The organism is Chitinophaga sp. CF418 (assembly GCF_900142925.1).
Taxonomy (GTDB): domain Bacteria; phylum Bacteroidota; class Bacteroidia; order Chitinophagales; family Chitinophagaceae; genus Chitinophaga.
Genome location: NZ_FRCN01000004.1, coordinates 461,374 through 510,142, shown reverse-complemented (window position 1 = coordinate 510,142; position 48,769 = coordinate 461,374). Strand labels below are relative to the sequence as shown.

Below are 48,769 nucleotides of genomic sequence, written 5' to 3'. Positions count from 1 at the left end.
GATGAGTTTACTTTTAAGGGCCGTCGGAGACTACGACGTTGATAGGCTACAGGTGTAAGGGTGGTAACATCGAAGCCGAGTAGTACTAATTGCCCGTAAGCTTTAATTTTATTTTTTTGTTAGAACTATTACAACCTTCCCAATATGTATCTTATTGCAAGTCTGGAGTCAGATCAATCGCTGAAATAGTGCTGACTCAAAAGACGAAGATCATTCTACATATAGTAAAGATCTTATGGTGGTTATGCCGAGGGTGTTCACCTCTTCCCATTCCGAACAGAGAAGTTAAGCCCCTCATGGCCGATGGTACTGCACTATCATGCGGGAGAGTAGGTAGCTGCCATATTTATTTGAAAAAGCTCCGAGACATTTGTCCGGAGCTTTTTTATTTTATACCTGTTTTGATATTGCAGGCTGCTATCTTTTTTTCCTGAAATCATCATACCAGTGCGCGATGTTAACCGACACTCCCATGTTCAATGCCACAGGCTGAAAATAATCATCGATATCATATCCTCCATACTTCTCATCGTTTATCAGCAGGGAGAATAGTAACTGCATCTGGAATTTTACATACTTGTATCCCACTCGGAACGTAAATGCGGGCTCATATAAAGGCAGTACTTTATTGCCGATACTCATGTAATTGACTCTTCTTTGTGAATCAACTTCAAAAGCTTTAGGTCCTGCATAAAGACTATTGAACTTTAACAGGGAAATGCGGGATGTGAATGCCGCTTCTATGACAGGATGAGAGAGACCAATACCAGGTTGAATGAAGAACTTGTTGAAATGTGTTCTTAGCAGATAATCATTCACAACTCTGTCTGTACTACTTTCATAAGCATCTGCGAGTGTTTTAAAGCTACCATTTCCATAACCGGCATAGACGTCAAAGACCATTCTTTTCTTCGGATCCAGGGGCTTAAAAAAGCCTACAGCACCCTCTATTACACCTCCTCTGGTATCACTGTCTACAATAACATCTGATCCCTCATTATCGCTGGCGTCGAGAAAGTCATATACATACTGGCCATTGGCCATGATCGCAATATTATTGGTAAGGGCGAAGGCTGCCTGAAAATTACTGGGAGACACACTTCCCTTGAATTCATGTTTCTCTTTTAAAAGTGGTTCATTGACAGTATTGGGAACATAGATATGCTGATTGCACGCGGAGAAGGTGACGACGCCACAACAGGCAAGCATCATCAGGTTGAGATAGTTTCGCATAAAAATATAAGGTTTAGGCAATTTGAATTTTACTGGCTGGATTCCCGTTCTATCAATTCAACAGGAAATACAAAATGTTTAGTGATTTTCATAGTGTCGCCGTAGTTGATCAGCTTCACGATAGTATCTACAGCTTTTTGTCCCATTTCATATCCTGACTGTTCTATGGTCGTAAGGGCAGGTGTGATGATCCTGGATGACTGATCATTTGAATATCCTACTACTTTAATCTCTCCCGGAACAGCGACATGTTGCCGTTTTGCTTCCTGAATAAATGCTACAGCAGAAGTATCATTGGCGGCAAAGAGACCATCAGGCGACTCCTCTTTGGATAGCAGTTCTTTAGATGCAACAGTAGCGGCTTCGGATGTCAGGTTGTGAACATACAGCAGGCGTTCATCAAAAGGCATGTCATATTTCTCCAGTGCAGCCTTATAACCGCGTAGGCGTTGCTGGTAGAGATTACAGGTCAGTGTACCCGAGAAATGTGCGATCCGTTTGCATCCTTGTTTAATAAGATGTTCGGTAGCGAGGAAGCCTCCCCTGAAGTCATCTCCTGTAATGGTATACCCGGGAAAGTCTGCAGGGACACGGTCATAGAAGACAAGCGGTATATTGTTCTTAATAAAAGGAGTGAAGTGTTCATAGGCAGTTGTGAACATGGACGATACTGCCAGTAATCCATCTACACGTAAGGAAAAGAAGATATTTACCAGTTCTTTTTCCATTTCAAGGGTATCATCTGACTGGCCTATCACAATGCTGAAGCCATACCGGTGGGCTTCATGCTGGATTCCACTGATCGCTGTACTTTGAAAATACATGGAAGTACGCGGGACTATCAATCCTATGATATTGGAACGGTTCCTTCGCAGGCTGGATGCGATCCAGTTTGGAACATAGCCCATTTCAGTGGCTGTTTGCCGTACTTTATCCCTGGTTTCCTGGTTAATCAGCTTATTGTTCTGCAATGCTCTCGAAACCGTGGAAGCAGATAAATTAAGCACTCTGGCAATGTCGTAAATGGTGATCTTGGTACTTCGTTCTTTCACATTCTTGAGGTTCAGTATATAAATATAGCGATATATTGAGCAACTTTAATAAGGAGCAACCCCATTATTTTCATCGAGTTAAACATTATTACATAGAAAGGAGGAAGGCCCGGTATTACCGGGCCTTCCTCCTTTCTATGTATCAGTAGCATTATTTAGGCTCAAGTGCTTGTGTGATTCTCTCAATAAGATCTGTAAGATGATAACGGCTTAGCGGATCCTGAACAGCGGCAGCGGCGGCGCGGATATCTGTGCGTAATGATACCAGATGTGCACGTGCAATACTGCTGACGTCAGACTTGGTAGGATCTGCAGGTTGTACACCATACATGATCATCATAGGATTACTGAGCTGGGAATCGCCAGGCGACAGTAGTTGAATGATATGTTGGACGTATGATTTCTGCAGGTTGCGGCGGAAAACGTCAATATTTTTCCGGGTATATATTTCGCTGAAGATGCCTTTTTTCAAATCATTAAGGAATGTGCCTGCCTGATAGCTTTCAGGACCATCATCAGCTTCGTTATTGATTAACTTGGTCAGTGTGGTAGCGCTCAGAATCTTATCCAATACAGGCGTTTGACGGGCGCTGATGACAGCAGTTGCATTATTACCGGTGCGGGAAAGAATATCTTTATTCAGCAGCCATTTAGGTGTTGTAAATACCTGCTCGTTGAGGAACTGTACAGCTTCCAGCTGAATACTCTTAGATACAGCTTCATAAACGCCCCCTTCCTGCTCTACAGTTTTAGGCGTCTCATAGATGCCTCCTATGTTTTTAGCAACATGTCCCAGGTATCGCCCGAACTGGGTGTTCACTTCACGGTAGAGCTCTGTAAGATTCGCATATCCTTCATTATCTTCTTTGGTCCAGGTAAGCAGATTCGGTATAATGCGCTGAAGATTCTTAATGCCATAGACGCCTGCTTTCATAGCATTATCGCCAAGGTCTTCATTCTGTGATCTTGGATCGTCTGGATTCATCTCCGTTCCGAACCAATATTTCTTGTCTTTTAATTTTTCGATAGTCCATTTGTTAAGGGTAGCCTTCTCATCTTCCGGGGTGTTAGCACCGGGGATCAGGCGATACCCCCATTCAATAGCCCATTTGTCGTAGAAATTGATGCGGGGATAGAGATCGCTTCCTGTAATACCATCTTCCGGTTGTGCAACATAGTTGAAGCGGGCATAGTCCATAATAGAGGGTGCGTGTCCATTTTCTTTTACCCATGCTTTATCCCGCAGTTTTTCTACCGGGTAAGCGGAGCTGGAGCCAAAGTTGTGACGCAGGCCCAGCGTATGCCCTACTTCATGGGAAGAGACAAATCTGATGAGGTCTCCCATCAGCTCATCGTCAAACTGCATTTTCCGGGCCTTGGGATCAGTGGGTGCACACTGCACAAAGTACCAGTTGCGTAGCAGGTGCATAACGTTATGATACCAGTTGATATGGCTTTCCATGATCTCTCCGGAACGGGGATCATGAATATGAGGACCGCTTGCGTTAGGAATATCAGAAGGTTTATATACGATAGCTGAGAAGCGGGCGTCTTCAAGGCTCCAGGTAGAATCCTGCTCGCGGGTAGGAGCCACTTTTGCTATGATAGCATTCTTAAAACCTGCTTTCTCGAAAGCTGCCTGCCAGTCATTGACCCCTTGAATAAGGTACGGTACCCATTTCTTAGGAGTTGCCGGGTCAATATAAAAGATAATCGGTTTAACAGGTTCCACCAGTTCTCCCCGTTTATATTTCTCAAGGTCTTCCGGTTTAGGCTCAAGGCGCCAGCGGGTAACCATGGAGAGGCGTTTAACACCCTGGGGATCCAGGTCAAAATCGGTTACAGAGGTGGTAAAGAAACCAACCCGCGGGTCAAAATACCGTGACTGCATGGGCACTGCCGGAAGCAGGATCATGGAAGAGTTGAGTTCCAGCGTAGCGTTTCCTCCTGATACCTGTGCACCTGGTCCTGGCTGTCCGCCCGATTTTGAATAGGTTTTAACGGTTTTGATCTCGGTATTGATGGGATAAGATTTGACATCCACTATATAGGATTTATCCTGTTGTACGGCGCCGAGTTTCAGACCAGTTTTAATACGGGTGTCAAAAAAGAAGATTTCATTATCACCTTGTATATAATCAGTAAGATCGATAACGGAGCTATTACCTTTATCAGATAAGGCCTTAATGTCAAATGCCGCGGCAATGGGTTGTATATTGGAATTCATTACAGCGTTAAACATTGGCTGACTGGAATCTTTCGAGATCTCAGTATAGGAGATGTTTTTCAGAAAGATCCTGTTATTAGGGCCTTTCTCGAAGCGGATAACATTTTCCCCAATTTCATCTCCGCTGTATCCCATCATGGAAGAACGCAGGCCTGCGGCCGATTTGGAGATACGGTTCACCACCAGTATGTCTCTACCCAACAGGGAATCAGCAATTTCAAAAAATACCTTGTCGTCTTGTTTGTAAATATTGAACAGGCCGGAATCTGCTATGGCGGCGGAGGTAATTACCTCTCCGAATTTCTTCGGTGCGGTTTTAGGACTGCTTTTGGCAGGCATAGGCGGACGTACGGTAGAATCTTTAGCTGCGATGGGTTGTTGCTCTGTCTTCTTTCTCCTTTGGGCTGACAGTGGATTGATAGTCAGCATTAATAATAGCGTACCTGCACTTGTAATGGCCATGGTACGGGTAAAGTGTTTGTTCATTTGCTTCTAATAACCAGATTTTAGGCAGGTAGGTGTTGAAAATACACATATTAAGCAGTAACTTATCGGGGAATTCCATGAGCGCTTAAAATGTTACAGGAATGGAGTTGGGGGGAATAGGGGACATATAGGGGTAGGGAGCTGTGTTTTCCGTCTATGAATAAATTTGTTGATATGGTATCTTTTATGCTTATATTACAGAGTGAATGAAATGCTGCAATAGCGCCATTACAAACGTTTTTCACCAATTTAAGATGTTTATCTTCCACGTTAGACAATGTGAAACGGATATGTAAAGAACTGTAATTGTATGGCGTTGGAATGACATGAAAGAGAGCTGAAAGTGACTCAAAGTGTGGATGGTAGCGGGATAGGGGAAAAAAAGACGTCGGAAAATTTCTGTTGGAACATTTAAAAAATTTCTTAAATTGTGCGTCCAACTTTGAAAAAAATCAATAAATTTCAGGTTCCAAGGATAGTAATCATAAGGGGCGTTACCCAATATTTGATATAGGTTGTATTTGAAAATTAAAGTGTATGCTCAATAAAACAGGAGATGGTAAGGCCGGCTGCTGGCGGCCTTCGGTGAGAGCGTTAAATTTTGTGAGATTTTGAGAGCTGCACTTGTTTTTTTGGGTCAACCGTATAACTTTGCGAATCACGTATTTATATTGCAGAAATAACAAAAAACAATAGTTTAATCTTTAACACTAAAATTCAATCAACATGGCTGAGACTAAAACAACTGTGACTGCAGGTTCTGCCAAAGCAACTTCTCATCAAGCTAAAAAGTCATCCAATGTATTCGCATTGCTGGCCGTACCTATCTGTATAGTTATAGGTGTTCTCTTTTACCTGTTCGTACTGGGTAGTCCAGATAACTTCCAGGGTGGTATTGTAGGCGCGCATCCAGTTGAAGAAGGTATCGGAAAATGGTTCGCAACAGTTTATCAGGGTGGTGCTATTGTACCTATTCTTATTTCTGTATTATTGATCTGTATTACTTTCGTAATTGAGCGTTTCCTTTATATCAGCAAAGCTAAAGGTAAGTTCAGCGGTGCTGACCTGGTAAGAAGGGTTCAGTTCCACCTGGCTAACAAAAACGTAGACGCAGCGCTGGCTGAGTGCGACAAACAGAAAGGTTCTGTAGGTAATGTAATGAAAGCTGGTCTGAAGAAGTACAAAGAAATGATCACTAACACTGAGCTGGATACTGAACAGAAGATCCTGACTATCAAGAACGAGATCGAAGAAACAACTGCACTGGAACTGCCTATGATGGAAAAGAACCTGGTGTTCCTGTCCACTATCGCTTCAGTAGCAACCCTGTTAGGTCTGTTCGGTACAGTATTGGGTATGATCAAATCCTTCTCCGCGATGTCTGCTTCTGGTGCTCCAGATTCATCTAAACTGGCGTTAGGTATCTCCGAAGCGTTGATCAACACCGCTCTGGGTATCGGTACTTCCGCTATCGCGATCATCATGTATAACTTCTTTACTACCAATATCGATAGCATCACTTATGCAATCGACGAGTCTGGTTTTACTTTAACTCAGAGCTTCGCTGCAAACCACAAATAATTTTTTAATTATTTGTATGGAAAACTAGCAGTTTTGAATCTATATAAAGTAAACCTAAAAAAGGAGTAAAGATGCCTAAAGTTAAAATGCCCAGGAAGAGCACGCTGGTTGACATGACCGCGATGTGTGACGTGGCTTTCTTGCTGCTCACGTTCTTCATGCTGGCTACTAAATTTAAACCGGACGAGCCGGTGACTGTGGTAACTCCGTCTTCCATCAATACTAAACTGCTGCCGGATTCTGATGTGATCATGCTGACAGTGGATAAAGACGGTAGGGTATTCTTCAGTATGGACGGTCAGCCTAAAAGGCAGAAACTGATTCAGGATCTGAACGAACAGTACAAGCTTGGACTGAGTGACAAAGAAATGAACAACTTTATCATTGGCGCCAGCGTAGGAACTGAAATCAAAAACCTGAAGTCTTATCTCTCCATGAAACCGGAAGAGCGTAAGAAAGCTGGTCTGGAAGTAGGTATTCCAACTGACTCTGCCAATAATGAAGTTGCAGTATGGATCGAGTATGCAAGATCTGCACAGGGCGGAAACCCAAGACTGCAGTACTGCGTAAAGGCCGATAACCAAACTCCTTATCCTAAGATAAAGGACATCCTGGACACCTTCAAAGAAAAGAAGATCCAGAAGCTGAACCTGGTTACAAATCTGGAGGCACCTCCACCAGGAACAGCAGCAGCTTTAGCCCGTGATGAGGAATAAAGCACTTTAAAAGTAAACAGCAGGCAGTGCTGCGGTGCTGAGTTGCTATTGAAAACTTAAAAAAAGAGCTACTATGGCAGAAATGGATACCAGTAGTAGTGGTGGTAAAGGCAAACACCAGGGTACGAAATCAAAGAAGCAGTCTACACGTGTAGACATGACTCCGATGGTGGATCTTGGCTTTCTGCTGATTACTTTCTTCATGTTGACTACAACCATGAGCAAGCCCAAGACAATGGACCTGATCATGCCGAAGGATACTAAGGATGAAAAAGAGCAGAACAAAGTAAAAGAAAGTACTGCCCTCACTATACTGCTTGGAAAAAAAGACCGGGTATATTATTACGAAGGTTTGGCGCAAGACCCGAATGCATCAGCCAATCCTGATTTCTTCAAGGCGACCACCTTTGCCAATAAAGGGGGTATCAGAGACGTAATTATTAAAAAGCGGGATGAGGTTGCTAAAGCGAGAAATGCAAAAGGGGAACCTGAAGATGTGGTTGTGATCATTAAAGCTGATGATGACGCTACATACAAGGATTTCGTTGACATTCTGGACGAAATGGCTATTAACCGTATTCAACGTTACGCAACAGTTGACATCAGTGACCAGGATAAAACCTGGATCCGTCAGACTGAGGCAGCTAACGCTGGAGGCTCCAAGTAATTGACAATTAACTTTTGCATCCATCCTTAAAATTTAAACAATGGATACCGCTAAAATCTTAAAGTCCGATTTTCTGGATATCCTGTTTGAGAACAGGAATAAAGAATATGGGGCTTATGATCTCAGACGACAGTACGACAAAAGGGTACGCAACGCCATAATAGGTAGTGCTGCGCTGATGTTGATTGTTATCGGGGGTTATGCAATTAATAACTACATACTCAAGATTGAAAGGGAAAACCCTAACAAAGCGCCTGTGATAGAGCAGATCAAGATGGAGGACGTGAAGTTGCCGGACGATCCGAAAACACCACCTCCACCTCCACCTCCGCCTGCTCCGCCACCTCCGGTGAAGCCTTCTGTACAATTCACTCCTCCTGTGATTAAGAAGGATGAAGAAGTACCAGAAGATGAGGTTCCGCCAAAAATCAAGGAAATTGAAAATAAGGCGATCAGTACTAAAACTGTAGAAGGGGATCCTAACGGTATTGACCCAGGATTGCTGGAAGATAGTAAAGGTACCGGTGTGGTAGAGGCTCCACCTCCTCCTCCAAAAGAAGAGATCTTTACATTCGTAGAACAGCCGCCTACCTTCCCTGGTGGTGAGGAAGCGCTGGCTAAGTTCCTGAGCAAAAACATCCACTATCCTCGCGTTGCGCAGGAAAATGCGATCTCAGGTACTGTGTTTGTACAGTTCGTAGTAGATTCTGAAGGTAACATCAAAGATGTAAAAACTGTAGGCGCTGCGAAAGGTGGCGGTCTGGAAGAAGAAGCAATCCGTGTGGTAAAAATAATGCCTAAATGGAAAGCTGGTAAACAGAACGGCCGTCAGGTGTCTGTACAGTTCAACCTGCCAATCCGCTTTACTTTACAAGAGTAGCAGATCTAAGGATATTTTCTTAAATCCCAGTACCGGTATAGCCGGGACTGGGATTTTTTATTTATTGGGTATATTGCTGCCTGAATTTGAATAATGTTATGCTAGGGAATAATCTTACAGGATACGATGATACTATTGTAGCGCTGGCTACAGCACCAGGAATAGGAGCAATTGCGGTAATCCGCCTCAACGGGACAAAAGCTATCGACATCTGTAATAAATTATTCCCGGCAAAAGACCTGCATCAACAGCCTGGCCACACCCTTCATTTCGGGCCTATTGTGGAAAGCGGTCGCACTATTGATGAAGTCGTGGTAAGTCTTTACAAAGCTCCCCGTTCCTATACCGGGGAAGATATCGTGGAAATATCCTGCCATGGTTCCCCCTATATCCAACAGCAGATCATTGATGCCTGCATTCATGCCGGCGCCAGAATGGCCAAAGCCGGAGAGTACACTATGCGGGCATTCCTCAATGGTAAACTGGACCTTACTCAGGCAGAGTCAGTCGCAGACCTCATCGCCAGCAACTCTGCCGCCAGCCATCAGACTGCTATGCAGCAGATGCGAGGCGGTTTTTCAAAGGAATTATATGCCCTCAGAGAGCAGCTGATCAGCTTTTCGGCACTAATAGAGCTGGAACTGGACTTTAGCCAGGAAGATGTCGAGTTTGCCGACCGTACCCAGTTGTACCGTTTGATCAATGAAGCGACGGAGGTAGTAAAACACCTGGTGGATTCCTTCCGTATGGGCAACGTGATCAAGAATGGCGTCAATACCGCTATTGTGGGCAAGCCCAATGCCGGTAAGTCTACTTTGCTGAATACCCTCCTGAATGAAAACAGGGCTATCGTTAGTGATATTGCCGGTACAACTCGTGACACCATCGAGGAAGTACTGAACATACAGGGAGTGCTGTTCCGTCTTATTGATACCGCAGGTATCCGTGAAAGCACAGATGTGATTGAAAGTATTGGCGTACAGAAGACGATGGAGAAGATCAGGGAGGCTGGGGTTGTGTTGTACCTGTTTGATGTAAATGAGACCTCACTGACCGATCTCCAGGTACAGGTGGCCACATTCGAACAGGAAGGCGTCAATTATCTGCTGATCGGTAATAAGACAGACATTGCAGGGCTACCTGTCATAGAGGCGAAATTTGCCGGCATAGAGGGCATTCTGTTCATTTCTGCCAGGCAACATGAACATATCCAGGAATTGAAAGACCGCCTGGTGCAGAAAGTAATGAGCGGCGATATCAATACCGAAGATACCATTGTAACAAATGCCCGTCATTATGCCGCTTTACAGGAAGTACTGAAAGCCCTGCAGGATGTGAGATTCGGGTTAGATAGTCAGTTGCCCGGAGATCTGCTGGCGCTTGATATCAGGAGGTGTCTTCACTATCTCGGAGAAATTACAGGCCAGATCACGAATGAAGATCAGCTGGATTTTATTTTTAGCAAGTTCTGTATCGGTAAGTAAAAATCAAAGTATCAGTAAGTATTACCATGAGTTCCAACTACGGTTACCTATAACAGGCATACGGTTAGTCTAGGGGAAGGGCTTCTCTTGCTTGCAGGCGTGTTCCTCCTTTATGGTTATCAGCAACCAACGAATAACTACACGATCTTTAATACTGCCCTGTATCCTGATTTTGAATACAATATCGCTGGGAACTAGTTAGTTTAAACAGGGAGTGTGCCAGCATGCGCTTAGCAACTACGCGAATTATCTCGGCGTAGACCTGCCAGCGTCACTGGCGCGGAAGGCTGGTTTACACCGTCTTTTTCTTTGCGTTAATAACAACTGCTTTAATCAGACCTGGCGTGGACACATTATGCCGTGACATAATATTCGGGTGGCCGACAGCCACCTGGTTGATCATTATCACGGAAAATTATAACCTCCGTCATTATATCATAAACATTTTGCAGGTATATTTAATAAGCTTTTGAAACAAGATGCCGGATCTGTAAACCGCCGGTTGAAGGCAAGTCAAAGGTTAACGTATGCGGACTCTGATTATTGAAAATGATACGGAAGCGTTTCAGCAGTTGAAGACGCTATTGGAAGAACTTGCGCCCGAGCAAAAGATAGCAGGTCATTGCTCCAGTATTAAGGATACAATGCAATGGCTGCAACATAATGCGGCGCCGGATCTTATATTCTCCGTAGTGCAGCTTCCCGATGGCCTGAGTTTTGAAATCTTTAAAAAACTTGAAAACAGGGTTCCTGTTATTTTTACCTGTAAATATGACAAACATGCAATAGCGGCCTTTAAGGCCAACGGCATTTATTACATCGTGAAACCAGTAAAAAAAAGCGAACTACGGGAAGCGCTTAAAAGGTATGACATCTGTTTCGCCCGTGGACGCGGACACTATAAAACCAATCTGCCATCGGTGCAGATGCCATCCCGCTACCAGGAGAGATTTATGGTCTCTGTCGGTGCACAAATGAAATTGCTGAAGACTGAAGATATAGCATATTTCTACACAGAAAACAAAGTGGTCTATCTTGTTACTTTCGACGGGATGAAATATGCGGTGGACTATACCCTTGAGCAGTTGTATCTGCTGCTGGACCTTCATTTTTTCTTTCGTATTAACAGGCAATTTATTATAAACATATCTGCAATTGTACAAATGGCTCCTGCCAGTAAATCAAGGCTGAAACTAACCCTCCGGCCAGCAACCGACCGTAATACCATTACGAGTTTCGAACGTACCGAAAATTTTCGTAAATGGGTATTGGGCGGGTACTGAACGCTGTTGAAAAACGCTTTATTACTATTCGGCCTCATATTATTGCTACCCGGAAATGATTTTCTACCGTTGGGTAACTAAGGGCGATCCTAAGGAAATATCTTCTTCAAAAAACAGTTTAATTGGTAACACCGGCTCTTCTGTTCCATTAAAACCGTTAATAGTGAAATTTACCTTAGTAACACTGATTGCAGCAATCATTTTGTGGGGCATTGCCTGTAAGCATGAGGTCCCCCTTCAGCCCAACACTCCAGATACCGGGGGGGCTGGCAATACGGATTCTTTCCTGGCCATCGGCACTTGCAGGCCTGACACTGTATATTTTTCAAACACAATCCAGCCGATGCTCAGCACTGGTTGCGCGCTTAGCGGATGTCATGACAAGGTTACTCATCAGGAGGAGCTGGTTCTCAGCAACTATGACGGTATTATGCGTATAGTGACATCGAACAATGCTACAGAAAGTAAACTTTATAAAGTAATAACCGCCGGCAATGAAGATATCATGCCACCGGCACCCCATACACCGTTCTCATCTGCGATGATAGCATCTATCCGGAAATGGATTGACCAGGGAGCGCAGAATAATCAATGTATAAGCGCATGTGATACATCTATATTTACTTACTCACGTGCCGTGGCTCCCATCATCAGCGTTAACTGTAAAGGATGTCACAATCCCACATCGTTAGGCGGTGGTGTTGATTTAAGTAACTATAACGGGGTGAAAGTAGTTGCATTGAACGGCAGGTTAGCAGGCAGCATTAATCACGTTTCCGGTTATGTAGCCATGCCACAGGGAGGCAATAAATTGCCGGCCTGTCAAATAAAACAGATTGAGAAATGGGTCCAGTCCGGTGCAACGAACAACTAATTAACTGAAACATGAAGATTATACAGACAAACAAAGGCCATTTATTACAAGTACTGTCCATCATTATGTTGCTAAATATGTTTGTTGCAGGATGTTACTACGATAATGAAGAGCAGCTTTACCCGAGTAATACCACTGACTGCAGCAAAGTGTCCGGTACATTCACAAATGTTAAATCCCTGGTAGCTGGAAAATGTGCTACAGCCGGTTGTCATAATGCTGCGGGGGCAGCTGGGAACACCATTTTGGAAACATATGACCAGATCAGGTCCAGTGCATCCCGGATCAATCAACGGGTAATCATCGAAAAGACTATGCCACCCACAGCTCCGCTTTCAGCAGCCGAAATTGCTTTATTGAAATGCTGGATTAGTTCCGGTACACCTAATAATTGAATAAGACTTATGCAAATGTGGAAAAAGATCATAACTGGCTTTTTAATACTGGCAATTGCAGGAGGGGGATACGGGTGGCACCTGTATAACAGAAAACCTGCTGACAGCAGGAAGCAAACTGGCTGCATTGAACTCAATGCAGCAGCCCTGGCCGAAGCCTTCAATCAGGATGAAATGGCGGCCAACTCGTTATATGTCGACAAGGTATTGATCATTTCCGGGAAAGTGTCTAATGTACAGGTGGACAATGCCGGACATGCAACTGTCTTCCTGGAAACCGGTGACCCTCTGTCTTCCATTACTTGCGGTTTTTATGATGATGAAGCTGGCTCCGTGAAAAAAATAATTCCGGGAGCAACGGTACGTGTTAAAGGTAACTGTACCGGAAAATTGGCAGACATTATCTTAAACAAATGTAGCCTCGCTGACTAGCATATTTCCAAAATCCAATGACATGAAACGGTATATTTTGCTGAGCGCAATGCTCCTTTTAACAGCCACTGTCTTCTCTCAGGAAAGGTTTTTTACAAAGAACGGTCATATTTCCTTCGAGGCGGGTACAGACCTGGAAGACATCAAGGCTGTAAATAATGGCGCTAGTAGTGTATTTGATACCAGTACTGGTCAAATTGAATGTGCAGTTCTGATAAAGGGGTTTGAATTCAGAAGAGCCCTGATGCAGGAACATTTTAACGAAAATTACATGGAAAGTGACAAATACCCGAAAGCTATTTTTAAAGGGAAAATTATCAACATTGATAAAGTAAACTTCCGGCAGGATGGTACGTATCCTCTTAAAATAAAAGGCCTCCTTGAAATGCACGGTACAAAGAAAGAAATAGAAACCAACGGAATATTGAATATTGCCGGTGAGGTGGTGAATGCTCACACTGAATTCACCGTTTTAATCTCTGATTATAACATCTCTATCCCCGGGCTGGTGAAAGACAAAATTTCCAAAACTGCGACCGTTAAAATAGAGTGTATCTACAACGCATTGAAGTAAAATTGCAAGGAATGAAAAAGTTAATATTCGGGCTTTTATTGCTATCCCTAATATCAGACAAATTACTGGCGCAAGACAATCTCCTTTCGCTCATTGAGAAAGATAGCATAGGACAGAAGGAACACGTTAAAAATGCATTCAAGTCAACAAGAGTAATTAACGGGCATTCCATGGAGTTGCTTGCCAGAGGCGTTCTTGATGTACGTATTCTTCACCGTTTCGGAGAGGTGAGTTCCGGAGCTAATAATCTGTTTGGCCTTGATCAGGCTAACATGCGTTTTGGGTTCGACTATGGCATCCTTAACAGCCTTACTGTCGGCATTGGAAGAAGTAATGTTGGCAAGGAATGGGACGGATTCCTGAAGTTTCGTCCCATATGGCAATCTAAAGGCCCCGGGGCTTTCCCATTGTCCGTCATTTTAATAAGCGGAATAACGTTAAGCACGCAACCCTGGAATGATACCGCACGAAAAAACTATTTCAGCAGTCGCATGGGATTTTATAACGAGATCATCATCGGGCGGAAATTCAGCGAAAGATTTAGTTTTCAGCTTTCTCCCATATTTGTGCACCGGAACGTAGTTCCCCTGGCAACCGATAAAAATGACGTTTATGCTTTGGGTATAGGCACAAGGCTGAAATTATCAAAACGGATGGCTTTTGTTGCAGACTATCATTATATTATTCAGGGGCTGGATAAGACAATCTATAAAGATCCCTTATCCCTGGGCTTTGATATTGAAACCGGCGGCCACGTATTTCAACTCCACTTTTCAAATTCTACCGGTATGAACGAAAAATCCTTTATCACTGGTACTACGGGAAGCTGGGCTAAAGGTGAGATCCGATTTGGCTTCAATTTGTCCAGGGTATTCACCATCAGCAACCCGAAGAAACTTTAAGGTGACAACAACTCCTTGACATTCCCCATAACTTTGCCGACGCCGAAGATGCGCTTGTAATTATACTGCCTTTCTCATGTTATTCCTGTCTTGGATGCTGTATTTTTATATTGTTATTGAGTGTGCAAAATTATCACGGCGGACAGAGCCCTTTTCATATATTGATTGATTATTTATACTCTTGGAGGGTATCTGCCTGTTGGCCTCACATTGATTGGTTATTGCTGCAACAGCATCGGATAGAGATATGTTTTTTTCAACATGTTGAACCAATTCTGTTTTTCCTTGTTTGAAGAATATAATCAGTACTATATCATCTGAAGGCCTATGTGGGACAGACAAGAGAAAATTGAACGGGACCCCATACTCATATCGGACGACCATCGCAATTCAAATCCACTGGAATTACGTTCTTTAACAGAACTCATCCATGAAAAAGCGTCACTGTACCCCGATAAAGTTGCGTTACGCTTCAGGGATCGCGTATTAACTTATCATAAATTAAATAATTCCATCAACCAATTTACAAGGCTGTTGGTGGATTACGGCATCAAACACGGATGTATCGTAGGCTTGGCTCTAGACCGTTCTCCGGAGATGGTCATTGTCATGTTGGCTATTGTTAAATCGGGCGCTGCTTATGTCCCGCTTGATCCCGAATATCCCCAGGCGCGGATCGACTTCATGCTTGAAGACACCGGAGCGGGTTTTCTGATCACGGAAGAAAAATATAGCAGCTGGTTTAAGTATACCGGCAAGATGATTTTGATGGAAGACCTGCTCAGGCAGGTAATACAATATTCCACTATTTCCCCGGAGATACACATCAACATGGACAATCTGGTTTACGTGTTATTCACTTCCGGATCAACAGGTAAACCGAAAGGTGCACAGATCACACAGCGGGGATTAGTGAATTTCCTTGTAGAAATGCAATATGAACCCGGTCTTGACGAAAATGACCGTGTGCTGGCGCTTACTACTATTTCTTTTGATATTTCGGGCCTGGAGTTATATCTGCCGCTGATCACCGGGGCAGAGATCATTCTGACCGATGCACAAACCTCGAAGGATACACGGTTACTGATGGACATTGTTAAAAAAGAGGAAGTGACAGTCATGCAGGCTACACCAGCTACCTGGAGGATGATGCTCGAGTCATGGGATGAGAGACTGCCGATAAAAGTATTGATCGGTGGGGAAGCATTGTCAAAGCGGCTGGCGGAAAGATTACTGGAAAAATGCGACTCTTTATGGAATATGTATGGCCCAACTGAAACCACTGTATGGGCAACATACAAGCGGATATATGGCGATGATGAGATCATTACTGTTGGACGCCCTATATGTAACATGTATGTCTATATTCTGGATACCTATTTAAGACCCGTACCTGACGGGACAGTAGGTGAGATCTTTATGGGAGGCGTTGGAGTAGGGAAGGGTTACCTGAACAGACCTCAATTGACAGCAGAGCTCTTCATGGACGACCCCTTCTCCGATATTCCCGGCGCCCGGATGTATAAAACCGGAGACCTGGGCCGGATCGTTAATGGAGGAGAGATCCAATGTCTGGGCAGGATAGACCACCAGGTAAAGGTCAGGGGGTACCGGATTGAATTGGGAGAGATCGAACATACTCTCAGCAAACAGAAAGGGGTAAAGGACGTCGTGGTCCTACCCAAAGACGAGCGCCTCGTAGCCTATGTAGTCTTGGAAAAAGACCAGCCTGCACGGTTCGCCCAATGGCAGCGTGCATTGAGAACAACCCTGCCTGAATACATGATACCCAGCAACTTTGTGACATTGCCCGGCTTTCCCTTGTCGCCTAATGGTAAGGTAGACAGGAATGCATTGGAAGCGAAAAGACAGGAAATGGAAAAGGCTAACAGGGTATATATCGCTCCCCGCACTGAACAGGAAACGCTGATCGCCGACTTATGGAGTGAGCTCCTGGAGATAGAAGAGGTTGGTATCAGGGATGATTTCTTTGAACTGGGTGGTACTTCTATCGTTGCTATGCAGGTCATGGCCCGCCTGGAAAGAGAAACCGGAAAACGCCTGCCGCTGGCCGGATTGTTTACAGCCAACACTGTGGAAAAGCTGGCAAGGCAACTCGAACTCGACGACCTCGCCATTTCCTGGGATCTGTTAGTTCCTGTAAAACCTACAGGTAACAAGCCGCCGATCTTTATTGTCAACGGGCTTGATATGAATGTACTCCTGTTCAATAACATTGCCCGCAATGTAGATCCCGACCAGCCTGTATATGGTTTTCAGTCGAAAGGGCTAAATGGGATAGATGAACCTTTTGAGACGCTTGAAGATATGGCAGCAGAATATATTGCAGCATTACTTCAAAAAGGCTTTGGTGATTCATACGCCCTGGCAGGGTATTCATATGGAGGGATTGTGGCCTTCGAAATGGCCAGGCAACTACAAGCCATGGGCAAGCAGGTGAAAATGCTGGCAATGTTTGATACCTATGCCTACAACAGGGGGCATTTTGAAACCGGATTGCCCAGGTATATCAGGAAGATAAAACGCCAATTCCCCAAATTACTGTTTGTGACCAGCTCCCTGGTGCGGCAGCCAATGGAAACCATTCGCTACCAACAGTCTTTTTTCCAGCGAAAATATAATGAGTTCGCTGTATATATGGGAATGCAGAGCCCTCCATCGTTGGATAGCGCTGAAGACAAGATCAACAAAAAATATGAAGCTGCCTACCGCAAGTACCATATGCAACCTTCTGACGCCTGTATAATTGACCTGTTCCGGGTTGATACACGCCTGTATTTCCTCGATGACCCTATCTATCTGGGATGGAAGCCATATGCCCTGAAAGGCCTTATTGTACACAATGTAAAAGGAAACCACAAGACATTCCTGATGCCTCCCAATGATAAAGATTTTGCTATCTTGCTGCAGCAATTGCTTGACAAGCGCATGAAATCGGAAGCCGATATTTAAAGCACTATAACCCAAATGAAGAATTGTATTTTATCCGGCAGTATAATACTGCCTTTTTTATTGCTTACCCTTCAAAGCAATGCACAGAAGAAAGCTGACAGAAAAAAGATCCAGGAGATAGCACAGACTGCCCATGGTCATGTGGGAATGGCAATGATGTCGCTGGAAGACGGTGATACCATTACCCTGAATGGGAAGGACCGTTTCCCGATGCAGAGTGTCTTCAAACTTCCCCTGGCAATAGCGGTACTCGACCAGGTAGATAAGGGAAAGTTTGCCCTCGACCAGGTCATCCACATTCGTAAGGAAGACCTGTTGCCTAAAATGTGGAGCCCTATGCGTGAGAAATTCCCGGAAGGTACTGATATGAAGCTGAGCGATATCCTGGCATACACAGTATCCCAGAGTGATAACAGTGGCTGCGATTTATTATTCCGCCTGGTGGGAGGTACCACTTATGTGGAGGAGTATATTCACAGCCTTGGAGTAGACAGTATTGCGATCAGGGCAACGGAAGAACAGGCCGCCAAAGCATGGGAAGTGCAGTATACCAACTGGTCGTCACCTGTTGCCATGTTACAGCTCTTGAAAGGCGTTCATACTGGTAAGTATTTATCGAAGTCCAGCAACGACTTTCTGCTGAAGATCATGAAAGAGACTACCACAGGCCCGGGAAGAATGAGAGGACTACTCCCAAAAGAGGCTGTGGTAGCGCATAAAACAGGTACTTCCGATACCAATACGGACGGGGTTACCGCGGCTACAAATGACGTGGGTATTGTAACTTTACCTAACGGGAAGCACTATGCCATTGCCGTTTTTGTTAGTGATACGAAAGCAAATACAGCTACCCGTGAGGCTGTCATTGCACAGCTGACCCGCTTGTTCTGGGATGATGCTAAATAAGCTGTTTCTTTTGCATAGCCAGCCTGGACTCGTAATATTTATTCATGAAATGATAAATGACAAGTTCCTGTTTCCTTTGGTTGGATAATAACATCCTGTTAAGGAACATGTGAATATAACTGCCTATAAGGTTGTCCCATCTCTCAACAGGTGCATCCTGGATTGCCTGTCGGATGTGGGATGATCTTATTGCCAGCAATGCAGTAGCATCCCCTATTTCATTGTTCGTATCCTGTTCCGGATCCAGGAAACTGCTGATCTGGCGCATATACTTGCGGTAACTGCTGTTTAACTGGGTCTGTAATGTCTGCCCACCGCCAAATTCCTGGAAGAAGTGATATTGTAGTCTCTTCAGAAAAGCAGATTTCTCTGGCAGTGAATAACCGAAATCCTGTAATAACATTTCTACTCCCCGTATGGCTATCAGCCACCTGTAATTTTCACCTTCTTCCCCTTCCAGCAGATCAATACATCCCAATACAGCCTCGCTGTCATGATAGAAAATACGTTCGCTCAGTTCCATTGTGCCGGCTCCATACCGTTCCACCTCCCGGATATAGGTATCCGTCTGTATCTTATGAATAAGCCCGGGATCTATTTCACTGGAGATAATACCATAGAGTTGAGCGAGCACGGTCTTCCAGAAGTCTTTGTCAGTTGCATGGTGGAAGCGTACCCTGATATGATCATCGGGATCAGTATAGCGGATAAAGAACCATTTATCTATAACACCTTTTGCGCTGAGATCTTCTATAAGTGGTTTGATCACCGTTTTCAGGATCTTTTCCGTTGTATTGATGCCCGCATATATTTTTACGTATAGCCACTCACTACCTGGAGGGAAATGCCGTTGCGGGAGTGAATACACAGTTGCCTGCACTGCAGCTTTAGCCTGTTTGTCCGCGTTCCTTTTAAAAGGAATAATCAATTCATTCGTGAACTGTCCTCCTGGTCCTTTAATCCAGCAATGCCCGGGCGTCTGTAATATTTCCTGTAAAGTGATTTCTTCTTTCTTCAGCAATGTAGTAACCAGTAAATGAACACAAGACTCATTATCCAGGTCAATAAACAGCTCGTTATCCCGCTCGGCAATAGATAGGTACCTGGGCAAACGTAATGCCTGTCTGATGTCCTGGAATATCTTGAAATGTTCGTCCACACCGCCATGTTTTACCAATAACGGATAATCTTTCTTATGTAAGCTCCATGTACATTTCTGCAGGATAAACTTTTTATACCGTACCCTTGGCAGGAAGGGGGCTGTAATAGGAAGATTCCATTGCCAGCCGGTGGCATGATGCAGTTGCTGAAACTGCAGATCACACAGAAACTTATACATAGGCAAGCTACCCATACTGAAGTTATGGGCAGTGCTCAGGCGGGGCATCACCCGTTTGTTGAACTTGCGTGATCGCAGCACTACTGCATTGTTTTCCACTCTTACCATCAGGTCAGTTACCGGTATTTGACGATCTGCTGCAACGCTGCCATTGCCGAGGTATACAATTTCGTAGTCCCTTAACTGTGGCCGCAACAGGATATTTCCGGTTCTTGCTTCCGGCAGGTGAATGATCTCTGCATAGATCACATCCGGGTTGTATTGTGCTTCTTCCGCAAGACACTCCTGCACCTTTTCTTTCAGCAGCTCATCGCCATGACAGAACCTCCCCAGCAGATTGGCGGCAGAAGGTCCTCCGCAGGAACTAAAGTCAAACAGGTAGTCCCCATTGTCTGCCGCCTCTGCACTTTCGCTGACAATACTTCCCATGACGTAAAAGCTATCCGGAATGGGAGCGTCATCAGCATTGGAAAGAGTCTCTATATCAGCATCTGTTAATGTTATTTCCATCTGCTGCTGTTGCAGGCAGTCCATATACCGTTTCAGCTGGAATTGCCGCATATTATTCCATGAGATGGTATCCGGCCCGCTATTGTTTTTTATAACAATATCGTCCAGTAAGGGGGCATAGGCTGAATAATGACTGGTATAAGCGCCATAACCGATACCGGTTTCTGTATCCAGTGCAATGGCCAGTGGTATTTCCTGCTCCTCATACCGCTCCCGGAAACTTTTAATGAAGTTTTGCAGATCCCCGGTCCGGTCCGGCGCCGGCAGTTTCCATAAGGCGGCCACCTGTTCCTGTATCTCTGTAATAACCTGCTGGCCGATAGTGTTGGTGGATGTGGACAGAAAAAGGTCCGTCTGTACCAGGTCTTTATTGTTGGTATCCGGTAGTAATTGTTTGACAAGCGCATGCGTTTGCAGATATTTGTCAATGCCGGTGGAAGGCATGCCGAGCAACTGTTGAATAGTTGCCAATGTATCATGAATGCCTTCCGTATGTTGCAGCGCTTTTAGTTTCCTGGCCAGTATATGAAAGAATTCTTCGCCTGTGATAGTTGGTTCCAGTTCACTGATGAGCAGCTGGCTTTCTATCAGTTCCTGTATGAATTCCCGGGCTTCCTCAGGGGAGATTTCTTCACTGGCAAGATATACACAGAGCTCCTCGATAGTAGCTCCGGTAGCTGCCTTTTCCAGCACCTTTTCCAGGTATGTAGAGTAGTTGACAGCAGTAAGATCATATTGCCGGAATTTGTTTTTAATGGTGAATGCCGCATACCTGTAATTATCTCCCGTCCTGTAAACAGAGTTATTCGGGAAATAATGCAGCTGTTCCTGTACTGCCGGTATCAGGGCGATCTTTTCCGCCAGTTCGGCTACATAGTTCATGTCCAGCCGGCAGTATTTCCGGTGCTTTTGGCGTTCGTCCAGGTGGACAGCTGTAGATATATCGAAAGCGCCCGTTGCACAGCCGGCAAACAGGCCATATGGCGTACAGCGGGTGCTCATGCGGAGCAGATATCTAAGCAGGGATAATACCAGTTTATTGACATCCTTTTCTCCCGTCAGCTGCCCCTGTTGCCATTTCCGTAACTCATTGCTCAGTTCCGGTGAGGCAATATAGATGGCCTCCGCCAGATAAGGGTCTGTAAATGTCTGCTTAATCTCGTCGGCCAGTGCGGCGTAAGGAAGCTGTAAGAAGCGGGTTAAAAAATCTACCGGCAGCAGTGGAGACCTGAGCAGGTAAAAGCCTTTATTGGTTATCATAGTCGTGTGAATACAGATAAAAAGATAACCCTTATCCACACATTCCAGGCCCCCCTTAAAAGGTGATATTTCATCTACTGGAAAAAAAGAACAGAAAATCCCCCTTTCCAGTGATGAGGTGAAGCAGGCTTTATCCTTATCTTTAAACATAATGAAAACCGTGCCCACATTCCCACTTTAAAAACCTGACCGCTAAAGGAGAACATTCATTTCTTAATATTTAAAACCACTTGTTAACTATGAAAAAAGCGTCAAGCAGGAAGCTTACTCTTGGCAAGATCAAGATTGCCAAACTGAGCACCACAAAACAGGAAGTTGCAAACCAGCAGGCTAATGCTCCTACTTATACAGGTTGCAGTCTGTTCAAATGTCCTCCTCCTCAGGATGGCAGAAACTAAGTACAGCAGTTTATTCAAAATCTAAAACCTCATTTCTTATGAAAAAGAAAACAGAAAAGAAACTGGACCTTGGAAAGATCAGGATCGCAAGTTTAAACCGTGCAAAACAGGATATGAACAACGGTTTAGTAGCAGCGCCAACTACTACTATTCTTTCCTTTAAAATTTGTACGGACGATATCAGCCAGGGTGCGCCTATTTGCAGCGTGGACTCTTGCCGATTCTAAATTCATCATGGTGCGGCATAGCTGTGGTTGTTGGCCGCACCATGATTTTTGTACCAGATGAATATGAATGATAAAAGAACCGCCGGAAAAATATTACAGGACATCAGCCTTTCCCTCGACCACTTTACAAAAGAGACAGCCTTCCCCGGCTTATTGGGAGGTTACACGGGCGCTGCTTTATTCTTCGCTTATTATTATCAGCTAACAGGAAAACAGAAATACCTGCAGAAGGTGCACGAACTGTTGGAAAGAAGTGTGCAGGACATGGCCGCAACAGCCCTGCCATACTCTTACTGCAGTGGTATTGCCGGTATGGTATGGAACATACAGCATCTCATTAAAGCTGGTTTTGTGAATGAAGATACCCTGGATGATATGTTTGAAGAAGTCGATGAAATACTGGGACAGGAGATGTTGGGTGCATTGCACCAGGGACAACACGACTTCCTGCACCAGGGACTGGGCATTGCCCTGTATTTCCTGGAGAGAGACGCACATCCGCAGGCAAAGCAGTACCTGACAGACCTGGTATCTACCCTGGCATCAACAGCTGTGAAAACAGAGGATGGTATTAGCTGGCAGGATCACCTGACCGGACTGGGAGGAAAGCCTCCCGGAGAAGTTACCTTCAATATGGGCCTGGCCCACGGCGTTCCCGCCATCATTTCCGTTCTCGGTATGATCCATCACAAAGGAATTGCGGTTACACAAACCAATGACCTGATCCGGCAGGGAATAACCTGGATACTAAAAGCGGAAAACAGTCCGGAGGAAGGACTGACTGCACTATATCCCGTGCTGACAGATGCTACCCATCAGGCGCTGACGGGTAAACAGAGCCGCCTGGGATGGTGTTATGGCGATCTGGGAATAGCCACGCTGCTGTTGAATACCGGTATCTGGTTACAGGACAACACTTATCAGGAGAAAGCCTTACAGATTTTTCACCATACACTGACGCACCGCAATATTAAGAACAGCAACGTATATGACGCCTGCCTTTGTCATGGGAGTGCCGGCATTGCACACATCTACCGGCGTGCCTGGCTGCAAACAAAAGACCCCGCTTTGTTAACAGGTGCAACATATTGGTTACAAGAGACTTTACAAATGAATACGCATAAGGATGGCCCCGGAGGCTTCCGGTTTTATGCAAAAGACGGCTATGAAAACAGTTATGGCATCCTGGAAGGTGTAGCCGGTATCGGCCTCGCCCTGATGGCGGCTATTGATGAGAATACAGATCCTTTATGGGACCGGTGTATGTTATTATGTTGATATTTTCGTTATATTACATATAATGCCGAATACCTGCTGTAAGTAGCTTGTAGCCCGCTACCGCCCACATTGGCATCTTAAATTGGATACCCATGATCCGCCTGTATTTCGTAAACAACCACCCGTTGATCCAGGAAGGCCTGCGTTCACTTCTTGGCACTGAGCATGATATTTTATTAGCAGGACATGCCCGTAGTGGCTGCGCTTGCCTCAGATTTCTGCTGCATAACCCCGTTGACATCGTCATTGTGGATACCTGCCTGCCAGACATAGATACTATTGAACTGTGCGCCAATATAAGAATGGAATACCCGACAGTATCTGTACTGGCATTGAGTTCCCTCAGGGATGAAAAGTATATCGCTGAACTGTTGCAATGCGGCGCCAGCGGTTATATTCTGAATACTGCCGACAAAGACGAACTGTTGTATGCTATTCACACCGTGCACGCGGGTGATATCTATCTTTCCCCGGCTGTTAAACAGGCGCTGAGCAGTGAAAGGATAGGCATACAAAAAAAATTCCCTCCTCTTACGAGAAGGGAAAAAGAAGTTTTATGTCTGATCTCTGAAGGAAATACGAATGGCGAAATTGCAGAGAAGTTATTTATCAGTGCAGATACTGTGAATAGTCACCGGAAAAAATTACTCGCTAAGCTGGAAGTAAAGAACACCGCTATGCTGATCAAGTATGCTGTTGACAACAAACTGCTGGTATAATCAATTGCTTTTGAACGCAATTTTATCCACCACAACCGCCAGCTTTTTCATAGCTGAAGCGTCGGTTTTTACTTTCTTATCGCCGGTTACCTGGTCGTACAATTTAGGATCGCTGGAGTTATTGGCTTTAAAGGCGATATTCACACCCTTACCTGCGAAGGCGCCACCTTCCCAGTCAGCCACTTCACCGCCGAGGTCCCACTCAAAACCATGGATGCGGAAGTCCCTGCCGTTTACTTTCACCACCTTATCCAGCGGATCGCCGACTTTGATACCGAAGGGAGGTTTCCATTTGGAGTTCTCTTTAGTAAAGAAAACACTGGTACCTTTCTCTCCGTCAAATTGTACGATCATTTCATTGTCAGTATCCGGGAATACATAATAGGCTGTGCCGATATCATTTCCCTGGAAATCCTGTGCCTGGCGCGCCACCACATGCTCTTTCCCATAGAGGGCATACAGCTGATCGGGCTGACGCAGTTTGAAGATCTGTCTTACATCCCAGTTGAAGTTATCTGCTGCAGGAGAAGCTGGTGCGGCTGCTGCAGCTGGCGTAGTGCCTGGTTCTGCAGGAACATCTGTTGCCGGACTAACAGCATTATTGGAATTGGGTTCAGTAGTATTTGTTACTTCCGGGCTGGCATTGTTCTGCGCTACAGCTGGTGCTATCTGCAATGGCGGCAGGGTAGCAGGGATAGCGCCGGTAGTGTAGAGGGTAGATTTTTCCTCCAGCAGCTCCTTGGTCTCTCCCTTGAATTTATTCACCGTATAAGTTGCCAGTGGGAATACACTGTTGCTCTGAAGATTGATAGCACGCAGGTGAGTGATGAACTGCTGCCTGTTCCCGTTGCTGAACTGGTAAATGAACTTCAGGGCAGCATCCAGTGCGGCAGGATCTTTTTTCAGCTCGGTCATTGTTTTATCAATATCCAATCCGGCGGCCCCGCTCCTTGACATCTGTTCGGTCACGAAAACGATAAGGGAATCGTTCCTTACCTCATAGCGCTTGGCTAACTTATCGGAAAAGTCTTCTGCGATCTTATCTTCCAGTTTCGTCTGCGCATGTATCGCAAGGGGTAAGAGGAATGCTAATATGGCAATGATGCGTTTCATGCATGGTCGTTTTAGTAATGGGAATTGTCCTTCTTAACAATCAGGCAATTACCATGACTAAATTATGTAATATTCCTGATTGTTAGTGCGGATACAGCTTTTTTACCTTGTGGATCGGCTGAAGGGTAAAGAAGATCGCCATACCTCCGGCCAGTATTCCTGAGAGAACTGACAGCAATGTACCATTAAAGCTGTAATTCTCGGGTAAACAGGCATGTATACCAAGCATAGCGGCTAACGTCAGAAACAGGGTGATTATTGCGTTCAGTGAGGCTGTTTTTAGCATGAAACGGATCTTGACCTTCTTAGGCGGCGGGGAAGTGACCAGCTGTTCCTTCTCCAGCAGCGTAGTGGTTTTGTTTAATATGTCAATAGTGATACATAAAGGCAGCAACAGCGCCATAGGCAGGAAGAACCTTGCCACCGGATGCTCCCCCCGGAACAGGTAAACGGTATTGAGATCGTCAAAACCGAAATAGGGCACCAGCGCATTAATAATCACATTGGTAGTGAAGTAAAAGAGCACCTGGCGCTGCGTGAACTTCTTTAAGGTACTATTGATGGGCTGGTTCATGAACGGGGTTTATAGACAGTAACTCCTGCACTTTTTGAGCAATGGCCCTGGCCTTCGTTTCTTCCAGGAAGGTCTCGCAGGAAATAAAGGAAAAGTCAGCCTGTCCCCTGAATGTGCTGATCACCAGTGTATTGGCATTCCTCCAGGGGAAAGCAGCACTGGGGCTATAGAGTGTTTCCAGTTCAAAGGTTTCGTACTGGTCCGGAATGTCCAGTTTACCCATATTGGACAGCGTAACATCATGTGTACCATCGGTTCTTTTCAGGAAATCAACCATTCGTGTAGCGGCTGTATGAAAATATTCACTGGTCAACAGTAATTTTCGTACATCCATCTTTTCTATGGCGCTGGTCAGGTCTGTCTTCAACTGACGGGCCTTTGTCCAGAAGTTGCTTCCTATATTATTGATACTCAGTTCCGCAATAGGCGCAAAAGCAAACAGGTGGTCCTGTTTTATTTCCGGAACGAACCGGCGGATATCAACAGGGCAGATCACTTTACCATGAGAGGCGTCTCCCATCACCTGGCGGTGGGCCTCCATAAAGGCAAGAGAGAGTGCTGCATGCAGGGTGGTATTCTCAATCTTACAGGCAGTTATTAATGCAGCCGTAGCTGCTTTGTCCAGCTTCCAGTGTACCATATAGTGCTTGCCTTGTACAGGTTGCGGTTCCCTTGTTTTTAAGGCCAATACAACACCTGCTACCTTCGACAACAGCCATAACTTCAGCTGTAATTTCCAGTTGGACAATAACGCTGCTGGAATAAAGCTGTGAATGGATTCAAAAGAAGGGTAGGGGATTAATACTGTCTCGGGCTTGTCCAGTACCTGCAGTAATTCGCGCATCAGTGTCAGAATAGAGGTGCCATCGCAGATGCAGTGAGGAAGTATTAACAGCAGTTCAGACACCTTATCCGAACGTAACCAGATTACTCTTGCCAGCGGACCTTTACGCACATCGAAAGTGCGTCCCCATTCAGCGGCAGATACGACCTGCCAGTGGTCGTTGTCCCGGCGTTCCACGATCTGCACAGGAATAGGGGGGATCTTGGTATCTGATACAAAATAAGGCCTGCCGTTTTCATCTTCCCTGATTACAACTCCCAGCAGTGGATGTTTTTGCTGTATCTTCCCCAGGGCATATATCAGGCCTTCCAGGGTAACGGCGCCGCGTATCTTTGCCGTGAAAATACAGTTTACAGTTGCTGCGGCAGCTACATACATGATCCGTTCGCCCAGTATTAATTTTCTATTCATAGGATGGTTAAATAATTGATGATAATGCCGGAGCCGGCGCTGCTACAGGCAGGTCTTCCAATAATAATGTCATGGCCTGCGCTTTAATGGCCAGTGCATCCCGGTGATCCAGGACAGCATGGTTGGACACAAATGAAAAGTCAATCTGCCCCTTATAGGTAGAAGTGATGATCGTGGTCGGATTGGCAAACGGTCCTACAACGGTAGGACTGAAAATAGTATCCACTTCAAAAGAATGGTATTTGTCGCGTACATCCAGTTTACCCATATTGGAAAACATCAGGTCATAGACCGGCTTTCCATAGGTCAGGAATTTCCGCATATGTTTAATGCCGCCATGTGCATGCTCAAAAGGCAGCATAAAATCGTAAGGGTTCATCCGTGCGATCTTCTGCGATGCAATGGTCTGTAGCAGCTGTACCCTTTCCCAGAAAGGCATATCAGGGGCATTATTGATGGATAGTTCCAGTGACAGCCCGAAAGAGAAGATCACATCTTTCTTTATCTCGGGAATGAATTTCCGAATGTCCACCGGGCAGGTGATCCTGTTCATAGCCTTTTCTCCTTTCACCTGTTTAAAGGCGCGGAGAAAAGCAACGCAAAGCGCTGTATTGACAGTAACGGTGTGCATCGTACAATGCTGGAACAGGGCGGTTGATGCCTGCTGGTCCAGCTTCCAGTGTATCAGGTAGTCATCTTCCCGACGGATGGTTTGTTTGTTACGGGTGGAGATAAAGGTGGATAACAAAGTCAATACTCCCCGTATGAACGCCCCCTTCAATTTTGCTTTCAGTACCTGGCGGGTGCCTGTCAGTATGTGCTTTGGCACAATATCCTCCAGGGTGGTAAACGTCGGATGGATGCCGATATCATAATCAGGATCATCCAGAACGGTCAGTATTTCTCTGACCAGCATCAGCCCTCCTCCTCCGTCGCACATGCAATGATGGAACGCCAGCAGCAGTTCTGATTGCCGGCTGCCTTTCAGCCATACCATCCTGATCAGGGGACCGTTGGGAATATCAAAAACAGCGGCCCAGGCGGCCTTTGTTTCCTGCTGCCAGTCATCGGCTGTTATACGGTCTTTAATGGTCAATGGGATCGCATGATAGACTTCAGGAATAGTGAAATAAGGCGTGCCTGCCTTATCCTGCACAATACCCGCCCTCAGCAGCGGATGTTTGGCCTGTATCTTCGACAGGGCATTGCACAGGTCCTCCGGCGCCAGTGTGCCGTTTATTCTGATCACAAATACGCCGTTGAAAGGCGTGGAGCCATCTCCCAGCATGATCCTTTCAGGGAGGAGTAGTTTTCGTTTCATCACAGAGAATAATTTGTTAAACAGATAAAGTGCGCTGTCTTTCCTGTGCAAATGTTTCCAATAGCTCTACTGCTTTATCATTGCCTCCGGCCTGTATGAACGTGTCGCGTATGTGTTGCGCAGCCTGCCTGTATTTCGGATTATTCAGCACTTCCCACATAGCAGCCTTCAGGTCAGGCACACGCAGGCGTTTATATCTCAACTTGATGCCACAGCCTGCATTTTCTATGAGGGACGCAGTGTGGAAATGGTCATAGGCGATAGGTGTGATCAACATGGGCAATCCATTCACGAAGGCGTCATTCACAGTGTTGAAGCCTCCATGACAGATCACGGCATCCATTTCCGGCATTAACTGTGATTGTGGCACAAAGCCCTGTACAATGAAGTTGTCAGGCCATTCCGGAAAGATGGCCGGATCAGTAGCCGCTACAATGGTGAGCGGCTCATCTGCAAAGGCCTCTATCAGTTTCTGGAAGAACTCTTTACGAATGTCTACCAGTAAGGTGCCCAGTGATACAAATACTTTCGGCGATTTAGCGTGGGAAAGCCTGTCCCAGTCAAAAGGTGTATTATTCGGACGGCCCTTCACGGGGCCTACAAATTTCAAATGTGGTAGTGGGTCTTTACTGCCTGCAAATTCCTTTGAAGTAAAGACCAGGTTCATTTCCCTGGAATGGATCACATATTCATCTGTATAGATGCCCAGTTCATACTGAAGGTTTTTGATGAGGTTCTGCTGCCATTCAAAGATCCTGGGCGATTGCATAGCGTCGCCGGTAACGTCGGGAGGTACAGGTGTGGTTGTTACGCAGGGTATATCTTTCAGATGGGCGGAGAGCGCGCCTGCAAAGGTGATACAATCGCTGATGATAACGTCCGGCCTGAATTCATCTGCTATCCTGGATACCCCAGGCACCATAAAACGTGCAAAGGGAATATAGGTACCTTCCAGTGCCAGCTTTAATGTTTCTACTCCCGATAGGTTCGGCCCATCGTCCTGCATTTTCAGGATGGCCTGTATGGCCGGCTGATGCTCCGCCAGTTCGGCATGGGGAACAATGAATCGTCCGCCGGCAGGAATATGTTCTGTTGCCAGCTCTTTCAAACCGACCCATATTACCTCATGGCCTTTTGCCAGTAAACTGCCTCCTACACTCAGGGTGGGACTGATGTGCCCAAAGAATGGAGGCACAACGAACATAAATTTAGACATGCGTTGACGTTGATTAGTGATAGAAACGGTTACGGTCAAATGCCAGGCCACCTGGTGAAGGCGGTTCCGCCAGCTTTTCCAGGAGATCAATGGCGGTGGCTGCGCCTCCCGCCTGCTCGAAGGACTGTCGTATGCGTTGCGCCGCTGCCTTGTAGGCCGGGTTGGACAACACATCCCATACAGCTTCTTTTAAGTGAGTAGCCTTAAATCTTTTGTAATTCAGCCTGACCCCGCTTTCCGCTTGTATCACTCTGCCCGCTACATGCGACTGGTCATAGGCAATAGGGATAACCACCAATGGCAGGCCGTGAGATAAGGTTTCACATACTGTATTGTGGCCGCCATGGCACACGACTGCATCCAGATAAGGTAGGAGCTCCAGCTGGGGTACTTTCTCCTGCACCATGAAATTGTCCGGCCAGGCTTCAAAAAGTGCCGTATCCGATACAACAATAACAGATACCGGTTCGTTGCCCAGTGCTTCAATCACTTTCCCGAAAAATGCCTTTTTGTAACTGTGGTCAAAGGTGGTACCGATAGACACTAAGATCCGCGGATGTTGATCCATCTTATGAAACCGCTCCCAGTCAAAACTGTTCGTGACCTGCCTGTTCTGAATGACAGGCCCCACAAATTTGTAATGATCCGGTAAGGACATCTCCCCGAAAAAGTGCCTGGAGGTATACACCAGTGTGAGTGCCTCAGAAATAGCTACAGATCTGTCTCCGGGAATGCCCAGTTCCTGCTGCAGTCCGACGATCTGTCTGATCTCCCATTCATGTATGCCCGGCAGGTCTTCCATCATCTTGATGGCTGCCGGCGCCGTAACGGAAGTGGCATAGGGTATCTGTAAACGGCAGGCGGCAATAGCGCCTGCAAATAACTGGTGATCATTGATGATGACATCCGGTTTGAATACCTGCAGGATAGTGCTGATCCCGTCAAACATAAACCTGTTCAAAGGGATCAGCACTTCCTCATACAGGAACTTGATACTTTCTATACCCGATACATTCTTCTTGGTGATCTGATCAAGATATTGTTCACTGTTCTTTTTAGCAACATCATCCTGATCGTATTGCACAAGGAGTAATTCTCCCCCCTGTGGCAATCTGGCTGCCAGTGAGGCATCGAGGCTGATCCAGGCTACGCGGTGCCCACGCTTCAGCAGTGTGGCGCCCAGGCTTAGCGTAGGATTGATATGCCCCATCAGTGGTGGTACGATAAACGCAAAGCTTGCCATAATTTGTGGTTGATCTGTTTGAATTTCACCTGCCAGCCCATAAAGAAATCTTTCAGCTTGTTGGCGGTTTCCAACGGTTGCTGGATAGGCAGATTGTGATCTCCTTCTATCAGTGCCAGTTTGGAGCGCGGCACGGTATGATACAGCTTACGGCCGGATGTCAGACAGTTAGAGCTTTTGCCATATATCAGCAGCGTATCGTGGGCAATGTTGCCTATGGTATCATCAGAAAAGAAGAAACGCTCATTGTGCATATCTTCTTTGATACTCGTTTCATAGAACAGGTATTCATACATCCGGTGATTCTTGTCCAGCTGCCTTTTACCCATCCGCATGCGGGTCGTATCTGTGTAATTATTGATATAGTCTACCAGGAACTCCTTGCTGTAAATATCAATAATGCTCAGCGTCTCATTATCGCTGGGATCAGGGGCTTCTATGATGGCCAGCTTCTTTACCCTGGAAGGGTAGCGCATGGCCATTTTCATAGCCACCAGTCCACCGTAACTATATCCCGCCAGGTGTACTGACTTCAGATGCAGCGCATCCATCAGATCCCGCAGATCGTCTGTCATGGCAAGCAGGTCATACCCATATTCGCAGCGTTCGCTCATGCCATGGCTCTTCATATCATACATCACTACATGGAAAGACTGGGCCAGTACCGGCGCAATATTGAAATAATAAACAGAGAGGTTGCTGAACATACCGTGAACCAGCACAATGGTTTCCCTTGCGCCCTTGTTCAATTCCTGGATATGAACGCTTTTGTTTTTTACTTTGATGACTGGCATGTTGCTATGTAGTTTATGATGTCATCGAGTTTGAGGTTGATGAGCTGATCGAGGTCCATACCCGATAGCCAGCCGGTGAAGTCGATGTTCTCACCGAAATGTGACTTTACTTTCTCAGAGAAGGAAACAATTTCAATACTATCCATCTCAAGATCTCTTGTGAATGAACTTTCACGGGAGATGTCCAGGTCTTCTACAAACTCTTCGCCTATTACTTCTGTGATGAATGATTTCAGAATAGTAAAGATCTCTTCATTGTTTAATTTGTGTGTAGCAGTTATAGTGTCCATCCTATGATATAGTTATTGTGTTTAATAGTTTGAATAGTTACATCGCCGATCCTGAGAGTATTGCCGTCTATTGATGTTATCTTATATTTTTTGGGGTTGCCCTGCAGCCCTTTGCCCAGATATTTGCCGTATGCTTCTTTTGCCACCCAGCAGCGGATGATCCATTCGGTCCTGTCAACAGCCGTAATAAGCGCCAGCTCTTCGGGGTGGAAGACCAGCTCAGTAAAGCCATCATTCTTTTCACTGATCACTTCTATATCTATACCTGCCGGTGTGCCGCTGCGGGCGATGGCCACCGCTTCTTTATCCTTATGTGCAAGAGAGACATGAATGTCTTTAGTCATCGTTCCCTCAGGAAATGGTTTTCCTGCATCATCATTGCTGATCTCAAATTCTATCGGGTAATACGCTTCCTGTTTTTCTTTCTTCAGCAATGCCCTTACCGCATCTTTTACCGCTACTCTGCTGATGATCCTTTCCTTGCGTTTATTCGGCAACATGGCCCTGAGATCAGCTTTCTCTGCCTGGTTGAAATAACGCTTCATGATGAAGTCCCAGGACACAACACGCTGATAAGTATTACGGAACAGGAATATACCCGGCACGATCTCTTCTGAAAGACTGTTGTGCAATGGCGCCATAGACACTTTCCATAGCGGCTCGTCTATTTCCAGCCTGGCGTTCTGCCAGCCGGTGATGATGGCCCATACTGTGTTGTCCCGCTTCAGTATGAAATCTGCCGTTGCGGTATCATCATTGATATCTGTCAGTTCACAGGTACATTCAAATATGCCGCTTTGATCTTCCATATCTCCATAGAAAGCCACCTCCTGTATCTTCACAGGGAATGCGATCCTGTCTTTCTGTAAGGTCAGCTGCAGCCATAGCCCGAATAACTGACCGGCATTATCGAGCAGAGAGCCTTTGCCGGAGCTGCTTTCGATGATGCCTGTAATACCTTTATCACCTACGGCCACTATCTTCCGGATGCCCTGGTAGGCCGGGCCATGGAACATGTGTTGTTCGTATATTTCTGCGGATGATCTGGTAATACCTAAAGACTTCCCGCTCTGTAATGAACGCTGTGGAGGAATAGTGTGCTGCTCTGACAAGGAGACCAGCGCATTGGCATATTTGTCAATGCTCATGGAAATAGTATACGGGTCCTGCCATTGTCCTTTCACGCTTGCCCTGAAAGGTGCAGCTACATTCATCCACTGAAAAACCTGTATCTGGGAGATGCTTTTCACTTTTGTACCCGCTGCATTGGCTGCTGCGATATCGGCAAACAGTTCAAAGATCATGGTCATGGGAATAACCGGGTCCATATCATCTGCACAGTGCCACCCGGGTTTCTGCCGTAGTAAGGCATGATCGATGAGATAGGGGGTATTCTCCAGTGAGATATCCAGCTCCTTTGACACAGGTAGCCTTTTGGGTGGTGCTGTGCTGCCCTGATTGAACAAGGCGATGATCTCTTCCTGTATAGCGGAGATCTCATCACAATTATCCAGGAAGGCACGCATGACCGGAGTTGCTGCTGCCACTACACTTACCTTTGCCGGGGCCGGACGTAATGACTTAAGCGCGGTTATATCCCTTACAAGCGGGGAACCTAATTCCAGCTTCATCGGTATACCTTTAGGCGCCTCTTTACCCGGCGTGATGCCCAGGAATGAAAGATTAACATGCTTTCCTTCCACAAATAAAGCAGCCAGTACTCTTTGCAGCTGATCCAACCCTGATCTGGTAGGAATATTCGCAGAAACAGCACTATAAGACTTGCTCTTCAGCGTATCGTCCACAAACCCGGTCAATCCGCCTGATCCTGCCTGTATGAACACCCTCACGCCTTCCGCATACAGCTTTTCGATGAGCTGCCGGAATCGTACCGGCTTAATAAGGTGATCGATGCTCAGCTGTCTGATAGCTTCAAAGTCCCGCGGATAAGTATCCAGGGTGGTAGCCGACCATAATGGGATCCTGGTATTCTGGAACTGTACCTTATTGATGCCATCCAGCAAGAGGTCGAGCTTATTGGCGACAAAAGGAGAGTGGAAACCCGATTGAAAAGGCAGTACCTGGTGGAAGATCTGTTCCGTTCTCAGGAGAGGTATCAGCTGGTCAACAGCTTCATTGGTGCCACAGAGAATAACCTGCTGCGGACAGTTGTCCATGGAAAGGTGAATATCGGGCACGCCATTTAGCAGGGGAGAGAGGCGCTCATATCCGCAACCTACTACCAGGAACCGGGTGTTCTTTTGTTCAAAGGCTGCCGGGTTTAACTCCTGCAGTAACATCAGCACAGAGCTTTCTGCCGCCAGACCAGATGAACGGCCTGCCAGCCATTCCCCGAGACTATGCCCCGCATTCATATCCGGATAAACGCCCAGTGTTTTGAGGGCGGTGTCAAGTACATGGCTTTTCTCCAGCAATTGTAGCGCAGAATCCCAGACGCCTTCTTTATTAGCGCTTGACTGACCGGATAACCGTAATCCGAAATGACCGGCTACAGAATCGATCTCTCCGCCAGCCAGACCATCCAGGCCGGGAAACAGGAAAGCCACTTTACCTCCTTTATTCACAAGTGGTTCATTGGTGAACCAGATATCCTGCTTATTCCTCCAGGGCGAGTTCCGCTCTACGATCTTAATGGCTTTACGGATACGTTCAGGACTGGGGTCGAAGAGCGCAATACGGTAGTCGCCCTGTCCCGGATGACTGTCTTTTTGTTCCAGGGCCTGTATCAATGCCTGCTGGCTATCCCTGGCCAATAACAGCACCTGCGGTTTGCCGGGAGTGATGCCATTGAATAATTTCCTGGGAGCGAGATTGCTTTCACTGAAACCTTCTACCACCACATGCGCGTTAATACCACCGAAACCGAATGCATTGACACCCGCGCGTTTAGGCAGGTCCGACAGGTTCCAGTCCAGGGTTTCCCTGACAGGTTCAAAGCGTGTCTGCTGCATGATATCCAGCGGCGTATCACAGTGAAGGGTGGGCGGCAGTTGGCTATGATACAGTGCCAGGCTTGTTTTGATAAGACCTGCAATACCAGCTGCAGGCATAGCATGTCCTATCATAGACTTTACTGAACCGATACCTGCTTTGGGCAATTTGCCCGGCTGACCGAAAATAGCGGCCAGTGTTTCCAGTTCTGTCTTATCGCCCAATGGTGTGCCTGTGCCATGCGCTTCAATATAACCCACCTGCTGTACGTCGATACCTGCCGCTGTCCATGCCTGCTTAATCGCGTTGGACTGTCCTTTTACAGAGGGGCTCATCACACTGGTACCGGCGCCGTCGCTGGATACGCCGGTGCCTTTGATAACGGCATATATCCTGTCCTGGTCCCTGACAGCGTCTTCCAGCCTTTTCAGTACTACAAAGCCGCAACCTTCTCCTATCAGCAGGCCGTCCGCGTGTTGATCGAAGGGACGGATCTGCTGACGCCGGGAGAGTGCTCCCAGTTGAGTAAAGATGCTCCAGAAAGGAGCATTCTGTGAAACATGTACACCTCCTGCAATGATCATGTCTGCCCTTCCGGTACTTAATTCCCCGATGGCATGATCTACTGCTATGAGAGAACTGGCGCAGGCGGCATCTATAGTATAGGCGGCCCCGCCAAGATTGAGCCGGTTAGCCACCAGTGAAGCGACCAGGTTAGGAATAAGCCCCATGGCCGTATCCGGGCCAAAGCGTCCTTTCTTTACCTGGAACTCTTTCTTCACTTTATCCAGTTCTTCGTCAGTGAGTCCGGGTAGTGCTGATTGTAAGATCTGTACGATTTGTTCACCGGTGCGCACTATCTCAATGGCCCGGGTGGCGCCGGGACCGGTATAGTTGCCTTTCCCGATGATAATGCCCGTCCTGTCCAGCGGCGTACTGTCTGATACGCCGGCATCCTGTAATGCCTGTTGGGCAAGTGAAAGGGTTAGGAGTTGTTCCGGTTCCGTGCCTTCCACTGCCAACGGCAGAATGCCAAACTGGATAGGATCGAACCAGGCATAATCGTCTATGAATCCGCCTTTCCTGCAGTAGAAACGGTCTACTGCATTGGAGCGGGTATCGAAAAAACTGGTGTCCAGCCTGTTGCCGGGCACAGTTTGTATGGCGTCTCTTTTATTGATAATATTCTGCCAGAACGCATGTATATCGCCAGCTCCCGGGAATATCCCGGACATGCCGATAATGGCAGCATCAGCCTGTTTTTTCATTGTCATGACTTTAATGGTTACTATTCCGCCATGATCAGCACCTGGCTTTCATTGCCGTATTTCAGCTCGTTTACGAAGGTCTCCATGCCTGCCTGTAACGGTATCAGCGCTATTCCCCGCCGTTCGTATTCCTTCTCCAGTGTGGGCGATACCATGCCGGTGCCTTTCCATGGGCCCCAGTTGATGGTAGTCACCTTCCCTTTGATCACATTTTTCAGCTCCCAGGCATAACGGTCCAATACACTGTTGGCAGCGGCATAGTCGGTTTGTCCGCGGTTGCCATAAACAGAAGCTACACTGGAAAAGAGTACGACGAACTGGGTATCTGGCCTCAGTTTTTCCGCCAGTATCCTGAGTGGTGTTACTTTGGTGGAGAACACCCTTTCGAAGGAGTCAGACGTTTTTTGCCGGAACAGTTTATCTTCCAGCAATCCTGCGCCATGTACCACGCCGTCTATCTTGCCATACTGTTCATAGAGCTTGCTGATGAAGGTTTCCAGTTCACTTTCATTCCTCAGGTTAAGCGCCTGGTAGGTAACGGTTGAGCCATTGCTTTCCAGTGAGCGGATGGTTTGCAGTATCTGGTTGGATTTGTGAATATCTGCCGCATGTTTTTCGATAGCAGCCGGTGTTGTCAGCTTGCCTTCCATTATCAGCTGCAGGCGTATCTCGTCTTTGGTTTTAAGAGCAGTATAGTTAGGGATGTCCTCCTCCCGCGGATCGGGCGATCTGCCTACCAGCACATAATGACACGGATACTCCTTCGAGAAGCGTACCATCAGTTCTGCTGTGATGCCTTGTGCACCACCCAGTACCAGCACGAGAGCATCTTTATTCAGTTTGATATCCGGTGTTTGACCTGTGCTCAGTTGTGTCGGTATCAGGTCAAAGATGTGCCTTACGCCATCGTGATAGATGACTTCAGCAGGCGTATCAGGATGTAATAATTCACCGAGTATAATAGCGGGGATCTTTTCCGGTGAAACATGACCTGTCAGGCTGATACTTCTGCATTTTGCATGATCCCATTCTTTGTCCAGGCTTTTCAGGAAACCGGGATATCCCTGTAGCTCACGCAGTAGCCGGATGTCGCTGCCGGTTGATCCTGAGATGGCATATACCCATTCCACATTGTCAGGATGCAGCTTTTTGATAGTGGAGAAAGTGCTGAGGATGTCAGGGCGTTCCGGAGCCGATACCATATCCAGGATGATCAGGCCATGGTAATTTTCCAGTATATCCTTTTCTGTAACAATGTCTACTTCTGCTCCCTGTTGTTCCAACAGTTTTTTAATGGCCAGTGGCAGGTGGCTGCCATCATCGGTTACCGCCAGGTATTTGCCGGCAATGCTCACTGTTTCCTTCTCATTGAAACCGTAGGGTACTAATGAGAACCGTATCCTTGACAGTGCAGCCGGTGCTGCTGTTGATGCAGGTGCAGGTTCCTCAGAAGATGCCGGTGCTGGTGCGGTACTGGCAGGAATATTACCGGAGATCCAGCTGACCAGGCCATTCAATGTTTTGATGCCGGTCAGTGCTTCTGTTTTTTCCTCCGATTGCGCTAATCCTCCTATTTTAATCCGCAGCTCGCCCAGTATTTCCATCCGTTTGATAGAATCGATGCTCAGATCTGCTTCCAGATCCAGGTCCATTCCCAGCATCTCCTGCGGATAACCTGTTTTTTCGCTGACAGTCAGCAGTATGGTACTCCTGATGTCATTTTCCGTCCAGCCTTGACTGGCGGGTGTGGTATTAGTTGGTTTTTCAATGGCATGTTGTAATGAGATACCTCCTGTTTCTGCCTGCGCATCGCCTACATTGTTGGCGATCCACTCAAGCAGGCCGTTCAGGGTTTTGATACCCGCCAGTTGCTCTACAGCTGTTTCATCGCTCTTACCGCCCGCATTAAAGCCTCCCATCTGTGTTCTCAATTCACCGATGATCTCCATTCTTTTGATGGAGTCGATGCTGAGATCTGCCTCCATATCCATTTCCATGCCCAGCATTTCATGCGGGTAACCGGTCTTGGCGCTGACTACTTCTATCAGGATCTTTTTCACATCCTGCTTGCCTCTCGCCGGCTGTGTGCTGACAGATACTTTCACCTGTGCAGGTAATAGTTCCTGTTCTTTCTTTGCAGGAGTTGCTGGTCTGGCAGCCGGTGTTTCAGGTATTTCCAGGCGGCTGATATTAGCAGGGTTTTGTCCCAGGTAACCTAATATCACATCACGCTGTGCCTGTACCAGGTATTTGACGCTGTTCAGGTATTCCTGTACCATGTGCTCAGCATTCCCGTTCACAATGACAGGTTGTGCCGCAACTGCTGTTTTCAGCTGTACCGGTTGCAATACCGGCAGCGCGCCATGTGCAGGCAGCTTGCCTGTAGTGGGCACCGCCAGCTGACCATTCACGTGCCAGATGGTTGCGCTCTTCTTATACTGCTCAGGGGTATCTAACAGAATGGTTTGTGTATTGCGACCTTCGAACAGTTTGTCCAGCTGTACGTTCCTGCCGCTGGCAATATATTTTGCGATGGTATTAAGCAGGTGTGCAATAGCATTAGGTTCACTATCTTCTGAGTGCAATGCCAGACCCTCTTTACCAATCACAGAGCGGGTCAGGCCAGTTAATACTTTACCCGGACCTACCTCAATAAATATCCTGGCGCCGGCTGCATACATCTTTTCCACTTCTTCGGAGAACAGTACCGGGCTTACCAGGTGTTCCGCCATCCTTTCCTTAATAGCCGCTGCTGTATCAGGATATAATGCTGCTGTGGTATTAGACCATACGGGTATCGCTGGCTTGCTGAAGGATGTTTTACCAATCGCAGTTTTATACAGGCTGGCTGATTTAGCGATCAGCGGACTATGAAACGCGCAGGCCACTTCCATTTGTTTGAAGGAGATCTTTTGTTCCTTCAGTTTGGACATGAGCTGTTCCATGTCTTTCGTTGCACCGGCCAGTACCCATTGCTGCGGAGAGTTATGATTCACTGCATAAACGCCGCTTCCTATTCCGGTAAAGGGGGCTAGTGCATCTTCTGTAATATTCACTGCCACCATCACACCTTTATCTCCTTCTACCGCATCGAGTATAGCTTTAGCTCTTTTCTCACTGAGAGGGACAAGTTGTTCTTCTGCGAATGCACCTGCAAAGCAGAGCGCAGGCAATTCCCCGTAACTATGCCCTGCAACCATATCAGGCAGAATGCCCAGGTCCTTCAGGAAGGAGGCTATTGCCAGGTCTACAATGCCCAGCAGTGGTTGTGTGATGCGGGTATCTTTGATCTTTTCCTTTTGCTGCTGCAACGCGCTTTCGCTGAAGGCAGCAGAAGGGAAGAGTATTTTTTCATACTGCGGATATGCTTTCAGCAGTTTACGCATCTGCGGGAAAGCTACAAAGAGTTCTCTCGCCATATTGACACGCTGACTGCCCTGTCCCGGGAACATAAAGGCTACTTTACCTTCTACATTGCTGGTGACATGAATCTCCCTGGACGTAGCGCCAGACAGCGCCAGGTCTGTTTTCAGCATCAGGTCTTCACGGCCCGCCGCTACGATAGACAGACGAACAGGGGCATCACTATAACGGTAAAGGCTGTAGGCAATATCTCTCAATGGCACCTGATCGTTATATTCCAGGATAGTGTGTACCGCCTGCACGAGCCGTTTTACGTCCGCATCATTTTCTCCGCGGAACACAAACAGTTCTGCAGGCCATGAAGTAAGTGCAAGCGGTTTTTCCTTTCCTGCCGGATCGTTTTCGATCACCGCATGGAAGTTGGTGCCGCCAAAACCAAAGGCACTGATCCCTGCCAGCCTGTGTTCATCCAGCCAGACACCAGCCTGCGTATTGAACAGGAAGGGGCTGGTAGCTTCGTTATAGAACGCGTTGGGCGCCTTGATATGCAGGGTAGGCGGCTTTACTCCATGATACACCGAGAGGGTAGCCTTGATCAGCCCTGCCAGTCCTGCGGCGCATTTGGTATGTCCGATCTGAGTTTTCACAGAGCCCAGGTGTGTTTGTCCGGCGATGGCGCCCGACTGTATCAGCATATCAGATAAAGCGCTCAGTTCTGTTTTATCTCCCACTACAGTGCCGGTGCCATGTGCTTCCACAAGACCCACTGCAGCTGGGGATACGCCGCTTTGCTCATATGCCCTTTCCAGTGCCTTTATTTGCCCTGCCTTACGGGGAGCGGTCAGTCCCAGGCTCTTGCCATCGCTGGAACCGCCAACACCCTTTATCACTGCATAAACCTGATCGCCATCACGTTTTGCGTCATCATATCTTTTTAAGACCAGCATAGCCACTCCTTCGCCCAGTGCAATACCATCGGCGCCGGAGTCGAAAGTCATACAGCGTCCTTTGCGGGACAGTGCATGTGTGCTGGCAAACATGAGGTAGTCATTAATACCATTATGCAGGTCGGCAGCACCGGCCAGTACCATCTCCGATTTGCCCAGTATCAGTTCCTGGCAGGCCAGGTCGATAGCAGCCAGAGAAGAAGCGCAGGCAGCGTCCACTGTATAGTTCCTGCCGCCCAGGTTCAGGCGGTTGGTGATACGCCCTGATATCACATTTGCCAGCACACCCGGGAAGGAATCTTCCGTCAGCTTAGGCAATGCAGCATCCAGTTCTTCCGGCATTTCTCCCAGGTACTGGCGGTAGAGTGAGCGGAAGCCGTAGTTATTGGCGAGATCATTGCCACCTTCAGCACCAATGATCACAGAGATATCTTCTGTATCGTGATCCGGGTTGGCATAGCCCGCATTCTCCAATGCCTGTTTAGCCACGAGCAATGCCAGCAACTGTGTAGGATCAATGGCCGCCAGTGACTGTGGCGGTATACCAAAGGTCACCGGGTCGAAATCTATCTTTGGAATGAAACCTCCCCATTTGGATGGGGATTTATTCCCATCCGGAGAGTTGGCGTCATAGTACAATTCCTTATTCCAGCGTTCATCCGGTACCTCGTTCACGCAGTCCTTACCGGCCAGTATATTGCTCCAGAACTCATCTATATTACGGGCACCGGGATAGATGCAGGCCATACCGATAATGGCAATGTCCAGCGCCTTTTCTGGATGTGTAACAGGCGCAGGCAGCGCAGCATTTTGTATATGTGTAAAGTTATTCTCAGCCACATCCTTGTGCAGATCGGTCATACTCACCACTTCCTGTCTCAATGCAGCCACCTGGCCTATCATATACATACCTTCCAGCAGCTGCTGTGCGGTATCGATGTTTACAAGTCCCTTCTCTGTTCTGTCCACTCCTTTGGCAGCTATGCGTAGCCTGCCTACATTTAAGGCTTCCAGCCTGCTCCAGATCTCTTTTTTATCCAGCTGCTCAGCGTTGAGTTTATTTTTTTCTTCCCGGAAGAAATCAGCAAATGGCGATTGCAGGCAGCGTGTTTCATGCCCCGGCGCTGTTTCCAGCAATACAGTGCCCGTATGTTCAACCGCCTGGTCCTGGAATTGCTGCAGGATAGCGCCTGTTTCCACCGCTTCTTTAGTATAGATATAGGCAGTACCCATCAGCACACCGATCTTAGCACCTTTGGTAGCCAGGGAAGCCGCCATCACGGCAATGAAAGCAGTGGACAGTGCATCGTGTATACCGCCTGCGAAGAAGACGTTCAGTTGTGCTGCCTGTTCTTCCTGCAAAAGGCGTTCTATTTGTTTCTCCCACAACACGAGGCTTGATAGTGGGCCTACATGACCACCGCATTCACGGCCTTCAAACACAAATCTCCGCGCTCCTTCTTTTATGAACATATCCAGCAGAGAGGCCGATGGTACGTGCAGGAAAGATTTGATACCCATGTCTTCCAGTGCTTTCGCCTGAGAGGGACGGCCGCCTGCGATCAATACCAGTGGAGGTTTAACCTCCTTAATGATTTCGATCTGTTCATCGCGCAGTTCCTGTGGTGCAAATCCCAATATACCGACGCCCCAGGTATTATCTTTCGCGAGTTCTTTTGTTTGTTTTACCAGGTCCTGCGCAGCTGCGCCTTTCAGCAATGAAAGGGCCACAAATGGCAATGCGCCGGCATCGGCAACAGCGGCTGCAAATGCAGGTACGTCGCTGACACGCGTCATAGGGCCCTGTGCAATAGGGTAGGTGATGTTCAGTTCTTTTGCCAGTGCATTACCGGGACTGATCACATTTACGGTCTTTGCCTGCAAGAGATGACCACGGATGGCTTCATGAAGGCCATTGATCATCCTGCCCAGTTTTTTATAGCGTTTTACGAGATCAATAGATATGGCAATGTCCTGGCCCATAGGCAGGAGGCCTTTATCCAGGTCTAAGATCCCCAGCAATGGTTTTATATCTTCACGTGTAGCGTTGTCCGGTAGTGCAGGTGAATTAGGCCGTACCAGTACACGGTAGCCATCTATCACCCGCGCCTCATTGCCGTTCAGTTTTTCACATATGTTCTTGATGGCAGCAGGAGCCTTGCATTCGGGGAATAATATCAGCTGGCTGTCCAGCACTACACCGCTGGCGCCAGTGGCCATCAGTGCGGCTGTAGTATGGATACCTGCGCCACCCTGTACCCATATTTTTGTATCAGGGAGCGCTTTCACTATCTGCTGGAAAAGAATGAAGGAGGATTCCTCCCCCACTTTACCGGCGCCTTCATTTCCTTTTATGATAATACCATCAGCATTGTCGTGTACTGCCTGTTGTGCTTCGAATAAGGTATGTACCTGGTACAGCATGCGTGTACGCTTGCGCGTGCTTACTTTAATATGGTATGGAGCAATGATCAGCGTAACCTGTTCTGGTAACGGGATATCTGTCATTTCTTTTTCCGCGTAACAGACGCCAAAGGGATAACCATGTTGTGAAAGGTCTTCAAGGGCTTTAACTGCGGTGTCTCTGTTGCGTCCGAGATGTAGTACAGGGAACGCATTTGCTTTAGCCAATGCGAGGGCCAGTGGCACGTCAGGGCACTCCATCGGAGTAAGCCCGATAATAGTAGGTTTTTCCATTCCTGGGCGTTTAGTAGGTAACAGGCATGACTAGTCCTGACCATGATTTACGAATCATCGATAAATGTTATACCGCACGTATTAATTTTAGATATCTGGCTGTAATTCCCGGTTATGCCCTGAGGGACGTCATAGACAAGGCGTAACCATCCTGTTTTTCGAAATAGGATGATTTCATAGCGCAGAATTAATATAGGCTAAACGGCCCGAATCTCTCACATGAGCAACACGATAAGTGTTGTAATCACTGTTCAATGTTTACGACAAAATCAAATATTCTTCTTATTCTAACGGACATACGACAGGATCGGCAGATTGTGCTAATGGTCTCCCCTTGCGGGTGGCAGCCTTTCGTCGGGTTATATTTTTCATAAAAAACAAATATGGTGTTGTGGTTATTTGAGCAAAAGCATGAATCTATGTTAAAACTAACAAAATAATTTTTATAAAAGAAGTGTCAAATTGAATTAAGTAGGCGTTAACGTGAAGTTAATATGGAGTATATGTACTTATGTAAATAAAAAAACAAGTGGAACATGATAGCGTGAGCTACTATGTTCCACTTGTTCATTCACTTAGCGTGATGCTTAATTATCAGCTGAAGTTTTTCCGACTATTTTATAACCCCGTGAATTATCGGGATTGGTTACTTCCTGATAATACATGCCATCCGGAGAAACATACAGTTGCTGACCGTTGATTTCCACACCGCGGCTTCCTTCAGGTAATGTTGCCATCACGTCTCCGGAAACAGGAGCATTCTGATCCTGCTGATACTGTTGATCCTGTTGATCCTGGCTGTCTTCACCACTGCCGGTATTCAGTTCTCCATTCTTTCCTACCACTACGTATTTTGTCTTATTGTCCTGCTGCACTTCCTGGTAGAAGGTACCATTCTTTTCATAGTAAATGTTACCATCTATTTTTACCTGTTTCGCACCACTCGGCAGGTTAGGTACTACAACACCCATTGGCGGATCAACCACTTCATACTGTTCCGTCTGTGTTTGTGTGTTGGTATACGGACGATAGAAGAAACCATCGTAATAATAGTAAGGCCCCCATCCAGTGTTAAATGTCAGGAACCCGTAAGGTAGGAAGCTGACACGAAAACCTATGGCCGGACCGTAGTAACGGTAAGGGTAGTAATGAGGGCGATAATAATATCCACCGCCATATCCGTGGTAATAACGGACAGGTGCGCGGTAGTGATAATAACCTCCGCCATATCCGAATCCTACTCCAATTCTTGCTGACACGTGTGGTGATGAAACAATTCTGCTCCCGGCCCCCCTTGACATGTGTCCTCCTCCAAAACGTCCCCGCTGTGCATACGCGCTGCTTACTGTACTCACACCAGCCAGGAGAATGAGTGAGAACAGTAAATATATCCTGTTTTTCATGTTGATAGATGATTTAAAAAGAGAGATTGTCTCCCCCTGTTATAGTACTTAGACACTTACTAAACGGCAGGGTTTAACTTATATTTTATTTTAACAATTCTCATACCAAATAATTAACATTTGATAATCAGCTTGTTGAAGCGGGGCGGTTATTAATATAGCTGGTTGCGGAGTATCCTCTTGATCATCTGGATGGAGGTACGGCTGATCTGGCCTTTGTACCGTTCGAGAATGGCATTTTCACTCAATCCCTCCCCGAGGTCGTTCACCACCCGGAGCCATTTACTGAGGAATTCGGAATTGGGGGTACGGTATTTCAGGAGGCGTCTCACGGTTTCGATGACCGCTTTGCTGACCTGGCCTTCATTCAGTTCGAAGATCTCGTCGGTGCTGAGACCCAGTTCAATATCCTGCGCTACCCGGGAATAGTCCTGCAGGTACTTTTCGTTGGCTTCCATCACCTGCAGCAGGGGATTGTCGCTATAACGGATCACGGCATATTTCCTGGCCTGCCTGTGTAGTTCCGTGAGGGCGTAATTGCGGGCGATGTTGTCACAAATGACCAGGTCGTCTTTGCTCAGTTCAAACCATTCCCCTTTGACGCGTTTATGCTGGAAAATGATATGCAGGCATTCTTCCAGCTCGGTCATATTCGCGGAAGCGTATTGCCTGATCACCCGGAACATAACGGGCAGATGGGTATGATACGAGGCCAAACGCTTCTGCAGATCCTGCGTCTTGCCGATCTTATAAAGGTTTTTCCCTGTGTTTATAATGTAAACGCACTTACCGATCTGTACTTGCTCCATTCGGGTGATTAGTTCATGGGTGTGGTAATGACAAACTTTCCTCTTTTCCGCTACGCTGGTTACTAACGCAAATTGCCGATTTTTTTTGAGAAATACTGATTTTCTAAATGAGCGGCGCAGGAACACGTGCCGTTGTGCCGCTATGGACGGGGTTTGAGCCAGATACCGAAAGGTATTTTTCCGTTTAAACCTGTTCTGGGTAGTATTCTTCTTCTATATCTCCATATCGCTACATCGTCATCTGGATATCACTTCATCGTCATTTGTATATCGATTCGATATAGAAATGACGATGAAGTGATATGGAAACGACGGTAAAGCGATATGAAAGTATAGAGAAAAGAGCGAACAATGAACGATTTAAAGACAGCAGGAATGTTGAAATGCTTTGTAGTATAGCCTTTGGCGTGATCAGTGAATTACAGCTGAGGTTGATAAATGATATTTACAGGATCATCATGATAATGCAATTGTAGTATTGATAAAATATTGATAATTAGTTGTTTGTATAGTTTTTTGATCTGATATTTAGGGGAAATTGCAGTGCATGAAACGTGCAAGGATATATGATGTCAGGAATGGAGATACTGACTATGAGAACCTGTTATCCCACAATAAGAGTTTCATTTTCTGGGATGACGACATACTGAAGAATACCTTACCGGGAGATGTGGTCTTTTTCGTGAACAGGGAGAAAAGGGAAGTACTATACACGGTGGCTACGGACGCTGTACGGATAGGTATCCGGAACCCACGTTCATGGTTGAAGGAATTTGAATATCAGGGCTGTATATACGGCGCCCGCGAGGGGGATGATTTCCGGAAGTATGAGGTACGGCAGCAGGCCGCTATCCCGGAAGACTGGAAATGGACCAAACCCCTGCGGCACAACGGCATAGCCGATCTGTGGATCTCAGGGGCGCGGGACAATACCACCCGGCTTACCAGGATGCAGGACCTGAGGCAGTTATTTCCTTCCGGGCCGGCGCTGGATATGCTGGAAAAGTGTAACCTGCATGTAGAGGGGGTAAATATGACTGTTAACCAAACGAAAATAGAAATGAAGCTAGTAAGCTCGCCCGGGATCCAAAAGGGCGTAAAAGGGCCGGAAAATGAGAAAAACGGAATTACGTTCAGCCATCCTTACCGGAAGTTGCTCATGGCTGTTAAAACAAAGCCTTTCATATTGTTGAGTGGGGTAAGTGGAACAGGAAAATCCTGGCTGGTAAGAAAGCTGGCTCACATCACCTGCGCCGATGCCGAGCTGAGGAATGCAAAACATCCCGGCAATTTTGAGATAGTCAGGGTCAGACCTGACTGGCATGAACCTGACGACCTGCTGGGATACCTGGCGACCCGGGGCGGCACTTCCAGGTATCATTGCACAGACCTGCTCCGCTTTATTGTCAAGGCTTGCCGGTATCCACATGTCCCATTTTTTACCTGCCTGGATGAAATGAACCTGGCCAGGATCGAACATTATTTTCCCGACTTCCTGAGTATACTAGAAACCGCCCGCCGGGAAGACGATGTCACTGTCTATGATGCTTTCATCAGCAGTCATAATGTGTCCGTATACAGCCAGGAAGACCCCGGTTTTTGGGCCAAACTGGGGATAGAAGGCGATACCCGTCTGCAGGAGTATTTTCTCGAAAGAGGGATTGTCATGCCAGCCAACCTGACCGTAATCGGAACAATTAACATGGATGAAACAACCCATACCCTAAGTCAGCGGGTATTGGACAGAACGATGGTGATCGAAATGCAGGGCATCGATATGGAGCGTGGGCTGACCTCACCGGCGGAAAAATGGGAATACCCTGACACATATGAAGCCGCGGCAGCACTGACAACAGGCAGATTAAGCGGGCCGGAAGCATATAAGAGCAACCCTAAAACAGGCGCCCAGATCATCCGCGAACTAAAAAGACTGCACGACATATTCAAAGATGCTCCGTTTGCGCTTTCCTACCGTGTAAGGGAGGACGTACTGCTATACTGCGCTTACAATGAGGCATTGGCGGCCAACGGACCTATGCCGGGAAACTGGCTGAATACCTGTCTCGATGAAGTGATCTGCATGAAAATCCTGACAAGGATAGCTGGCGATAATGCTGACTGTGGTGATATTATTGAAGGATTACAGGCGGCTACCAGGCTGTATCCTGCCTGCCAGCAGAAATTATCAAGGATACAGCTTCAATTGAGAAAAACCGGCTTCACATCATTCTGGTGATTATGAATATACTAACTATCGACCATAAAGATTTCTCTATCCAAATTTACCTGTTAAATCCTGGTGGCGCAGAAGACTTTGAAAAAGCATTTGAAACCTCGAAGAAGAGGCATACCCCTGAGAATTTTGAAACAGCCTATCTTTTTACAGGTCCGCTCAGGAAATTCGAGATCTGGCAGCCTGCATCGCAGGAAGTGGAAAGTGCAGATATCCATACTGTGAAACATCCGGTATTCTTCGAGAGCATAGGATATGGAGTAATTATCGATTTTCACCGGAACGTAGTATCAGCTTCCATCTATGCCCGCGTGAAAAATGTGAAGAACATGTTTAGGGTGATGACCACGAAGATGAATACTCAATTAGCTTCGGGTGCATTGAGGTTTAATAATGAACCGGGAGAATTTGACCTGATTATCGACTATCAGCTGAAAACAGTATCACTCAGTGTCCTGTTTCAGTTCACCATATTCTCGTCGAAACTTGACGGCCCAAAGGACCATCCTGCCATGGTGAAGCAGATAGAAACGATATATCCCCGGCTGGTGATCGACTATCTCAGGAAAACCTATCATTATTTTGAGGTACAGGGCAGTGGCGAAAGTGATATCCTTTGGTGGACCATTTTTGGGAATATTTTCAGAAGCATTTTGCGACACCTGAATGTCATTGTGAAGGATCCTCATAAAACACTATCCAGGGGGAAAGGATTCGTGCGTGAAGACAAGATCAAAACGGCTAAAGGCCTGCTGGCAGACAAACTGGAACGATTTGACGGTCATCCACACAAATACTTTGAAGTGGACACCAAAGTCATGGTGGAAGACAATTACGAGAACAGGTATGTGAAACATATTATAGCAGACATACTTGAACACTATAAACGTATTTA

Annotated in this window: 36 protein-coding genes and 2 rRNA genes (1 of these 38 cut by a window edge); 22 read left to right on the top strand and 16 right to left on the bottom strand. The window is 46.6% G+C overall.

Going from position 1 to position 48,769, the window contains the following annotated elements:
- Positions 1-110, top strand: a 23S ribosomal RNA gene (locus tag F3I09_RS12275); the annotation flags it as partial.
- A gap of 124 nt (positions 111-234) precedes the next feature.
- A 5S ribosomal RNA gene (gene rrf / locus F3I09_RS12270) occupies positions 235-346 on the top strand.
- A gap of 71 nt (positions 347-417) precedes the next feature.
- Here rrf and F3I09_RS12265 read toward each other — a convergent pair.
- From F3I09_RS12265 to F3I09_RS12255, 3 genes are all read right to left on the bottom strand, one after another.
- Positions 418-1,233, bottom strand: a complete 816-nt coding sequence (locus F3I09_RS12265) for a hypothetical protein (RefSeq protein ID WP_149695314.1) — start codon at positions 1,231-1,233, stop codon at positions 418-420.
- Between the two features lie 29 nt (positions 1,234-1,262).
- Positions 1,263-2,285 (bottom strand): LacI family DNA-binding transcriptional regulator, encoded by a 1,023-nt coding sequence (locus F3I09_RS12260; protein WP_149695313.1) that lies wholly within the window; start codon positions 2,283-2,285, stop codon positions 1,263-1,265.
- A gap of 151 nt (positions 2,286-2,436) precedes the next feature.
- A complete protein-coding gene (locus tag F3I09_RS12255) occupies positions 2,437-4,998 on the bottom strand; it encodes a zinc-dependent metalloprotease (RefSeq protein ID WP_149695312.1) in 2,562 nt (853 codons plus the stop codon).
- Between the two features lie 726 nt (positions 4,999-5,724).
- On the opposite strand from F3I09_RS12255, the gene F3I09_RS12250 reads away from it, so the two are divergent.
- The 13 genes from F3I09_RS12250 (at position 5,725) to bla (ending at position 18,665) form a co-directional block, all read left to right on the top strand.
- The gene (locus F3I09_RS12250; protein WP_149695311.1) at positions 5,725-6,579 is read left to right on the top strand and encodes a MotA/TolQ/ExbB proton channel family protein; all 855 of its coding nucleotides are present in this window, start codon (positions 5,725-5,727) and stop codon (positions 6,577-6,579) included.
- A gap of 71 nt (positions 6,580-6,650) precedes the next feature.
- A complete protein-coding gene (locus F3I09_RS12245; protein WP_149695310.1) occupies positions 6,651-7,295 on the top strand; it encodes a biopolymer transporter ExbD in 645 nt (214 codons plus the stop codon).
- A 73-nt stretch (positions 7,296-7,368) separates the two neighbouring features.
- Complete coding sequence (locus F3I09_RS12240) at positions 7,369-7,962, top strand: biopolymer transporter ExbD (protein ID WP_149695309.1); 594 nt, start codon at positions 7,369-7,371, stop codon at positions 7,960-7,962.
- Positions 7,963-8,002: 40 nt separating this feature from the next.
- Positions 8,003-8,842, top strand: a complete 840-nt coding sequence (locus F3I09_RS12235) for an energy transducer TonB (RefSeq protein ID WP_149695308.1) — start codon at positions 8,003-8,005, stop codon at positions 8,840-8,842.
- Positions 8,843-8,940: 98 nt separating this feature from the next.
- On the top strand, positions 8,941-10,326 hold the full coding sequence (mnmE, locus tag F3I09_RS12230; protein WP_149695307.1) for a tRNA uridine-5-carboxymethylaminomethyl(34) synthesis GTPase MnmE: 1,386 nt from the start codon (positions 8,941-8,943) through the stop codon (positions 10,324-10,326).
- Positions 10,327-10,853: 527 nt separating this feature from the next.
- On the top strand, positions 10,854-11,609 hold the full coding sequence (locus F3I09_RS12225) for a LytTR family DNA-binding domain-containing protein (protein ID WP_149695306.1): 756 nt from the start codon (positions 10,854-10,856) through the stop codon (positions 11,607-11,609).
- 163 nt (positions 11,610-11,772) lie between these two features.
- On the top strand, positions 11,773-12,483 hold the full coding sequence (locus F3I09_RS12220) for a c-type cytochrome domain-containing protein (RefSeq protein ID WP_188133778.1): 711 nt from the start codon (positions 11,773-11,775) through the stop codon (positions 12,481-12,483).
- Between the two features lie 11 nt (positions 12,484-12,494).
- Positions 12,495-12,878 (top strand): hypothetical protein, encoded by a 384-nt coding sequence (locus F3I09_RS12215; RefSeq protein ID WP_149695304.1) that lies wholly within the window; start codon positions 12,495-12,497, stop codon positions 12,876-12,878.
- A gap of 9 nt (positions 12,879-12,887) precedes the next feature.
- Positions 12,888-13,310 (top strand): hypothetical protein, encoded by a 423-nt coding sequence (locus tag F3I09_RS12210; protein ID WP_149695303.1) that lies wholly within the window; start codon positions 12,888-12,890, stop codon positions 13,308-13,310.
- A gap of 22 nt (positions 13,311-13,332) precedes the next feature.
- Entirely contained in the window at positions 13,333-13,884 is a 552-nt protein-coding gene (locus F3I09_RS12205; protein ID WP_149695302.1) for a YceI family protein, read from the top strand.
- Between the two features lie 11 nt (positions 13,885-13,895).
- Positions 13,896-14,786 (top strand): DUF5777 family beta-barrel protein, encoded by an 891-nt coding sequence (locus F3I09_RS12200; protein WP_149695301.1) that lies wholly within the window; start codon positions 13,896-13,898, stop codon positions 14,784-14,786.
- 327 nt (positions 14,787-15,113) lie between these two features.
- Complete coding sequence (locus tag F3I09_RS12195) at positions 15,114-17,759, top strand: non-ribosomal peptide synthetase (RefSeq protein WP_149695300.1); 2,646 nt, start codon at positions 15,114-15,116, stop codon at positions 17,757-17,759.
- Positions 17,760-17,774: 15 nt separating this feature from the next.
- On the top strand, positions 17,775-18,665 hold the full coding sequence (gene bla / locus F3I09_RS12190; protein ID WP_149695299.1) for a class A beta-lactamase, subclass A2: 891 nt from the start codon (positions 17,775-17,777) through the stop codon (positions 18,663-18,665).
- Here bla and F3I09_RS12185 read toward each other — a convergent pair.
- Positions 18,658-21,774: a lantibiotic dehydratase gene (locus F3I09_RS12185; RefSeq protein ID WP_188133777.1), complete on the bottom strand. Its 3,117-nt coding sequence runs from the start codon at positions 21,772-21,774 to the stop codon at positions 18,658-18,660. The genes bla and F3I09_RS12185 overlap by 8 nt on opposite strands.
- A gap of 239 nt (positions 21,775-22,013) precedes the next feature.
- On the opposite strand from F3I09_RS12185, the gene F3I09_RS34035 reads away from it, so the two are divergent.
- The 4 genes from F3I09_RS34035 (at position 22,014) to F3I09_RS12170 (ending at position 24,396) form a co-directional block, all read left to right on the top strand.
- A complete protein-coding gene (locus F3I09_RS34035; protein WP_188133776.1) occupies positions 22,014-22,172 on the top strand; it encodes a hypothetical protein in 159 nt (52 codons plus the stop codon).
- A gap of 38 nt (positions 22,173-22,210) precedes the next feature.
- Positions 22,211-22,399 (top strand): hypothetical protein, encoded by a 189-nt coding sequence (locus F3I09_RS12180; protein ID WP_149695297.1) that lies wholly within the window; start codon positions 22,211-22,213, stop codon positions 22,397-22,399.
- A gap of 63 nt (positions 22,400-22,462) precedes the next feature.
- The gene (locus F3I09_RS12175) at positions 22,463-23,677 is read left to right on the top strand and encodes a lanthionine synthetase C family protein (protein WP_188133775.1); all 1,215 of its coding nucleotides are present in this window, start codon (positions 22,463-22,465) and stop codon (positions 23,675-23,677) included.
- A gap of 92 nt (positions 23,678-23,769) precedes the next feature.
- Positions 23,770-24,396 carry a response regulator transcription factor gene (locus F3I09_RS12170; RefSeq protein WP_149695295.1) on the top strand — a complete coding sequence of 209 codons (627 nt, stop codon included), beginning with the start codon at positions 23,770-23,772 and terminating at the stop codon, positions 24,394-24,396.
- On the opposite strand, the gene F3I09_RS12165 is transcribed toward F3I09_RS12170, so the two are convergent.
- The 12 genes from F3I09_RS12165 to F3I09_RS12110 form a co-directional block, all read right to left on the bottom strand.
- Positions 24,397-25,509: a hypothetical protein gene (locus tag F3I09_RS12165; RefSeq protein ID WP_149695294.1), complete on the bottom strand. Its 1,113-nt coding sequence runs from the start codon at positions 25,507-25,509 to the stop codon at positions 24,397-24,399.
- An 82-nt stretch (positions 25,510-25,591) separates the two neighbouring features.
- A complete protein-coding gene (locus F3I09_RS12160) occupies positions 25,592-26,083 on the bottom strand; it encodes an MHYT domain-containing protein (RefSeq protein WP_149695293.1) in 492 nt (163 codons plus the stop codon).
- Positions 26,064-27,338, bottom strand: coding sequence for a condensation domain-containing protein (locus tag F3I09_RS12155; protein WP_149695292.1), 1,275 nt, complete (start codon positions 27,336-27,338; stop codon positions 26,064-26,066). Before F3I09_RS12155 ends, F3I09_RS12160 begins: the two co-directional genes overlap by 20 nt.
- 7 nt (positions 27,339-27,345) lie before the next feature.
- The gene (locus F3I09_RS12150; RefSeq protein WP_149695291.1) at positions 27,346-28,659 is read right to left on the bottom strand and encodes a condensation domain-containing protein; all 1,314 of its coding nucleotides are present in this window, start codon (positions 28,657-28,659) and stop codon (positions 27,346-27,348) included.
- Positions 28,660-28,675: 16 nt separating this feature from the next.
- Positions 28,676-29,875: a glycosyltransferase gene (locus F3I09_RS12145; RefSeq protein ID WP_149695290.1), complete on the bottom strand. Its 1,200-nt coding sequence runs from the start codon at positions 29,873-29,875 to the stop codon at positions 28,676-28,678.
- A 13-nt stretch (positions 29,876-29,888) separates the two neighbouring features.
- On the bottom strand, positions 29,889-31,118 hold the full coding sequence (locus F3I09_RS12140; RefSeq protein WP_149695289.1) for a glycosyltransferase: 1,230 nt from the start codon (positions 31,116-31,118) through the stop codon (positions 29,889-29,891).
- The gene (locus tag F3I09_RS12135; protein WP_149695288.1) at positions 31,085-31,912 is read right to left on the bottom strand and encodes an alpha/beta fold hydrolase; all 828 of its coding nucleotides are present in this window, start codon (positions 31,910-31,912) and stop codon (positions 31,085-31,087) included. The genes F3I09_RS12140 and F3I09_RS12135 overlap by 34 nt, the downstream gene beginning before the upstream one ends.
- Positions 31,894-32,202, bottom strand: coding sequence for an acyl carrier protein (locus tag F3I09_RS12130; protein WP_149695287.1), 309 nt, complete (start codon positions 32,200-32,202; stop codon positions 31,894-31,896). Before F3I09_RS12130 ends, F3I09_RS12135 begins: the two co-directional genes overlap by 19 nt.
- Positions 32,190-36,422 (bottom strand): type I polyketide synthase, encoded by a 4,233-nt coding sequence (locus F3I09_RS12125; RefSeq protein WP_149695286.1) that lies wholly within the window; start codon positions 36,420-36,422, stop codon positions 32,190-32,192. Before F3I09_RS12125 ends, F3I09_RS12130 begins: the two co-directional genes overlap by 13 nt.
- 20 nt (positions 36,423-36,442) lie before the next feature.
- Complete coding sequence (locus tag F3I09_RS12120; protein ID WP_149695285.1) at positions 36,443-43,429, bottom strand: type I polyketide synthase; 6,987 nt, start codon at positions 43,427-43,429, stop codon at positions 36,443-36,445.
- Between the two features lie 587 nt (positions 43,430-44,016).
- Complete coding sequence (locus tag F3I09_RS12115; RefSeq protein ID WP_149695284.1) at positions 44,017-44,832, bottom strand: DUF6515 family protein; 816 nt, start codon at positions 44,830-44,832, stop codon at positions 44,017-44,019.
- 152 nt (positions 44,833-44,984) lie between these two features.
- Positions 44,985-45,641, bottom strand: coding sequence for a GIY-YIG nuclease family protein (locus tag F3I09_RS12110; protein ID WP_149695283.1), 657 nt, complete (start codon positions 45,639-45,641; stop codon positions 44,985-44,987).
- Positions 45,642-45,943: 302 nt separating this feature from the next.
- Here F3I09_RS12110 and F3I09_RS34030 point away from each other — a divergent pair, with 302 nt between their 5' ends.
- The 3 genes from F3I09_RS34030 to F3I09_RS12100 form a co-directional block, all read left to right on the top strand.
- A complete protein-coding gene (locus tag F3I09_RS34030) occupies positions 45,944-46,117 on the top strand; it encodes a hypothetical protein (protein WP_188133774.1) in 174 nt (57 codons plus the stop codon).
- Between the two features lie 71 nt (positions 46,118-46,188).
- Complete coding sequence (locus F3I09_RS12105; RefSeq protein ID WP_149695282.1) at positions 46,189-47,877, top strand: McrB family protein; 1,689 nt, start codon at positions 46,189-46,191, stop codon at positions 47,875-47,877.
- A 2-nt stretch (positions 47,878-47,879) separates the two neighbouring features.
- Positions 47,880-48,769 carry the beginning of a DUF2357 domain-containing protein gene (locus F3I09_RS12100; protein ID WP_149695281.1) on the top strand. It continues 1,399 nt past the right edge of the window, so the window shows 890 of its 2,289 coding nt (coding positions 1-890); its start codon is at positions 47,880-47,882; its stop codon lies off the right edge, out of view.

What these genes read in the sequence shown, in the direction of transcription:
- F3I09_RS12265 (WP_149695314.1), bottom strand. Translation starts at nt 1,233, where the DNA reads ATGCGAAACTATCTCAACCTGATGATGCTTGCCTGTTGTGGCGTCGTC.
- F3I09_RS12255 (WP_149695312.1), bottom strand. Translation starts at nt 4,998, where the DNA reads ATGAACAAACACTTTACCCGTACCATGGCCATTACAAGTGCAGGTACG.
- F3I09_RS12250 (WP_149695311.1), top strand. Translation starts at nt 5,725, where the DNA reads ATGGCTGAGACTAAAACAACTGTGACTGCAGGTTCTGCCAAAGCAACT.
- F3I09_RS12245 (WP_149695310.1), top strand. Translation starts at nt 6,651, where the DNA reads ATGCCTAAAGTTAAAATGCCCAGGAAGAGCACGCTGGTTGACATGACC.
- F3I09_RS12240 (WP_149695309.1), top strand. Translation starts at nt 7,369, where the DNA reads ATGGCAGAAATGGATACCAGTAGTAGTGGTGGTAAAGGCAAACACCAG.
- F3I09_RS12235 (WP_149695308.1), top strand. Translation starts at nt 8,003, where the DNA reads ATGGATACCGCTAAAATCTTAAAGTCCGATTTTCTGGATATCCTGTTT.
- mnmE (WP_149695307.1), top strand. Translation starts at nt 8,941, where the DNA reads ATGCTAGGGAATAATCTTACAGGATACGATGATACTATTGTAGCGCTG.
- F3I09_RS12225 (WP_149695306.1), top strand. Translation starts at nt 10,854, where the DNA reads ATGCGGACTCTGATTATTGAAAATGATACGGAAGCGTTTCAGCAGTTG.
- F3I09_RS12215 (WP_149695304.1), top strand. Translation starts at nt 12,495, where the DNA reads ATGAAGATTATACAGACAAACAAAGGCCATTTATTACAAGTACTGTCC.
- F3I09_RS12210 (WP_149695303.1), top strand. Translation starts at nt 12,888, where the DNA reads ATGCAAATGTGGAAAAAGATCATAACTGGCTTTTTAATACTGGCAATT.
- F3I09_RS12205 (WP_149695302.1), top strand. Translation starts at nt 13,333, where the DNA reads ATGAAACGGTATATTTTGCTGAGCGCAATGCTCCTTTTAACAGCCACT.
- F3I09_RS12200 (WP_149695301.1), top strand. Translation starts at nt 13,896, where the DNA reads ATGAAAAAGTTAATATTCGGGCTTTTATTGCTATCCCTAATATCAGAC.
- F3I09_RS12195 (WP_149695300.1), top strand. Translation starts at nt 15,114, where the DNA reads ATGTGGGACAGACAAGAGAAAATTGAACGGGACCCCATACTCATATCG.
- bla (WP_149695299.1), top strand. Translation starts at nt 17,775, where the DNA reads ATGAAGAATTGTATTTTATCCGGCAGTATAATACTGCCTTTTTTATTG.
- F3I09_RS12185 (WP_188133777.1), bottom strand. Translation starts at nt 21,774, where the DNA reads ATGATAACCAATAAAGGCTTTTACCTGCTCAGGTCTCCACTGCTGCCG.
- F3I09_RS34035 (WP_188133776.1), top strand. Translation starts at nt 22,014, where the DNA reads ATGAAAAAAGCGTCAAGCAGGAAGCTTACTCTTGGCAAGATCAAGATT.
- F3I09_RS12180 (WP_149695297.1), top strand. Translation starts at nt 22,211, where the DNA reads ATGAAAAAGAAAACAGAAAAGAAACTGGACCTTGGAAAGATCAGGATC.
- F3I09_RS12175 (WP_188133775.1), top strand. Translation starts at nt 22,463, where the DNA reads ATGAATGATAAAAGAACCGCCGGAAAAATATTACAGGACATCAGCCTT.
- F3I09_RS12170 (WP_149695295.1), top strand. Translation starts at nt 23,770, where the DNA reads ATGATCCGCCTGTATTTCGTAAACAACCACCCGTTGATCCAGGAAGGC.
- F3I09_RS12165 (WP_149695294.1), bottom strand. Translation starts at nt 25,509, where the DNA reads ATGAAACGCATCATTGCCATATTAGCATTCCTCTTACCCCTTGCGATA.
- F3I09_RS12160 (WP_149695293.1), bottom strand. Translation starts at nt 26,083, where the DNA reads ATGAACCAGCCCATCAATAGTACCTTAAAGAAGTTCACGCAGCGCCAG.
- F3I09_RS12155 (WP_149695292.1), bottom strand. Translation starts at nt 27,338, where the DNA reads ATGAATAGAAAATTAATACTGGGCGAACGGATCATGTATGTAGCTGCC.
- F3I09_RS12150 (WP_149695291.1), bottom strand. Translation starts at nt 28,659, where the DNA reads ATGAAACGAAAACTACTCCTCCCTGAAAGGATCATGCTGGGAGATGGC.
- F3I09_RS12145 (WP_149695290.1), bottom strand. Translation starts at nt 29,875, where the DNA reads ATGTCTAAATTTATGTTCGTTGTGCCTCCATTCTTTGGGCACATCAGT.
- F3I09_RS12140 (WP_149695289.1), bottom strand. Translation starts at nt 31,118, where the DNA reads ATGGCAAGCTTTGCGTTTATCGTACCACCACTGATGGGGCATATCAAT.
- F3I09_RS12135 (WP_149695288.1), bottom strand. Translation starts at nt 31,912, where the DNA reads ATGCCAGTCATCAAAGTAAAAAACAAAAGCGTTCATATCCAGGAATTG.
- F3I09_RS12130 (WP_149695287.1), bottom strand. Translation starts at nt 32,202, where the DNA reads ATGGACACTATAACTGCTACACACAAATTAAACAATGAAGAGATCTTT.
- F3I09_RS12125 (WP_149695286.1), bottom strand. Translation starts at nt 36,422, where the DNA reads ATGAAAAAACAGGCTGATGCTGCCATTATCGGCATGTCCGGGATATTC.
- F3I09_RS12120 (WP_149695285.1), bottom strand. Translation starts at nt 43,429, where the DNA reads ATGGAAAAACCTACTATTATCGGGCTTACTCCGATGGAGTGCCCTGAC.
- F3I09_RS12115 (WP_149695284.1), bottom strand. Translation starts at nt 44,832, where the DNA reads ATGAAAAACAGGATATATTTACTGTTCTCACTCATTCTCCTGGCTGGT.
- F3I09_RS12110 (WP_149695283.1), bottom strand. Translation starts at nt 45,641, where the DNA reads ATGGAGCAAGTACAGATCGGTAAGTGCGTTTACATTATAAACACAGGG.
- F3I09_RS34030 (WP_188133774.1), top strand. Translation starts at nt 45,944, where the DNA reads ATGGAAACGACGGTAAAGCGATATGAAAGTATAGAGAAAAGAGCGAAC.
- F3I09_RS12105 (WP_149695282.1), top strand. Translation starts at nt 46,189, where the DNA reads ATGAAACGTGCAAGGATATATGATGTCAGGAATGGAGATACTGACTAT.